This is a genomic window from Burkholderiales bacterium (genome assembly GCA_035518095.1).
GTDB lineage: Bacteria > Pseudomonadota > Gammaproteobacteria > Burkholderiales > JAHFRG01 > JAHFRG01.
The window spans coordinates 1-43,417 of record DATIXX010000026.1; the positions used below are offsets into that span (position 1 = coordinate 1).

Sequence of the window (43,417 nt, forward strand, 5' to 3'; positions counted from 1 at the left end):
GAGATGCCCATGTCCGCGCTAAGAAAATGCGGGCGCAGAATCTCACGCGCTTCTCGGCACAGCTCCGGGATGCTGGTCTTGCGCGGTCTCTTGTGCTTGTGCTCGAACAAATCCGAAATTTCGTCCTTGCTCTTGTGCACAACCGGGGCAACGATGTGCGAGGGCGGCTCGTGCGCAAGCTGCAGAATGTATTCACCGAGATCGGTTTCCACCACTTCAATGCCTGCTTTTTCCAGCACGTCGTCGAGCGCGCACTCTTCGCTTACCATGGATTTGGATTTGACCGCTTTGCGCACAGCGTGCCTTTCCGCTATATCGCAGAGTATGCGATTTACGTCCTGCGCAGTTTCTGCCCAGTGCACCACCGCGCCACGCGCGGTCGCCGCCTGTTCGAACTGCTCAAGGTAAAGGTCCAGGTCACGGATAACACGGTCCCTTATGGCGGCAGCGGCATCGCGGTACCCCTCGAAATTTTCCAACTGGCGAATGGCATCGGCACGGGCGTGGACAAACTTCCCCTGCGCCTTGGACAGTGACTGCTGCAGTTGCGCATCGTCCAGTTTTTCGCGCGCCCGCGCCTTGAAATACATAGACGTGATTTGCACTAATCCCCCCCGTCCCCCGCCAATACCTCGGCGACATGCAGCACCTGAGTTTTATAATCCCCAGTACGGCGCAATCGGCCCTCGATATTCAGCATGCAACCGAGATCCCCCAGCACCACGGCGTCCGCGCGGCTGCCTTGAATAGCCTTGCATTTGTTGTCCGCCATGCGTGTGGAAATATCGCCAAACTTGACCGAAAATGTTCCCCCGAAGCCGCAACAGGTTTCGCAGTCCGGCATTTCCGTCAGATGCACACCGGGCATTTTGGCGAGTAACAGGCGCGGCTGTTTCTTCACTCCCAACTCGCGCAAGCCCGAACAGGAATCGTGGTAGGTGATGGTGCCATGGAAGCTGTTCGGAATCGCTTCCAGCTTCACCACATTGACCAGGAAATCGGTAAGCTCGAACGTGCGGCGCGAGAGCTCGCTGACTTTTTCAAGCTGTTGTGGCTCATCCTTGAACAAGCGGGGATAGTGTTCGCGTATCATTCCGGCGCAGGAACCGGATGGCGCCACCACGTACTCGCAGTCCGCGAATTCACGCACCATTTTGAGGGCCAAAGCTTTGGCCGGACGGGGATCGCCTGAATTATAACCAGGCTGCCCACAGCAGGTTTGCGCATGCGGTACAACCACTTGACAACCTGCCGTCTCCAAGAGGCGTAGCGCCGCGAAACCGACGCGCGGGCGCATCAAATCCACTAGGCAAGTAACGAATAGGCCTGCACGCATCCCACGCACCGTTAATGACAAACCGATCGTCAATAATCATAGCATAAGGCGTGCGGTGGTCTCTCCATCTCCCGCGCAAAATCAACCGCCTGCGCAAAGATAGTGTACGGAGAACAAATGCTCCTCATCGGTCCATGCGCGCAGCGGATCGAATCCCGCCTGACGGGCTAGTTGCTGAAACTCGCGCAATGAGTATTTATAGGAATTCTCGGTATGAATTGTTTCCCCGGCACGGAAATCAAAGCATCTGCCCCCGATCATAACTTGCTGCGCGGTCAGGCTTTCCAGGTGCATTTCAATCCGGCCTTCCTCTGCATTGTAAAAAGCCCGGTGACAAAACTTTTCCAGTCTGAAATTGCCATTAAGCTCGCGATTGATACGCGCCAGCAAGTTTAAATTGAATTCGGCTGTGACCCCCTTGCCATCGTTGTAGGCGGCTACCAGTCGTGCCTGCGGTTTTTTCAAATCGACCCCAACCAGCATCGCGCCTTGCGCACTGACGACCTGTGCCGCATGTTTCAGCAAAATCACGGTTTCCGCCTTGGTGAAATTGCCTATGGTGGAACCTGAAAAATATATCGCCTTGCGCTTGAGTTCGGGCGCACTGCTGTCAGGTAGTTGCACAGCCTCGGAAAAATCAGCGCACACCGCGATAATTTGCATCCCTGGAAATTCCCGCGCCAGCATGCGCGAGGAAGCGCGCAGTTCCTCGCAAGCGACGTCGATCGGCAAATAGGCTGGCGGACGCAGGTGCTCAAGCAATATGCGCGTTTTGCGGCTCGCGCCGCTGCCGTACTCGATCAATTGACAACCGCTGCCCAGAAGCTGCGCCATTTGCGCAGCAAACAGATGCATCATTGCGGTTTCAGTGCGCGTCAGGTAGTACTCGGGAAGCTCGCAAATGGCGGCAAACAGCTCGCAACCGCGGCGATCGTAAAAATACTTGGCAGGTATTTGTTTCTGCGGCTTGCTCAGTCCAGCCAGAACATCAGCGAGGAAATTTTGTCGCGCGGAAGGAAAATCATAAAACCGGACCGGCGGATGTCCGTCTGAACTCATTACCCCTGTTAGCTTGAGTGCGGCTTATAGGCAAGGCTGGTTTCGATCCACCTTTTGATGCGGTTGGCGTCCGCGATGCGTGTGTATTTGCCCCATGAATCAAGTAACACGATGATGACCGCCTGCTCTGCGATTTTTGCCTGCATCACCAGACAGCGTCCGGAATCGCGGATGTAGCCGGTTTTTGACAGCCCGATGTCCCACCTTTTGCTTCTAACCAGCAGGTTGGAATTGTGGAACGGCAGGTTGCGCCGCTTGCGCAGTTCCACTGCATATGAGGGCGTAGTGGTAAATTCGCGTATTAACTCGTAATCGTAACTGGCCTTCACCATCTTAACCAAATCCTGCGCGGTGGCAACGTTGCCGCTATTGAGGCCGGTGGGATCAACGAACCGGCTGTCCATCATGTCTAAAGCTTCCGCCTTGCGGTTCATGGCCGCAATAAAAGCCGGAACTCCCCCGGGATACGTGCGCGCCAATGCAGCCGCAGCACGATTTTCGGAAGCCATCAAGGCGAGTTGCAGTAACTCACGGCGGGTCAAATTCAGGCCGACCTTGAGCTTGGAACGGGTGCCACGCAAGGTATCCACATCTTCTTTTGATATGGTGATTTCCTCATCCAGCGGTAATTGCGCATCGAGCACGACCATGGCCGTCATTAGTTTGGTAATCGATGCTATCGGCATGGGCACGTCGGTATTCTTGGCATAAAGCGGGCGCTCCTGCTGTTGCTCGACTACCAGCGCCGCCGCGGAACGCATGCCGCGCAGTTTCGAGGGGTCGAGAGGCGGCAATTCCGGCTCTGCTTCGGTAGCAGCCTTCGTAGGTTCTTGGGGCTGGGGGGATTCCTGGGGGGCTTCCTGCGCGGCTCCGGCCGGACCCGTCACTGCGTCTGATTCGACGGGCGCTTGAACATCAACCTGCGCCGCTTGCGGCGTAACTTCGTCGTCGGCGGTGACTGCTCCCGCTGTCAAAAAAAATACGCCGAGAATTAGGAATTTTCTTGTCATTCGTGTTTTTACTTAATTTGATGAAACGCAACAGCTTTTCGCAGTGCCTCCCTAAAAGCCAGACGCCATGATCGCAGCTAAACTAAAAAAAATCAAGGTATAAGTTCACATTTTTGACCCATGATTTCAAGGCTAAATCCGACCCCTTTGAATTTAACGGTTAAGGGTACGGAGGGGCCAAGGCGGGGCGTGGGTGACTTCAGGACTCGAGAAGTCGTGCTTCACGCGCGTATTTTTTCTACTTGGGGCACACTTTGTGGTTTCTTGTCACGCTCGGCTTCTTCCTGCTGCTGCAACGCCCACATGCGGGCATATGCGCCCTGCTGGCCTAGGAGCTCGCGATGCGTGCCGCGCTCGATGATGCGACCATGGTCCATCACCAAAATTTGGTCGGCGTCGACTACTGTGGATAGTCGATGGGCAATAGTAAGCGTGGTGCGGTTGGCGGCAATGCGCCTGAGTTCTGCCTGAATCGCTTTTTCCGATTTCGAATCGAGCGCCGAAGTCGCCTCGTCGAAAATCAGTATGCGCGGATTTTTCAGAATTGCTCGTGCAATCGCTACACGCTGCTTCTCGCCGCCTGATAATTTCAAACCGCGCTCGCCCACCATGGTATCGTAGCCGTCCGGCAGGGTCATGATAAAGTCGTGGATGTGGGCCGATTTCGCCGCCTCGATGACATCTTCGCGAGACGCTCGCGGCCGCCCGTAGTTGATATTGTAAAAAATAGTGTCGTTAAACAGTACGGTGTCTTGGGGAACGATGCCGATCATAGCGCGTAAAGATTTTTGCGCCACGTCGCGGATGTCTTGAGCGTCCACGGTAATGCGCCCGCTCCAGACATCGTAGAAGCGGAACAGTAACCGCGCGAGCGTAGACTTGCCAGATCCGCTCTCACCCACAACCGCGACCGTTCTTCCCGAAGCAATCTCAAAACTCACGTCGAACAGGATCTGGCGCTTCGTTTCATAACCGAAATTCACTCTATCGAAGCACACGGCTGCCTTGCTTACCATGAGATCGCGCGCGCCGGGGCAGTCCTGGATTTCCAGATTTTCATCCAGCAGGGTAAACATCCTTTCCATATCGGCCAGCGAATGACGGATCTCCCGGTATACGAAACCCAGGAAGTTGAGCGGCAGATAAAGCTGCAGCATAAACGCGTTAACCAGCACCAAATCGCCCAGCGTCATGCTGCCCTTGACCACACCGCGCGCCGCGAGAACCATTAACAGCGTCATGCCCACCGCGATAATTGCCGATTGACCGGCATTCAACCCGGCGAGCGAAGTTTGGTTGCGCACCGCCGCTTTTTCCCACACCTGCAAGCCCTCGTCGTAGCGCCGTGCTTCCCACTGCTCATTGCCAAAATATTTCACTGTTTCATAATTGAGCAAACTGTCTACGGCGCGCGTGTTGGCCTTGGAGTCGGAGTCGTTCATGGTGCGGCGATACACCATGCGCCACTCGGTCACCAACAAAGTGAAGGCGACGTAAATGGCCAGTGTGACGAAGGTTACCACCGCAAACCACACGTCATACTTAGCCAGCAGAATGGCGGCTACCATCGCGATTTCCACAAATGTAGGCAAAATGTTGAACAGCATGAACTGCAGCAGGAAAGAAATGCCACGGGTTCCGCGCTCAATGTCGCGCGATACTCCGCCGGTTTGCCGATCCAGATGGAAACGCAGGGAAAGCGAATGCAAATGGCTGAAAACTTTGAGCGCCACGCGGCGGATCGCGCGTTGCGTCACCTTCGCGAACACCGCATCACGCAGCTCGCCAAATAGCGTAGCTGAAAAACGCAGCAAGCCGTAAGCCGCGAGCAAGGCCAGCGGCACCGCAACGAGTACCTGCTTCGCGCTTAACGAATCTACAATGCTCTTGAGCGCGAGTGGCACTGCAACGTTGGCGAGCTTGGCAAAGATCAGCAAGCTGAGCGCCAATGCCACCCGGCCCTTGAACTCCCATAAATAAGGAAGCAGAGTTCCGACGGTTTTCCAGTCGTTCTGGCGTTTCGGCGGTTTGCCGAAATGAGTCATTCGCATGGCATCAAAGCGTATCACCCCGCAGCTTGCTTGGCGAGCAGGATAGATTGGTTCCGGATCGCCTCGGGCTGAAAATCAATACACGAAATAACCCAAAGCAATAAAAACTTTCGGCTCACACGACGAACGGGGTGTCAGGGCCTTGAAGCGGCAATAGCAGCGGAATCAATCAGGGTTTTTCTAACGGGGTCGCTTGAATTCATGCTCGCGCCCGTAGCCGAACACACCGGTGAAGAAACGCGCCGCGCCATAGCTGATCCATATCAGAACGCGTTGCGGGAGCGGCAGGTTCTTCCAGCGTTCGCGCATGACTTGGTGCGCACCTTGTGCGATCGCCTGCATAAGGCTCTGCCTGAGCTGATGCGCGAAGCCGTTGTCTTCCACCACTACGTTTGCTTCCAGCCCCAACAACATGCTGAAGGGGTCGATATTGGAGGAACCGACCGTAGCCCAATAGCCATCCATCACCGCCACCTTGGCGTGCATAAAGCTCTTGTGGTATTCGTAAATTTGCACGCCGGCGTCCAAAAAATATCCATACAGCGCGCGCGACGCGTAGTGCAGCAGTAGGTATTCCACCCGGCCTTGCAGCAGGAGTATGACGCGCACGCCGCGCGCTGCAGCGTTGATCAGTGCGCGGCGAAAATTGCGGCCGGGAAGAAAATAGGCGTTGGCGATGATGATCTCCTGTTTCGCTGCGGCAATCGCACCGAGATAGGCCTGCTCGATGTCGCGGCGGTGGCGCACGTTGTCACGGGTGACCAGCGCCGCGCGCTGCTCCCCGTAGGGCGAAAGCGTCGCCGACAAACCCCGAGTGTGACGCCATTCGCGCCGCAGGTGCGTCCAGGTGACTCGCGCCCACAGGTCTCTCGCGGCAACATGTACCACCCGCACCAGCGGCCCCTCGATTTTTACCGCGTAATCGAAGCGCGGCGGAACCTGCTTGGGGGTATGCATGTCGTCGATAATATTGATGCCACCGACGAACGCGATCCTGCTGTCGATTTCCGCAAGTTTGCGGTGCATGCGCCGCAGCCGCTGGCGCCTGATTTTAAAGCTCAAGACCTCGGGCCGGAACAGCAGCACCTGGACACCCGCCTGTGTCATGTCGGCGATCAATTCCGAGGGCAGAGATTTTGAGCCGAAACCGTCCAGCAGCAGATGTACCGAGACGCCGCGCCCTGCCGCGCGTTTCAGAGCTTGTGCGATGCGCCTTCCGGTATCATCGTTTTCAAAGATATACGCTGCCAGAAAAATCTCCAGCGACGCTTTGTCAATTGCGGCCTCCAGCTCAGGGAAATATTCGACTCCGTTGTGCAGCAGCGTGAGCCTGTTGCCGGCAATGAAACGCATCATCGCACCAAAAAGTTGAGCTTGGAGAGTTGTCGCAGAGTGCCTGTGGAAGCGTTCTAGACTCGCATCATGGTTGCAGAGAGCGCGGCGTGATCGGAGATTTTCGACCAGGGCCGGCCGCGATGCACGTGCACGCGCTCGACGCGGAATCCGCGTATGTATATGCGGTCCAGCCGGAACACCGGCATCGCAGCGGGGAAACTGCGCGCGGGCCTGCCGCGGACGAGCTCGAATACCTCGTGCAAGTACAACGAATCGGCCAAAATTCGGCCGGCCCGGCTGCGCCAGTCGTTGAAATCGCCGGCGATAATGAGCGGTGCGCGGGCCGGAACCAGTTTCTCGATGTGGTCCCGCAATTGGAGCAACTGCTTTTCACGCCAGCGCGAAAAAAGGCCCAAATGCACGTTGATGCAATGCAGGTGCTCAGTCCATCCCGGCACGTTCATCTCACAATGCAGCATGCCGCGGCTTTCAAGTGCATGCGCGGAAACATCAAGATTGTCCCAGCGCACAATCGGGAAGCGGCTCAGAATGGCATTGCCGTGGTGGCCTTCGTCGTACACCGAATTCTTGCCGTAGCTAAAATCGCTCCATACCGTGTCGGCGAGAAATTCGTATTGGGGTATTTGCGGCCAGTTTGTGTAGTGCGCGGCATGGTGACCGTGGTAGCCCTGCACTTCTTGCAGAAACACCACGTCTGCGCGCATCGCGTGCAGACGCTCGCGCAGTTCGTGCACCATCATGCGCCGGTTGAAATGCGAAAAACCCTTGTGAATGTTGTAGGTCGCGACGTGCAACGTTTTGCTCATGATTGTGCGTGTATTTAATTTAAGTTGAACGCGGCGCCTCTGCCACAGACCGCTCCGCGGAACGGGTGGCACATTTCATTCAACGAAGATACAACTTGAGGTGCAAGGCGTCTAGGAAACTTGAAGCATGCGATCCAGCGCGAGCCGCGCCAGTTCGGAGTCCCGTTGCGGCACGCGGATTTGATTTACCACCTTCCCGGCAACCAAGTTTTCCAGCGCCCAAGCGAGGTGCTGCGGGTCGATGCGCGCCATGGTCGAACACATGCACACCGTGGGCGCCATGAATTTCACGATTTTGCCCTCGGGCTTCACTTCTTCGGCAAGGCGATTTACCAGGTTGAGCTCTGTGCCCACGAGCCACTGTGTGTTGGATTTGGCTGCTTTTACGGTTTTTAGAATGGTTTCGGTTGAGCCCACGTAATCCGAAAGCTTGCACACCTCGAATTTGCATTCAGGGTGTGAAATCACCAGGCCATCGGGGTATTGATTGCGGAATTTCAGCACCTGCTGCGGCTGGAACATCTGGTGCACCGAGCAATGGCCTTTCCACAGGAGGAGCTTGGCATTTCCAATTTGTTCGGGAGTCAGCCCCCCCATCGGTTCGTCGGGATCCCATACCGGCATGTCCGCAAGCGGTATTCCGAGGTTGTACCCGCTCCAGCGTCCCAGATGTTGATCGGGAAAGAACAACGCCTTGTCGCGCTGTTTGAACGACCATTGCAGAATTTTTCCTGCGTTACTTGAGGTGCAGACAATACCGCCATGCTCGCCGCAGAATGCTTTCAAATCGGCTGCGGAATTGATATAGGTAACCGGCGTGACCGACCGCTCGGGATCGAGCACCTGCGAAAGCTCACGCCAGGCGCGCTCCACCTTCGCAAGGTTCGCCATGTCCGCCATCGAGCAGCCCGCATTCAAGTCAGGCAAAATCACCGCGCGCTTGCCAAAGGTGAGAATGTCAGCGACTTCGGCCATGAAATGCACGCCACAAAACACAATGTATTCGGCGGAAGTTTCCGACGCAAGACGCGAGAGCTTCAGCGAATCACCGGTCAAATCTGCATGCTTATAGACATCGGCGCGTTGATAATGATGGCCGAGAATAATCGCGCGGCGGCCAAGAGCAGCCCGGGCGGCGAGGATACGTTCCTCGCAGTTCTCGTCCTTCATTACGCCGAAGCGGTCAAAAGCTATCGCGCCTGTTTGCATGAAAAATACCCAATAAAATTGTGCGCCCCCGCGCCGCCAATCACCAATACATTATAAGACAAAATATCCAGCCTAATGTCACGGTTCAGTGCAGGATAAATCTCGGAAGAGCCAAAATTGCGTCTCGATTGCTCCAGGAAAAACACTTTTGTGCCGCTTCAGTGTACGGCAACCAGGCAAAACCCAGATGTTCACGCGGCGCAACCTGCACATGGAACGGCTCCGGCACCAGTAAACCAAACACATGTTCGGTATTTTTCGTCACCCCTGGTGCATAGCGATGCCGCCATTCAGGAAAAATTTTAAACTGGTTCTGCATGTTCCAATCGGTAAGCGTAAATTTGCGCGCGTCAAGCTTGGTTTCCTCCCTCACTTCGCGGATCGCGGTCTGTTCCGGCGTTTCGCCTTGGTTCAGGCTTCCGGTCACCGATTGCCAATAATGCGGGTGATCGGCCCGCTCTAATAGCAGTACCTGCAGATCCGGGGTGTGGATGATGACCAGAACCGAGATCGGTATTTTGTAAGGCATAAACCATTCTTTTAAGTTTTGACCGCCATCCAATCACCGGAAATTGGCGAGGCCTATGTTAACAGCGCCCGTCACGTGAAGTACCGAGCGCAAATGGCATCGATTTACCAAGCGGGATTGCATGAAGTTGGCTACAGGATAATCCGAAATTCGCTCAGCGGCTGGATTTTTTCAGCCCGCACCCGGTTTGACATCACGCAGCCGGATATGCAGCTCTCGCAGCTGCTTTTCATCCACTGGGCTGGGCGCTTGCGTTAGCAGACACTGCGCGCGCTGGGTTTTGGGAAAAGCAATTACGTCGCGAATGGATTCCGCACCGGCCAGCAGAGTCACGATCCGGTCGAGGCCAAACGCAATTCCGCCGTGCGGCGGTGCGCCGTATTGCAGCGCGTCGAGCAGAAAACCGAATTTCTGGCGTGCCTCTTTTTCGCCGATGTTGAGCGCGCGAAAAACTTTTGTTTGTACCTCCTCGCTGTGAATACGCACCGAGCCGCCGCCGATTTCCCAGCCGTTCAGCACCATGTCGTAGGCTTTGGCTTGTGCCTTGGACGGATCGCTGTCCAGGAAAGCCGCATGGCCATCCTTCGGGGAGGTAAACGGATGGTGCAGCGCGTCCCAGCGTTTTTCTTCCTCGTTCCACTCGAACATTGGAAAATCGGTGACCCACAGCGCTTTCCAACCGGACTCGGCCAAACCTTTATCGTGCCCGATCTTTTCACGCAGCGCGCTTAAAGAGTCGTTGACGATTTTCGCTTTGTCCGCGCCAAAGAAAATAAGATCTCCGTTTCGGGCTGATGTGCGCTCCAAAATAGCGGTAATCACGTCTTCAGGGAGGAACTTGAGGATGGGCGATTGCAACCCTTGCGCGCCTTTCGCATTATCGTTCACTTTGATGTAGGCAAGCCCTTTTGCCCCGTAGATTGTGACAAAAGCAGTGTAATCGTCGATTTCTTTGCGCGTGAGCGCAACGCCATCGGGCACGCGCAGGGCTGCAACGCGCCCGTCGGAAAGCTCCGCGGCAGAACGGAAAACCTTGAATTCAACGGTTTTCATCAAATCCGTTAGCTCGGTGAGCTCGAGCGTTACGCGCAAGTCCGGTTTGTCCGACCCGTAGCGCCGCATCGCGTCCTGGTATGTGAGGCGCGGAAAAGGCTGGGGCAAATTAACTTGCATAACCTCTTTGAAGAGGTTGCGGACCAGTTCTTCCATGAGCCCGGTGATTTCATCTTCAGTCAAAAACGAGGTCTCGATATCTATTTGCGTGAATTCCGGCTGGCGGTCCGCGCGCAGATCTTCGTCGCGAAAACATTTGGTGATTTGATAATACCGATCAAAGCCGGCGATCATAAGCAGCTGTTTGAACAACTGCGGCGACTGCGGCAGGGCGAAGAACTGTCCGGGGTGGAGGCGCGAGGGCACCAGATAATCGCGCGCGCCTTCCGGCGTGGACTTGGTAAGCGTCGGCGTTTCGATGTCTAAAAAGCCGTGCGCATCGAGAAATTTTCGCGCCGCCATCGCGACCTTGTAGCGCAGCCTGAGATTCGACTGCATTCGCGGGCGCCGCAAGTCGATCACCCGGTAAGTAAGCCGGGTCGTCTCAGAGAGGTTTTCATCGTCCAGCTGGAAAGGTGGCGTGAGCGAGGAATTGAGGATTTCGATTTCGTGGGCGAGTACTTCTATTTCGCCACTGATCAAATCCGGGTTCACCGTGCCTTCCGGACGCTTACGCACCTTACCGGAAACCTTTAACACGAACTCGTTGCGGATCTTTTCAGCAATCTTGAACATGTTCGGGCGGTCGGGATCGCATACGACCTGCACCAAGCCTTCACGGTCGCGCAAATCAATGAAAATCACTCCCCCATGGTCGCGGCGCCGGTGCACCCAGCCGTACAGGGTCACACTCTGCTGCAGATGCTTTTGCGTGACGAGACCGCAATACTCAGTGCGCATCATGATTTGTGCTCGGAACTTCCGACATCGAAATCGGCCAAGAGCTGCGCCTTTTAGCCGGCTTTTCTATGAGCAAGCGGCGCGGCGACTCCCATGGAGATGATGTACTTCAGCGCGTCATCTACGCTCATGTCGAGCTCGATGACCTCGGCTTTCGGCATCATTAGAAAGAAACCTGATGTTGGGTTGGGCGTAGTCGGCACGTAAACACTCACGTACTCGCCTTTGAGATGGTTTACGACATCACCACCCGGATGTCCGGTCTGAAAAGCGATTGTCCACGATCCGGCGCGCGGATATTGCACCAGCAGCGCCTTGCGAAACGCTTGGCCCTGGCCGGAAATCAGCGTGTCGCTCACCTGTTTGACACTGCTGTAAATTGTTTTTACCACCGGAATGCGCGCAAGCAACCATTCCCAAAATTGCAGCAGGCGCTGGCCAAGTATATTCGCGGTGAATAATCCGGTAACAAACACCACAAACAGAGTAACGATCGCACCCAGGCCGGGAATGTGGTAGCCGAACAGCACTTCGGGACGCCACGCGGGCGGAAGCAGGCGCAGGCTTTGATCCATGGCGCTGAACAAAACATCCAGCACCCAGAGCGTAACGACCAGCGGCACCCAAATCAGAAGCCCGGTAATGAAATAGCGTTTCATCAATTATTCGCAGGACGGGCAGGCGCTTTTTGCGCGGCTGGCAGCCGGTTTTTTCTCTTCGCCAGATTTGGATTCTTCCTTCTTCGGCTTGCGTTCTTCCTTTTTAGGCTTGTCGCTTTTCTTGAAATCGGTGGCATACCAGCCGGTGCCTTTGAGTTGGAATCCGGCGGCGGAAACCAGTTTTTGCATACTGGGCTTCCCGCATTCGGGACAAACGGTAAGCGGGGCGTCGCTGATTTTCTGCAGCACTTCCTTCTGAAAGCCGCAGGCTGCACAGCGGTATTCGTAAATGGGCATAAATGTCCCCCGGTTAAAAAGACTGCATATTATAACGTAAGGGATTGTGACTACGCTGTTAAATAAATGGGGACGGAATGCAGCGAACTCAAGGGCTTATTCGCCGATGTGCAGCAACAGCCCGCGCTTTCTCGCGGCGTGAAAAGCGGCGAGGAAAACCAATACTCCCACAACAAGATAAATACAATTCAGCACCAGCGCGTTGATGAGCTGATCAACGCGGAACTGATGCTCAAGCACCACCGCTCGCATGCCTTCGAACACATGGCTGGACGGGAGCGCCAATGCCAGCGGCCGCAGCCAGCCGGGTAGCACGCTAATCGGGTAATACACCCCGCTCACCGGGGCGGCTGCGAAGATCAGCGCCCATGCCAGGTTTTCTGCGCCCAGCCCCCAGCGCAGCACCAGAGCCGAGACCATTAGGCCGATTGCCCAACCCATCATCATCAAATTGGCGAAGAACGCGATCAGCGGCAGCCCCATGCTGAAAATCGAATAATGGTAAAACGGGATTGCCAGGAGCGCTGCGCCGCCCACGCCAATTAAAGTGCGCAACAGACTGATGATCAGTTTCGAGGACACCAGCTCATAAGGCCGCAATGGGCTAACAAACAAATGCCCCAGGTTGCGCGAATACATTTCTTCAAAAAAAGTAAGCGAGACACCCAATTGACTTCTAAACAGGATGTCCCAAAGCAGAACCGAGGCGATTAAGAGCCCGGGGGCCTGCGCCAACCACGACCCGCGGGTGGCGAGGAACTTTGCGATGAATCCCCACAGGATCATTTGCATGGAGGGATAATAGGCGAGCTCCAGAATACGCGGCCAAGACTTTCGCATTAGGTAAACGTGACGCAGCGCCATTGCCGCGATGCGCCTCAGAGACGAAGCCACCGCACTCATGGCACGCTCCTCGCGGCCGGTATGAATGTGCGATGCCGCGCTACATCCAGGAATACTTCTTCCAGGTTTTTGCGACCGTAACGTGCCAGCAGAACTTGTGGCGTGCCATGGTCAATGATTTTCCCATCGCGCATCATGATCACGTCATCACACATGCGTTCGACTTCCAGCATGTTGTGCGAAGCGAGCAACAGCGTGGCGCGGCTACACTTCTGGTAATTCATCAGCAGCGCACGCATGCGGTCGCCCATGTCGGGATCGAGCGAAGCGGTGGGCTCGTCGAGCAGGAGTACTTCCGGCTTATTGAGCAGCGACTTGGCAAGCGCAGCCCGCGTCCTTTGACCCGCGGACAGCGTGCCGTATGGACGGCGCATAAGGGTGCCGATCTGCATTTCTTCCGCAAGCTCCGCAAGACGCAGCCTGACGTTTGTTAACCCGTACAAGCGCGCGTATACGGTAAGATTTTCCGCGACAGTGAGCCGTTTGGGCAGATCCACATAGGGGGAAGTAAAATTCATGCGCGGCAGCACGCGGTAACGGTGCTGCAAAATGTCCTCCCCTAAAACGGTCACGCGGCCTGAACTGGGGAGAAGTAAACCGAGCAATATTGCAAGAGTGGTGGTTTTTCCCGCGCCATTGCCGCCCAGGAGCGCGCATATGGCGCCCCGGCGCACGCTGAAGCTTACTTCATCCACGGCTAGCACCTTGCCGAATCGCTTGCTTAAGGACTCTACAGATATCGCGAATTCGCCCAGTTTTGCTTGGCTAATGCCGTTTTCCCCTAGCATGGCGCCTGCCCGCTGTACCCAATCAACCCGCGCTCCATCAAAAATCGAGAATAAAGCGGACCCGGTCATCCGCTTAAACTTGAACATTTCTTAATGTCAAAGGGGGCCGCCAAATGTAACGGAGCGGCCAAAAAACATTGTAACTTAACCGATATCGAACAATTGCCGTGAGCGTGGCTGGCGGGCTCGCGGCAAGCGTCTCCGCGCCGAACACTTGCAGCCACGCGAGCGCCAAAGCTAATTAACGCTAACACCGCCATTTAAAGTGCTGAGACGCGGTCCCGAGGCAACTAACCCGTAGATGTCTTGTCTCACCGCTTCTGTTATCCTTTTATCATGTCATCTGCCGCTAAAACTCGTAAACCCGATTATTTAGGTTTTGGCCTAGGGTTGAGAATTCCACATTACGAAGAGATACTTGCGACCCGTCCCAACGTGGATTGGTTCGAGGTCTTGTCCGAGAACTATTTGGTCCCGGGCGGTAAGCCTCTGTATTATCTCGACCGCATCCGCGCGCATTATCCGGTGGTGATGCACGGGGTATCACTCTCAATTGGCAGCACAGATCCCCTCAATGCGAAATATCTGAAACAACTTAGAGTCCTGGCTGAACGAATCCAACCCAAATGGATCTCCGATCACTTATGCTGGACTGGAGTCGGCGGATTAAATTTGCATGATTTGATGCCACTTCCGTATACCGAAGAAGCGGTGAAGCATGTGGCCTCGAGAGTAAAGCACGTGCAGGATTTCCTGGAACGCAAAATCCTCCTGGAAAACGTCTCAAGCTATGTCGCTTATAAACAATCGCAGTTGACCGAGTGGGAGTTCCTGGCCCGGATCGCAGAGCAAGCCGACTGCTTAATCCTACTCGACATCAACAATATTTTCGTCAGCAGCTTTAATCATGGATTCGACCCGCTGGACTATCTCAAGGGCATTCCCATCGACAGAGTGCAGCAGTTTCACTTGGCCGGGCATCAGAACTGCGGCAATTACATCATCGACACCCACGATCACCCGATAATCGATCCGGTATGGGCTCTCTACGAGCAAGCATTAATTCGCTTTGGCGCTGTTTCCACAATGATAGAGCGGGACGACAACATCCCTTCTCTTAATGAGCTGGTCGCCGAACTCGACAATGCCCGGAGCATTGCGGGGCCGATTTTGGCACGGGCTAAAGCGGCATGAAGGCGCTGTCGAACCTGCAGAAGGAATTCCAGAACTACGTGTTCAGGCGCGACCGCAGCATGGAGCGCGAAGTCGTGGGCACCCGGCGCGCCAGTGCCAGAACCCGGCTTGGCATTTATTCCAGTGCCTACCGTCTGCGGCTCATGGAAGCACTTGACACCGATTATCCCGCTTTGCGCAAGCTCGCTGGCAATGATGAGTTCGAGAGGCTGGCATATGCCTACATAGAACGTCACCCCTCGCCTTATTTCAACATGCGCTGGTATGGCGATGAGCTGTCGGAATTCTTGAAAACTACTGCGCCTTACAACCAACGCCCGGAGTTGAGCGAAATGGCCGCATTCGAATGGATTATGGCGCTAGCGTTTGACGCTGCCGATGATGCGGCGCTAAGCGTGGAGGATATGGCGAAGATTCCCCCCGATCGCTGGCCCGCGATGGTATTTACGCCCCGCACCTCATTGCAGCGTATGAACCTTGAATGGAACGTCCCGGCGCTCTGGAAGGCGGCGAATAAGAATGAGCAGCCTGAGGCGCCACGGAAAAACGATGTTGCGTTGGGATGGGTTCTTTGGCGCCGCGAACTTAACATCTACTTCCGCTCGATGAGCGTCGAGGAAGCGTGGGCGTTGGATGCGATAAGAAGTGGCAATAGTTTTGCGAAGATCTGCGGCGGCCTTTGCGAATGGTTCGACGAAACGCAGGTTGCGCAGCATGCCGCGGGTATGCTCAAAAACTGGATAGCAGAAGGGATGATTAGCAAAGTTTCCTTCACCGGCTAGGTATGAGTGAAGCGAGTGGCACTGTTTTCACTCGTTCCTGCGGTCGATGCAAAATGTCACGAGAAAAGCGAAATACGTTACGCGAGGAGCAAAAACTCGAGTCAGTACTTAGTAATGCGGCAAGGCTTCGGGCGATGAGCAACAAGACTCCGCGTTCGCGATCTTTTACTGCATTCCGCTAAAACGGAATATCGTCCTCCAAATCCTCGATTCCTCCGCCTTTGCCCTCAGATTTAAAAGCCGCATGCTCTTTTGCCGGCGCTTCCTGGCTCATGGCCTCGGAGCCACCGGCCCGGCTGCCGAGCATCTGCATGCGGTCTGCGACAATTTCAGTCGTGTAGCGCTCTTTCCCCTCCTTATCCTGCCACTTGCGGGTACGCAGCGAACCTTCGACATAGACCTGGCTGCCTTTTTTGAGATACTCTCCGGCGATTTCAGCGAGCTTGCCGAAAAATGCCACGCGGTGCCATTCGGTGCGTTCCTGTTTCTCTCCGCTTTTGTCTTTCCAGCTCTCGGTGGTGGCGACACTGATGTTGGCCACGGCGCCGCCGTCGGGCATGTAGCGCACGTCTGGGTCGCGTCCGAGGTTGCCGATAATAATCACCTTGTTTACGGATGCCATATGGAACCTCTGATTAAGTCCTACCTGAACCGCGTTGCGGGCGAAAAGGCCGCAGATGCAAGGCGCGCGACGATGTCCATAGTAAAGACTATGGACGAGGAACGCAACGCCGTAGCTGCGGTCTTAATCGCCGCAACCTTTTGGGGACGGGGCTTATCCGCGCGCACGGCTTTGTCGCTCGGCTTGCGAATATGTGGTAACTATTCGGCGCGCCTCGCTTCGCGCCCTACAACGCGGAAAGCCGCCGTCGCGACCACGCGGGACCTAATCAGAGGTTCCTAAACCTCCCCTGCAATTAATTTGATTACGTTTTGTTCGTCAAAGATTTTACTGTCCACTTTGAGATAGGCTACACCCTCGGCGGCGATGACCAGTGCTTCCTGCACCCCCGGCACCGAGGCCAGCTGCTGGGACAATCCGCTGGCGCGACGGCTGTCCATTTCGGGAATCGGATAGATCTTGGTTGCCACTGCGACCGGCACTTTCATGGTCAAGGCCGGCAGCAGCCAAACGGCAATCAGCACAACCCCGAAAGTAAATACCGCCCTGGCGCCATAATGCTGCGACAGATATCCGCTCACGGCCGCACCTACAAACGCGCCAAGAAACTGAACGCTGCTGTACACGCCGATCGCCGTGCCCTTGGCACCCGGCGGCGCCAATTTTGATATCAGCGACGGCAGTGACGCTTCGAGTATGTTGAAAGCGGTAAAGAACGCGAGCAACGCGATGAAGATTTCCCACAGGGTGCCCAGCAGCCAGGGCAGCAGTACCTGGGTTGCGAGCATCAGCACTACCGCTGCGCAAAATACCTGCTTGAGCTTGGCCTTCTTTTCCGCAAACACGATTGCCGGCAGCAGCAATATGAAAGAACACACCATTACCGGCAAATACATGAGCCAGTGGTGCTCGACCTTAAGCCCTGCGTTGCGCAAGGCGAAAGGCACCACGATAAACAAGGCCATCAGCACCGCGTGCAGCGAGAATATTCCGAAATTCAAACGCAGCAGCTGGCTGTCGCGTATGACCGCGAGCAGCTTGCCGCTCTGAGCGTCACCCGAGGTAGCATAACTGTGCTGTGGATTGGGTATCACCGCGTACACTACGATGATCGCCGACAAGGCCAATACGCCCGTCATGGCAAAAATGCCCGGCACGCCGATGAGATGAAACAGCAGGGGTCCGGCAACTAATGACAGCGCAAAGCTGAGCCCGATGGTCGAGCCGATCAGCGCCATCGCCTTGGTACGGTGTTCCTCGCGGGTCAAGTCGGCCGTCATGGCAATCACCGCGGCGGAAATCGCGCCCGACCCTTGCAGCACGCGCCCGCCAATAATGACGTAGATGTCGTGCGCGGATGCCGCGACGAAGCTGCCGATGGCAAACAGCACCAGACCCGCGTATATAGTCGGCTTGCGCCCGATACGGTCGGAAAGCCAGCCTAGCGGTATTTGCAGGATCGCCTGGGTAAGTCCGTATGCGCCCAGTGCAATTCCCACCAAGGTGTGATTCGCGCCGCCCGGCAAACTTTCGGCATAAAGCGCAAATACGGGAAGAATCACAAACATTCCCAACATGCGCAGGCCAAAAATGCCGGCGAGCCCCATACTGGCGCGCAATTCCAGCGGGGTCATTCTGTCCGAGGAAGTCATAGGGGGATTGGGAAAAATCCGGGAACTCGGGTATATTAGCAGGTTAGTCATCGCCAGGATAGTTCAGGTTCATGGACTTCATCAAAATCCGCGGCGCGCGCACTCACAATCTGAAAAACATCAGTCTAGATTTGCCGCGCAACCGGTTGATCGTGATTACCGGTTTATCCGGCTCGGGCAAGTCCTCGCTGGCTTTCGACACGTTGTACGCTGAAGGCCAACGCCGTTATGTGGAATCGCTGTCTGCGTACGCGCGCCAGTTTCTGCAGCTTATGGAAAAGCCCGACGTGGACTTGATCGAGGGTCTGTCGCCCGCCATCTCCATAGAGCAAAAAGCGGCCTCGCATAACCCGCGATCCACAGTCGGCACTGTCACTGAAATTCACGATTACCTGCGGCTCCTGTTTGCGCGGGTCGGCGACCCTTATTGCCCGGATCACGAAATCCTGCTGCAGGCGCAAAGCGTATCGCAAATGGTCGATCACGTGATGCAGCTGCCTACAGACACCAAATTAATGATCCTCTCTCCGCTCATTGTCGGGAGAAAAGGCGAGCAGATGGATCTATTCGACGAATTGCGTGCACAGGGCTTTGTGCGGCTCAGGATTAACGGCAAGGTGTACGAAATAGACAAGCTTCCGAAGCTGCAAAAGACCCGGAAACACACCGTTGAAGTCGTCGTGGACCGCCTCAAAGTGCGGCCCGATGTCAAACAGCGGCTGGCCGAATCATTTGAAACCGCGCTCAGGCACGCCGACGGTCGCGCGCTCGCGGTGGAAATAGAAAGTGGACGCGAACATCTATTTTCCGCCCGCTTCGCCTGCCCGGTTTGCAGCTATGCGCTGCCGGAACTCGAGCCGCGGTTGTTTTCCTTCAACAACCCGATGGGCGCGTGCCCGCGCTGCGACGGGTTGGGACAAATCAGCTTTTTTGACGCCCGGCGCGTGGTCGCATTCCCGCATCTGAGCCTTGCTTCCGGCGCGATCAAAGGCTGGGACCGGCGTAATCAATTTTACTTCCAGATGCTCGCAAGCCTGGCCTCCCACTATCATTTCGACCTGGAGGCCCCTTTTGAAAAATTGCCGAAAGCTATCCAGGACATAATATTAAACGGCAGCGGCAAGGAAAAAATAAGGTTCACTTACCTCGGCGATCGCGGCACAAATTACCAGCGCGAGCACGCGTTCGAAGGCATCATTCCCAATCTCGAACGACGTTATCGCGAAACCGACTCGCTGGTGGTGCGGGAGGAGCTGTCGAAATACCTGAACAGCCAACCCTGCCCGCAATGCAATGGCACGCGCTTACGGCGCGAAGCGCGGCATGTGCGTGTAATAAACCGGACCATTTATGAAATAAGCGCGCTGCCTCTGCAGCAAGCAGTGCAATTTTTCCTGAGCATGAAATTAAGCGGCGCCAAGCAGGCCATCGCTGAAAAGATTATCAAGGAAATCATAAGCCGCCTAGAATTCCTCAATAACGTGGGTCTCGACTACCTTTCGCTGGAGCGTTCCGCGGACACGCTTTCGGGCGGCGAGGCCCAGCGTATTCGTCTGGCAAGCCAGATCGGTTCGGGATTGACCGGTGTCATGTACGTGCTGGACGAGCCTTCCATCGGCCTGCACCAGCGCGACAACGGGCGATTGCTGGACACTTTGAAACACCTGCGCGATCTCGGCAACAGCGTCATCGTAGTCGAGCACGATTACGAAGCCATCATGAGCGCGGACCACGTCGTCGACATGGGGCTCGGGGCGGGAGAGCACGGAGGCCGGGTAGTCGCGGAGGGCTCGCCACAGCAAATACGCAATCACTCGGAGTCACTCACCGGCCAGTATCTCGCGGGCAAGCGCAGCATTAAACTGCCAGGGCTGCGCCACAAGCCAGACCGCAAGCGCATGCTGCGCATCACGGGCGCCAGTGGCAACAACCTAAAACAGATCAATTTCAATTTGCCTCTCGGATTGATGGTGTGTGTAACCGGCGTCTCCGGCTCGGGCAAATCCACCCTGATCAATGATACTTTATACAACGCCGTGGCTCGGCATCTCTACGGCAGCCCGATAGAACCCGCGCCGCATGCAGCACTCGAGGGTATGGAATTTTTCGACAAAGCCATCAGCGTGGATCAAAGTCCCATAGGCCGAACTCCACGCTCCAATCCGGCGACCTATACAGGCCTTTTCACTCCGATTCGCGAACTGTTTGCGGGCGTGCCGCAGGCGCGCGAACGCGGATACGGCCCGGGGCGTTTCTCTTTCAATGTCAAAGGCGGGCGCTGCGAAGCCTGCCAGGGTGATGGGGTATTGAAAGTCGAAATGCATTTTTTGCCCGATATTTACGTGCCGTGTGATGTATGCCACGGCAAGCGTTATAACCGGGAGACGCTGGAAATCCAGTACAAGGGGAAAAACGTCCACGAAATACTGCAAATGACGGTCGAGCAGGCCCACGAGTTTTTCTCACCGGTGCCGGTGGTCGAAAAAAAACTTCGTACCTTGCTGGACGTGGGATTGGGTTATATCAAGCTCGGGCAGTCAGCAACTACTCTTTCCGGCGGTGAAGCGCAGCGCGTCAAACTCTCGCTCGAACTCTCCAAGCGCGACACCGGCCGCACCTTATACATTCTGGATGAACCCACCACCGGGTTGCATTTCCACGATATCGACCTACTGCTCAAGGTGCTGCACAGCCTGCGCGACCACGGCAATACCGTAGTGGTAATCGAGCACAATCTGGACGTGATTAAGACCGCAGACTGGATTATCGATCTGGGTCCCGAGGGCGGGGACGGCGGCGGGCGTATCATCGCCGAAGGCACGCCCGAGGAAATCGCAAAAAACCGCCAAAGTTACACCGGCATGTATCTAAAAAGCGTGCTGCAAGCCGCTGCTTAGCGGCTCGATGCAAAACTACTGCGTGGTTAAACTGCGGCGTTTTTCGCTCGCCGGCGCCCAGCAACTTGACCTGCTCGTAACGCTCTACAATAAGCGTTAGGACAACTCTGATTTGGTCCCATCTGCGCAGGATTAATCAGAGGTTCCCTAGTGCCCCATGAGTTTGCCTTTCACCAGCTCGTAGACGCTATTGGTAAAACTGTCGGCATGCGCGAGTACTTCATCGAGCTCAGCACGCTTTTGCAGGTTGAATGTTTCATCCTTAATTGCGGCCGTGTTCACGTAGACGTTGAGCGCTGCGCTCCTGAGCCCGGCGCAAGCCGCAAGCACTGCAACCCCCGCGTCGCTCACGACGTTGACATTGCCCTGGTCCGCGGCTCGTTTGGATAACTGCATGACCTCGAAGCAGGTCTTGGCGCAATGCAAAGGCACCTGGGTCGCGCGCTTTAGCGCATCCTGAATCGCCGCAGTGCGCCGGGTTTTTTCTTCATCAGTGTTTTTCGGCAGGCCGTAAGCGGCCATCACCTGGTCAAATGCGTGCACGTCGTCATTGATCATTCGGATCAACCTGGCGCGCAGATTCTCGGACTGTCCGAGCAGGTCACGCATTTCCGCCTCTACGTGGCCGTAATTTTTTTTGCCGATGGTGAGATTGCACACCATGCTCACCAGCGCCGCACCCATTGCTCCCATGACCGCCGCGGCACTGCCGCCCCCGGGCGTGGAGTTTGAGCTTGCAAGCTCGTCGAGAAATTTCTGTATGGAATCGTCCTTGATCACAGCATGTCCTTTCCCTTATCGTGAGCCTTCGATTGAATAACACACGCTTGCGACAATGGCTTTCCGGCAAAGCGCCGGCGCAGTGGAGCCCCGCCAGCGCATCGCGAGTCCGGGCTTCATCGTCCCGACCATCGGTCGCCTGTTGCGTCCATCCACATTTTACTTGTAACGCGGTGGGCAAAGTTTTACTCAGAGGTCCCCTGTTAAAAAAGAAATGGTAGACTATCCGCTTCAATCTGACGGTCCAACAATGAAAAAACTACTGTTCCAGTTTGATACCGACCCCTACCCCAGCGCGTTTGACACCGTAGTCGCATACGACGGCGGCGCCGATCATGTTACCGGATACGGCAATGTTACACCGCAGAATGTGGGCGTTCTCGTGGACGGCACGATTTTTACGCGTGCCCCCAAGGAGAAGAAATATACCGCAATTTTTATCGGCGGCGGCAACATGGGGGCGGGACAGGAACTGCTTAAGGCGGTCAAGAAAAAGTTCTTCGCCAATTTTCGCGTCTCGGTCATGCTCGACAGCAACGGCTCAAATACCACTGCTGCTGCCGGCGTAGCCATGCTCACCCGTTCCGGCTCGGTTGCCGGAAAGAATGCGGTTGTGCTGGCGGGCACCGGCCCAGTCGGAATGCGCGCCGCGGCGCTGTTGGCTAAGGAGGGTGCGCGGGTATCGCTCACTTCAAGAAAACGCGAACGGGCGGAAAATGCCTGCAAGCAGATCCAGGAGCGCTTCGGCGTCAGCGTCAGCCCGATTGAAGCTATTGATAATGCCGCGCGAGCCGCGGCACTCAAAGACGCTCACGTGGTGTTTGGCGCTGGTGCGGCCGGTGCGCAATTGCTGGAACAAAGCCAATGGCAGAGCATTCCCGCCATTGAATTGATGGCGGACGCCAATGCTACGCCTCCCCTGGGAATCGCGGGTGTGGACATGATGGACAAGGCAGCGAATCGCTATGGCAAAACGGTGTACGGCGCAATCGGTTTCGGCGGATTGAAACTGCAGGTGCACCGCGCTTGTATCGGCAGGCTGTTCGAAAGCGACAACCAAATCTTCGACGCCGAGGAAATCTACGCCATCGCCAAGAGCATGGCGCAGTAAACATGCCTTCAATCGCGCCGCGCAAGCTTTTGCTGGGCAGCTTCCAAGCAGCGCTCGCCGCTGCTGATCCTCTGCAAATCGTCCCGCGCCATCTGCCCAAGCCGCCTAAGGGCCGCACGCTGGTTGTAGGAGCAGGCAAAGCCGCCGCATCCATGGCGTCCGCCGTGGAAAAAGATTGGCCTGAAAACGAGCCGCTTTCCGGCTTGGTCATCACCCGTTATGGTCACGGCCTTCCTACCCGGTATATCAAAATCATCGAAGCAGGCCATCCGATTCCGGATGCCAGCGGCGAAGCGGCCGCAAGAGAAATTTTTGAGGAAGTCAAAAAACTGGGACCTGACGATCTGCTGCTTGCTCTCATCAGCGGCGGCGGCTCGAGTCTCCTCTCCCTGCCGGTTCCGGGCGTCAGCATGGCGGACCTGAAGGCCGTAACCCGGCAATTACTGCTCTGCGGCGCGACGATTCAGGAAATCAATACCGTGCGCAAGCACTTGTCAGCCATTCAGGGTGGAAGACTCGCTGCTGCCAGCAAGGCGCCGGTGGTCGCGCTGATCATTTCCGACGTTACCGGCGATAATCCGACTCACATTGCCTCGGGTCCATGTGCGCCTGATCCCACGACATACAGTGACGCATTGGGAATCATTTCCCGCTATCAAGTCAAAGCGCCGGATGCGGCTGTGGAAATACTGCGTAGAGGCCAGGAAGGTAAACTCGAGGAAACACCAAAGTCAGGCAACGCGGCGTTTCGCAAGGTTGAGAACCGTGTGATTGCGACGGCGCATAATTCATTGCTCGCGGCGGCAAAATATTTCCGCATGCAAGGCATCAAGACATGTGTTCTGGGCGACACCATAACCGGCGAAGCGCGCGAGGTCGCCAAAGTGTTCGGGGGATTGGCGCGTCAAATTGTTAAATACGGCGAACCCTGGAAACCTGCCGTGGCGCTGATTTCGGGCGGGGAAACAACGGTGACCGTGCGCGGCAACGGTCGCGGGGGGCGCAATACCGAGTTTCTTCTCTCGCTGGCTATAGATTTGAACGGCGTGAAAAATGTTCACGCGCTTTCTTGCGGCACCGATGGCTCGGACGGGACCGGTGACAATGCCGGCGCACTGATTACACCCGACACTTTGCAGCGCGCCCGCAAACTCGGCTTAAATGCGGAGAAATTGCTCCTGAATAATGATAGCTACAATTTTTTCAAGCCGTTGCACGATCTAGTCGTCACCGGCGCGACTCGGACCAATGTAAACGATTTCCGCGTGCTCCTCATTCGATAGTCGCAGCAGCGCAGCGTTTGGCAGCGCCGAGGTTAAAATGGAAAACGACGAACTCGAGCGACGTTTTGGTCAGATAGAAGATCGCCTCAACCGACTCGAGGCAAAGCTGCTGCGCGTGGCAGAACAGAAAGGTTTGGTTGGCGGGAAAGCGGCGGCGCCAACCGAAGCGTCCAAGGCAACCGCCGCCACGAGCAAATCTGCTTCCGACAAGAATGCGTCTTCGGTGACCAGCATGCTGGGATGGGTGGGGTCGACCGCTCTGGTGCTGGCAGCAGCGTATCTCATCCGCTTGGCGATCGACACAGGCTGGCTCACCCCGCTTCGGCAAATAACAATTGCGGTGCTTGGTGGAGTGCTGTTGATCGGCGCGGGGTTAATGCTGCGCAACACCGATCGTCGCTACGCGGGGCTGCTGCCGGCGGGAGGGGTGGTAATTCTTTTTCTTTCGATCTACGGTGCGCACTTGCATTACGGATTGATTGAACCCGTTTCGGCTGCCGCGGCCGTAGTAATTGTATCTATCGTATCACTCTGGTTGTGTCGAGTATTTGCCAGCGAGCTTTACGCGATGTTCGCGGTGATTGGCTCGTATTCGGCGCCTTTTCTGCTATCGAGCCTGAGCGCCACTATCACCGAGCTGGTCATCTACTTCTCGGCTTGGAGCATTGTTTTCAGCGTCTACTCCATTTGGGTCGGCCGGAGACTGATCTATTTGCTGGCCGTTTATTTTGCATTGATCGGTTTCGATGTCATTTGGCAGGACAAAGCCGCCGCGGAATGGGTGCCGGCGCTTGCTTTCCAAACGGTACAGTTCATCATTTTTGCTGCCGCCACTGTTTTATTTTCAATTCGCAATCGAATGCCGCTGGACCGCGATGCCGCGCTGGCTCACCTTCCGGCTCTGCTGATTTTCTATTTTTTGCAATACGCGCTGCTAAGCAAACATCTGCCGACCTATGCACCGTGGATTGCCGCGGGCAGCGCGTTGGCGCTGGCAGCGTTCTACGGCTCCGCCCGCGCCGTTCTGCAGCGGCCCCTGCCTGGCGGTGAGCTGCTTGTCTCAGCCTATATTGCGCTGGTGCTGTTTCATGCCGGTTACATCGAATCAGTACCCAAAAGCTGGGCACCGTGGGTGGCTTTCCTGCTTATGCCTGCGACTGCGATCATTGGAATCTCGCGCAGCGGGACGGGCTTTCTGCGCTGGCCGGTGTGGCTGGCGGTGGGCATCATCTTTGCGGTGAATTATCTGCGCATCGTGTTCAATACCGATGTGCAAGCAGTTCCTGCACGGGAGGTATTGGCGATCCTCTACGCGCTGGGCCTGTACGCCGGCTATTATTTTGGCCGCAATAAAGAGGCATTACGCAATGTGCTTTTGCTCCTGCTGTACGGCGGTCATATCAGCCTCATGGCAGCGGCCGTTCACTTGCTTCACGAGCGAATCGTGGTGTCCACTGCCTGGGGTTTCTTGGCATTGGCTTGTTTGAGCCTGTCTCTGATGCAGCGCGATCGCATCATGGCGCAGTCGTCGTTATTGATATTTGCCGCGGCCGGTAGCAAGGTATTGCTTTACGATTTGGCAGGCGCCGCGCCGGTGCTGCGTATAGTCAGCCTGGTTCTGTTGGGCATTACCTTTTATCTCGGGGGATTGTTGTATCAACGGCTGATGGGCGGCGAGCACAAGAATATTAAAACCTAATCTGTACCAGTCCTCGCATTAAAACACGATTTGTTTCCCGGCAGTGTCAAACTTCAAATCGCATTTGTGCAATTTGGTCATAAACCAGCCCGCCGTCTGAAACGTTTGCCACTGGGTTCAATTTGTGGCTTTGGGTTTTTCCGGGCGCGATCAAATGTATCACCGTAACACCTTGCGTCACGAGGTAGTCTGAAATCAACGAGCGGTGACAGCGCCAAGGCAGACGCTCGGCGCACATAATGGCAGTTCTGCTTTTCAGCGCGCGCAAGATAAGGGCACAAATTCCCGATTGGAATGCCGTCGATTCCATGTAATCCGCATAACCCCGGAAACCATCGCTGCGCAGTCCAACATGGCGTGAATCGGATTTGGGCTTGCGAAATCCGCCCAAGGCAACGCCATCCCAGACATATTTCAAATCCTGCGCCGGCAGCGCAGACTCAAGGCTGGCGCGCGCAAAATGCGGATGCTTGCGCGAGCCGGGATAGCTTCTCACATCCACCAGGCACTCTACGCCGGCTTCTTTGAGCATTTGCATCAACTCGCAGGTGGCGCGATTGCCGTGACCGATGGTCCAGATTGTGAGTGACTGTTGAGTCATCGGGACTTTCTGTTTGCCTCCATGGTGCGAGTATACCTTTTGCATCGCGAGCACAGCGCAGGCGAATCAGGAGTTACGATGGATTACAATGCTGCTACCTGGGCCCATTACAAATCGGATATTGCAACATGAAGATGTTTACGCAGATATTTTCCGGGAAGGCGGTGGTGGAGTTTCTGCGCCTGCAATCAGCCGGCGGAATTCTGCTCTTGGCCACGGCCGTGCTCGCTATGATCCTGGTTAATTCGCCGCTGCATGACTATTATTCCGCATTTTTGCAGACGCCTCTAAGCGTACGAGCCGGCCCAATTGAGCTGAGTAAGCCGCTGCTGCTTTGGATCAACGACGGGCTCATGGCGATCTTTTTCTTTCTTGTCGGTTTGGAGCTGAAGCGCGAGGTGCTGGAGGGGGAACTCTCCCGACCATCGCAAATCGTTCTGCCCGCATTGGCCGCCTTGGGCGGAATGGCAGCTCCCGCGGGTATCTACGTTTACTTGAATTGGGGGAACCCGGTCACTCTGGCCGGCTGGGCGATTCCCTCGGCAACCGACATCGCATTTGCAGTCGGGGTGCTCGGTTTGCTCGGCAACCGCGTGTCGCCTGCCCTGAAGATTTTCTTGCTCACCGTAGCTATTTTTGACGACCTGGGCGCAATCATCATCATCGCTATCTACTATTCGGGAGAACTGTCATCGCTGTCGCTGGTGGTCGCGGGAATTGCCGCGCTCATCCTGCTCGTGCTCAACAATAAGGATATTAACCGTCCGGGGCCCTACGTGATTGTGGGAATCGCTCTCTGGGTGGCGGTTCTCAAATCCGGTATTCATGCGACCCTTGCGGGAGTGGTCCTGGCGCTTTTTATTCCACTCAGGACCCGTCGCAGCGAAGATCAATCCCTGTTGCGCCAATTCGAACATCGGTTGCATCCCTGGGTCGCGTACGGAGTGCTTCCCGCGTTCGCGTTTGCCAATGCCGGCATATCATTTCACGGGCTGACGCTGGGCAGTCTGCTTGATCCAGTGCCGCTTGGCATTGCTGCCGGATTATTTCTCGGCAAATTGGGCGGTGTACTTCTTGCCACCGCAATCGCCGTTGCGGCCGGCTTGGCAACGCTTCCCAGCGGCACCCGCTGGTCCGAGATGTCGGGAATTGCACTGATCTGCGGAGTGGGATTTACCATGAGCTTTTTCATCGGCACACTCGCATTTGAAGACGCCCCCGAGTATGCGACCGGGGTTCGCCTCGGGGTATTGGCGGGGTCCCTTTTGTCGGCAATTACCGGCTATCTTGTGCTGCGTTTTTTTGCGCGAAGATCAGACGCCCCGTAGCTGCAATGGGCCGCAGCAAACCGAACACCTCGATTATTTCACCAGTTCAACCGCATCGCCAATTTTCAAATCCAGTTCGCGCGCTGCGTTGCCGGAGCTTACAGCTATTTCCGCCAGGCCCACACAGTTTTCATACCAAAACGGCGTTCCGCTCGGAACATCCGCAAATATCGTGGCGCGTCTCAAGCGCCCGCCATGCACCAGGAATTGGCTGTCAAACTTAAGCGATTTGGCACGCAGGCCGGTCATGGCGTTGCCGTAACGATCGAGGTAAACGATCTCCGCCAAATCCTGCGCCTCGAGCTGCACCTGCAGCGAAGTAATTTCTTCCAATTTGTCGCGCGGGAATTTCCGGGCTGCCACCAGCGCGGCTATCGGAGCAAACAGGTCACGGCCGTGAAAGGTGTGCGAGAGTTTTCGCGGACGCCAGTGGATGCGCCAGAGCTTCGTTTCCTCCGCTCTTGCCGCAATGATTGAGAGCAGGCCGTTATCGGGCCCGACAAACCATCTTCCATCTGCCGCAACGACCACTGCCCCGCGCGCGCCCCCGACCCCGGGGTCCACGACGGCGAAAAATACGCTCTGCGGTGGAAATTCAGGCGCCAGCGCCGCAAGCAGGTGCGCGCTCGATTTTATGTTGAACACCGGCGCGTCATGCAGCAAATCTATATGTTTCACGCGGGGTGCATGTTGGTAGAGCACGTTTTTCACCTGCCCCACATACAGGCTGGCGCTACCAAAGTCGGTAAAGAGGATGATCATAGGACGTGATTCTAAGCCTTTCAGGGCGGAAACCCCGATGGCAAAGCCGACTTAATGAACGATGGAGCCGCCGAGGTTTTTCCCCCGTCCGCGCGGCAGAAACGAATAAAAAAAGCCTGGCGGAAGGACCCGGTAAAAACTTTGCTTTCGATACCGTCAGCTCTTGGCGGCTTTGGCTTTGGCTTCTTCCTTCGGCTCTGGGCGGTCCATGAGCTGCACCAGGGCCATGGGTGCGTTATCCCCGTTGCGGAAGCCGAATTTAAGAATCCGCAAGTAACCGCCATTGCGTTTGGCGTAGCGCGGGCCGAGTTCGTTGAAGAGTTTGGCGACGATTTCGCGGTCACGCAGGCGGTTATACGCCAGACGCCTATTGGCAAGCGAAGGTTTCTTGCCCAGCGTGATCAAAGGCTCGGCGACACGGCGCAGCTCTTTGGCCTTGGGCAGCGTGGTCTTGATGGTCTCAAAACGCAGCAAGGAATTGGTCATGTTGCGCAGCATCGCCAAACGATGGCTGGTTGTTCGATTGAGTTTTCTGGATCCTTGGCGGTGGCGCATGAAAGATTATCCTTTGCTTTCCAGCCCTGCGGGCGGCCAGTTTTCCAGCTTCATACCGAGGGTCAGCCCGCGCGATGCCAGAACGTCCTTGATTTCGTTGAGAGATTTGCGACCGAGATTCGGGGTCTTCAGCAATTCAGTCTCGCTGCGCTGGATAAGATCCCCTATGTAATAAATGTTTTCCGCCTTCAAGCAATTCGCTGAGCGCACGGTAAGTTCCAGATCGTCCACCGGGCGCAATAAGATCGGGTCCACCTGCGGGGCTTTAGGCTGTTCTACTTCCAATGTGGTGCCCTTTAGATCAGCAAACACCGACAGCTGATCAACTAGAATTCGTGCCGCATAGCGAATCGCTTCTTCCGGATCTATCACTCCGTTGGTTTCAATATCCATCACCAGCTTGTCCAAATCGGTGCGTTGCTCGACGCGCGCGCTCTCTACCGCGTAGCTTACGCGCCGCACCGGGCTGAACGAAGCGTCCAGAACAATGTTGCCGATCTTGCGCTTTTCCTCCGGAGATTGGCGCATGGTGCCGGCGACATAGCCGCGTCCCATTTCAACTTTAATCTGCATGTCGAGCTTGCCACCCGCCGTCAAATGCGCAATGACGTGTTCAGGGTTGATGATTTCCACATCGTGCCCGCCCTCGATATCGCCGGCGGTGACCACGCCTTCGCCGCTCTTTTTCAGAGTAAGCAGCGCCTCCTGGCGATTGTGCAGTTTGAGCACGATGCCCTTCAGGTTAAGTAGAATATCGACCACGTCTTCCTGTACCCCGTCCAATGCCGAGTATTCATGCAGCACGCCGCTAATGGTCACTTCAGTGGGCGCAAACCCCGGCATCGAGGAAAGCAGGATGCGCCGCAGTGCATTGCCGAGGGTGTGCCCGTAGCCGCGCTCGAACGGCTCCATGGTCACTTTGGCATGCATGGGTGAAATAGTTTGCACGTCGATGATACGCGGCTTGAGAAAAGCACTGCTTTGCATGGCTAAAACCCCTCTTGATTGCCAGTGGAAAACCTGATTACTTCGAATACAACTCGACTACTAAACTCTCGTTGATCGTAGACGGCAGCTCAGAGCGTTGCGGCTGGGCTTTGAACACGCCTTTCCTGGTTTTGCTGTCAACTTCAAGCCACTCCGGAAAGCCGCGCGCTTCCGCTGCCTCTACTGAAGCCTTGATGCGCAAATGTTCTTTGGCTTTTCCCGCCACTTCGATCACGTCTCCAGGACGCACCTGATAGGACGGGATGTTGACCCGCTTACCGTTTACCAGAATGCCGTTGTGACGCACGATCTGGCGCGCCTCGGAACGCGACGCACCAAAGCCCATGCGGAAGGAAACCGTATCCAGCCGCGACTCTAGCATCTGTAACAGCGTTTCGCCGGTGATGCCTTTGCGGCGGTCGGCGTCCTGGTAGGTATTGCGAAACTGCTTCTCCAGCAAGCCGTAGATACGGCGCAGTTTTTGTTTCTCGCGCAATTGCACTGCATAACCCGAAAGGCGCACGTTTTTCTGGCCGTGCAAGCCCGGAGGATAGCTTCTGCGCTCAATTGAACATTTATCGGTAAAACACTTCTCGCCTTTTAGAAACAGCTTCTCGCCTTCGCGGCGGCACTGTCGGCATTTAGCATCAAGATTTCGCGCCATACGTTTTCCTCAATCAGATGCGGCGCCGTTTTGGCGGGCGGCAGCCATTATGCGGTACCGGCGTGACGTCGGAAATGCTGGTAATTTTGAAACCCACTGCGTTGAGAGCGCGTACCGCTGATTCGCGTCCCGGTCCGGGCCCCTTGATGCGTACTTCGAGATTTTTCACCCCGCACTCCTGGGCTGCGCGACCCGCCTGCTCCGCGGCCACCTGCGCTGCAAAAGGCGTACTCTTGCGCGAGCCTTTAAACCCGGCGGCACCCGAAGTCGCCCAGGCCAAGGTGTTGCCTTGGCGGTCGGTAATGGTGACGATAGTGTTGTTGAACGAGGCGTGAATATGAGCGATTCCTTCCGCCACGTTTTTCTTGGCCTTTTTGCGAACTCTCACGTTGGGCTTGGTGACCATGCACTGTCCTTGTATTAGGTCTTTCCGGTTATGCTGGTGGTTGGCGCCTTGGCGAGCCGAACTGCCTTGCGCGGGCCTTTGCGCGTACGCGCGTTGGTGCGAGTGCGCTGGCCGCGCACCGGCAGCCCGCGGCGATGCCGTTGCCCACGGTAGCAGCCAAGGTCGATCAGACGCTTGATGTTCATGGAAACCTCGCGGCGCAGATCGCCTTCCACGGTGAATTTGCTTACTTGCTCGCGAAGTTTGTCCATTTCCCCATCGGACAAATCTTTAATTTTTGCTGAAATATTGACGCCCGCTGAAGCGCATATTTTGCGCGCCCGTGAGCGCCCAACACCGTAAATCGCGGTAAGCGCGATCTCTGCGTGCTGCTGATTCGGAATATTTACGCCGGCGATGCGGGCCATGCTGTTCCTAAAAATAAAAACTGTTAATTATAAGGATATTGTTCAAACGATTCAATCGACCACACTAACCCTGGCGTTGCCTATGGCGCGGATCCACACAAATTACGCGCACCACGCGCTTGCGCCGGATGACCTTGCATTTGCGGCACATTTTTTTAACCGAAGTCCTAACTTTCATCTCGTTTCCTTTCCCTTACTTGGCCCGAAACACGATGCGGGCCCGAGTCAGATCGTATGGGGTAAGTTCCACCGTTACTTTGTCGCCGGGCAGGATGCGAATGTAGTGCATGCGCATCTTCCCGGAAATATGTCCTAGCACAACATGTCCATTCTCAAGTTTCACGCGGAATGTGGCGTTGGGGAGAGTTTCCAAAATTTCCCCCTGCATCTGTATGGTCTCTTCCTTAGCCATGCTTATCCCGGCTTTATCTTGCCGGCAAACCGCTCCCCTTGAAATTGGCTTTTTTCAGTAGACTCTCATACTGATGCGACATGATGTAGGCCTGCACCTGCGCCATGAAATCCATGGTCACGACGACCACGATCAACAACGATGTCCCGCCGAAATAAAACGGCACGCTCCATTTCACGATCAGAAATTCCGGCAGCAGGCACACCAGAGTTACGTAAAGCGCTCCGGCCAGCGTCAGCCGCATCATGATGTGCTCAATAAAACGCCCGGTCTGCTCGCCGGGCCGGATGCCCGGCACGAAAGCGCCGCTTTTTTTCAAATTGTCCGCCGTTTCGCGGGGATTAAACACCAATGCCGTGTAGAAAAAACAGAAAAAAATGATCGCTGAGGCATATAGAAAAACATAAATGGGCTCGCCCGGATGCAACGTCGCCCCGATATCTTTAAGCCAGGACAGGTGCTCGCTGCTGCCGAACCAGCCCGCGAGAGTCGCGGGAAACAAAATAATGCTTGACGCAAAAATCGGCGGAATAACGCCCGACATATTCAGCTTTAGCGGCAGGTGCGAGCTTTGGCCGCCATAAATCTTTCGTCCGACCTGGCGCTTGGCGTAATTTACCAGTATCTTGCGCTGCCCGCGCTCCACGAACACCACTACGCCGGTAATGGTGATGACCCCAACGAATAACAGCAGCACCAAGGGAATGGGAAACGCCCCGGTGCGCGCCAGTTCCAGTGTCCCGGCTACCGCGTGCGGCAGCCCGGACACAATACCCGCGAAAATGATGAGCGAGATGCCGTTGCCGATGCCGCGTTCCGTGATCTGTTCGCCCAGCCACATTAAAAACAGGGTGCCGGTCATCAGCGTTATCATGGTGGTTACGCGAAACATTATTCCCGGCTCAAGCACCAGCCCCGGCTGCGATTCCAACGCAATTGCGATGCCCATGCCCTGGAACATCGCCAGGAACACCGTGCCATAACGGGTGTACTGGGTAATTTTGCGGCGCCCCGATTCGCCCTCTTTTTTCAAAGCTTCAAGCTGCGGCGAGACCACGGTCATCAACTGCATGATGATCGACGATGAGATGTAAGGAAGTATGCCCAGCGCAAATATGGTAAAGCGCAATAGCGCGCCGCCCGAAAATACGTTGAACATTCCGAGTATTCCACCCTGCTGCGAGCGGAACAGATCTGCCAGATGCGCCGGATCTATGCCGGGTACTGGGATGTGCGCCCCGATGCGGTAGACTACCATGGCGCCTAACAAGAACAGGAGGCGCTTCTTCAAGTCCCCCATCTTGCCGTACATCCCGAGCACTGAATTGTTGGTGGCCATTTATCCTTTCGCGGCTTCAATGCTGCCGCCGGCGGCTTCGATCGCGGCGCGGGCGCCTTTGCTGACGCCCACGCCCTTCATTTTGACAGCGCGCGTGATTTTGCCCGAAAGCATGACTTTAGCTGCCCGTGCCGTCGCCGGGACAATGCCCGCCTGTTTCAGCGCCACGATGTCAATTTCTTTAACTTCCAGCATGTTCAATTCTGACAGTCGCACTTGCGCAGTACGCAGTTTGCTTGGCGAAACAAAACCGCGCTTCGGAAGGCGGCGCTGCAATGGCATTTGCCCCCCCTCAAAACCAGTTTTGTGAAAACCGCCGGAACGCGCTCGTTGCCCTTTGTGACCGCGTCCCGCTGTCTTGCCCAGCCCCGAGCCCGGTCCGCGACCGACACGGCGCCTGGCACGCTTGCTGCCGACAGAAGGTTTAATAGCGTTAAGCTCCATTCATTCCTCGCATTTGACCAGGTAGCCCACTTTGTTGATCATGCCGCGCACCGCCGGGGTGTCTTCCAGCTCAACCGAGTGATGGAGGCGGCGCAACCCCAAACCGCGCACCGTGGCCCGATGCGATTCACTGGTATTGATAATGCTCTTCGTCAAAGTCACTTTTATTTTCGCGGCCTGCTTTCGTTTGACCATGTTTACTCCAAAATTTGTTCCACGGTTTTGCCGCGTTTCGCCGCAACTTCGGAAGGCGTGTACATCGCTTGCAAACCGTTGAGGGTGGCGCGCACCACATTGTAGGGATTGGTTGAGCCGATGCATTTCGCAAGCACATTACTGACTCCCATCACTTCGAAAATCGCGCGCATCGGTCCGCCGGCAATGATTCCGGTGCCTTCACATGCGGGCTGCATGTACACCGTCGCCGAGCCGTGCTTGCCCACCACCGTGTGTTGCAGTGTGCCGTTCTTAAGGGTGACCTTTATCATTTTGCGCCGCGCCTCGTCCATGGCTTTTTGCACCGCCACCGGCACCTCGCGAGCCTTGCCCTTGCCCATGCCGACCCCGCCATCGCCATCGCCCACCACGGTGAGCGCGGCAAAGCCCAGAACGCGACCGCCTTTAACCACTTTGGTGACGCGGTTCACCGCGACCATTTTCTCTCTCAGGCCGTCGCTGCGCTGTGGTCCCTGTTGCCCTTTCGCCATAATATGCTCCGCTAGAATTTCAGGCCGTGCTCGCGCGCTCCGTCCGCCAGGGCTTTGACACGCCCATGAAACTTGAACCCGGAACGATCAAAGGCTACACTCACAATGCCCTGCTTCTTGGCCTTTTCCGCGATGCGCTTGCCCACCGCTGACGCCGCTTTGACGTTACCGCCATATTTAACTTTCTTGCGGACTTCGGGCTCGAGTGTTGAGGCCGCCACCAGGATTTTGGCGCCGCTGGCGTCGGCCACCTGTGCGTAAATATGGTGGTTGGTACGGTGCACCATCAAGCGCAAGGCCTTGAGCTCCGCAATCTTGTTGCGGGTTTTGCGTGAACGGCGCAGGCGCGCCTGTTTCTTTTCATCCATGTTGGTCTACTTCTTCTTGGTTTCTTTCAGGATTACCACTTCATCGACGTAGCGCACGCCTTTGCCCTTGTACGGTTCCGGCTTGCGGTACGCTCGCACTTCTGCAGCCATTTGACCCACCAGCTGTTTGTCTGCGCCCTTAATCACAATATCGGTCTGCGAGGGCGTTTCGACCTTGATGCCCTTCGGCATCTGATGCACCACCGGGTGCGCGTAGCCGACGGCCAAATTAAGTTTATCGCCCTGCGCTTGAGCCCGGAAACCTACGCCGACCAAACTGAGCTTTTTCTCGAATCCCTTGGTCACTCCGTGAATCATGTTGGCAAGCAATGCACGCAGCGTGCCGGACATGACATTGGCCTGCTGCGTTTCGTTGGCGACCTTGAATATCAGTTTATCGCCCTCGCGCTCAACATTAACATCCCCATTGAGGCGCTGCTTGAGAGTTCCCAGCGGGCCTTTCACTACTATTTCGCCGGGTGACAAGGTAACTTCGACTCCTGTTGGCACCACCACCGGGTTTTTGCCTATGCGCGACATATGTACTCCGATATATTCCGTTACGCGACGATACACAGCACTTCGCCGCCCATGCCGGCAGCTCGCGCCTTGCGGTCGGTCATCACTCCTTTGGGAGTGGAAATAATGGCAATTCCCATGCCGTTCATCACTTTCGGAATATCGCGATTGGCTTTGTAAATGCGCAAGCCCGGTCGGCTCACGCGCTCTATTTTTTCAATCACCGGCCGTCCCGCATAGTATTTCAGGCCGATCTCAAGCTGCGTTTTTCCCTGCAGCTCGCGCACCGCAAAATCTTCGACATAACCTTCTTCCTTGAGCACCTGCGCAATCGCCACTTTCAGCCGCGACGACGGAATTGCCACGTTGGTTTTTTCCGCGAGTTGGGCATTGCGGATGCACGTTAGCATATCGGAGATAGGGTCGCTCATACTCATAGGGAACCTCTAATTAAGTCTCGCATGTACCGAGTTGCTGGCGAAATGGGGATGAGGGCGAGGCGCGATGGCGCAGCCCTACCCCGTAGTAACGCAAGCCTGAGCAACGCTGCCATCGCCACATTTCGCCGCAACCCGAAGGGACGGGGCTTGGCCTCGCCCCATACTTTGTTGCTCGTCGCTGGTGTACGGTCAAGCACACGTCGCTCCTCGCTTCGCGTCTGGGTCAAGGCCCAGCCAACCGTCGCGGTCACGTGTGACTTAATTAGAGGTTCCATGGCTACCAACTGGCTTTGATGATGCCCGGAATTTCGCCGCGCATGGCGATTTCCCGAAACTTGTTCCGGCCCAGCCCGAACTTGCGATACACGCCGCGCGGCCGCCCGGTTAGCGAACAACGATTTCTAAGCCGCACCGGACTGGCGTTGCGCGGGAGTTGCTGCAATTTCTGCCGCGCCTCATGCCGGTCGTCATCGCTCACTTTGGTGTTGCGGATGATGGACAGCAATTCCGCGCGCTTCGCGGCAAATTTCTTGACCACGGCGCGGCGCTTGCGGTCACGGTTAATCAACGCTGTTTTTGCCATGCAGAACCTCAACTCTTGAACGGAAAATTGAATGCGGCGAGAAGCGCGCGTGCTTCTTCGTCAGTCTTGGCGGTAGTGGTAATGGTGATGTTCAGGCCGCGCAGCGCGTCAATTTTGTCGTACTCGATCTCCGGAAATATGATCTGCTCCTTGACGCCCATGTTGTAGTTGCCACGACCGTCGAACGATTTGGCCGAGAGTCCGCGAAAGTCGCGAATGCGCGGAATAGCAATCGACACCAGACGGTCGAGAAATTCATACATACGCTTGTCCCGCAGCGTAACCATGCACCCAACTGGATAGCCCCTGCGGATCTTGAACACGGCAATGGATTTGCGGGATTTGGTGACGACCGGCTTTTGTCCGGAAATTTTTTGCAGGTCTGCAACCGCGTTATCCATAACCTTCTTATCCGCGACCGCTTCTCCTACACCCATATTCAGCGTGATTTTGCTGATGCGCGGCACTTGCATCGCCGTTTTATAGCCAAACTGTTTCATCAACTGTTTGACTGCTGTGTTCCGGTAGAGCGCTTGCAAGCGGGGCATGTCTGTCTACTTTTTTCAGGCGTCGACCATTTCGCCGTTGGACTTGAAATAACGCACCCGGCGCCCGTCATCCAGTACTTTAACGCCGACACGGTCGGCCTTCTGCGTGGCGGGATTAAATAGCATGACGTTGGAAATATGAATCGGCAGTTCCTTGTCGACAATACCGCCGGGGTTGTTTTTCGTGGGATTGGGTTTCTGATGCTTTTTTACCTTGTTGATCCCTTCCACCAGCACATGCTCGGCATCGACCATGCGCAACACCGAGCCGCGCCGGCCTTTATCCTTGCCGGTAGTCACGATAACATTGTCGCCTTTCCTGATTCTGCGCATGAATTACTTCCTTACAATACTTCCGGAGCCAAAGACACTATTTTCATGAAGCGCTCGGTGCGCAGCTCGCGCGTCACCGGGCCGAAAATCCGCGTTCCAATCGGCTCCAGTTTGGGGCTCAGCAGCACCGCCGCGTTGCCGTCAAATTTGATGAGAGATCCGTCCACGCGGCGAACTCCTTTCGCGGTGCGCACGACCACCGCATGATAGATTTCACCTTTCTTGACTCGCCCACGCGGTACCGCCTCCTTGACGCTCACTTTGATAACGTCGCCGATGCCGGCATAACGGCGCTTCGATCCGCCGAGCACCTTGATGCACATGACGGAACGTGCGCCCGTGTTGTCCGCGACGTCCAGCACTGTCTGCATTTGAATCATTTTGGTTCATATCTCCAACTTAACCCGCCAATACTTACTCGAGTTGACGGTCAGTCTTGGATCCCGTCAGGCAAGAAACGCTAGGCTCTATAACACGTGCATCGAAAGACCGTGAATTATAAAGGTCATCAACTCCCAAAGCAAATCAAATGACACGTGCTTTCTCGATCAGCTTGCTCACCCGCCAAGCCTTGGTTTTGGAAATCGGCCGGCATTCTTCGATCAGCACGATATCGCCCTCGTGGAACTCGTTCTTGTCGTCGTGCGCATGGTACTTCTTGGAACGGGTGACGATTTTGCCGTACAAGGGGTGCCGTACCTTGCGCTCGACCAGTACCGTTACGGTTTTATCCATTTTGTCGCTGACCACACGTCCGCTCAGTGTGCGTTTGGATGCTTCGCTCATGGCCGTCGCGCCTTTTCAGTAAGCACGGTTTGTACGCGGGCAATATCCCTGCGTACTTTGCGCAATTGGCTGAAATTCGCGAGCTGTTGTGTCGCCTTTTGCATGCGCAGGCCGAATTGCGCCTTAAGCAGATCCGCCAGCTCCTGCTTAAGTTCCGCTTCCTGCAAACTTCTTAATTCGCTGATTTTCACCGTCTACCCCATTTGTCGCATCACAAATGTCGTCAATATCGGCAACTTGGCCGCTGCCAGGCGGAACGCCTCGCGCGCCGATTCTTCGTTCACACCATCCATTTCATACAACACTTTGCCGGGCTGAATTTCAGCGACGAAATACTCCGGGGTGCCCTTGCCGTTACCCATGCGTACTTCAGCCGGTTTTTGCGAAACGGGCTTGTCGGGAAAAATACGGATCCAGATGCGCCCGCCGCGTTTGATAAAATGCGTCATGGCGCGGCGCGCCGACTCGATTTGACGCGACGTCAGGCGGCCGCGCGTAACCGCTTTCAGGCCGTATTCGCCAAAGCTTACCTTATTGCCGCGCGTGGCCACGCCGGTATTGCGGCCTTTCTGCTGTTTGCGGTATTTGGTTCTAGCGGGCTGCAGCATCTATCGCTCCTGGCTTCACTTTTTTGCTTTGCTCGCGCCGCGTGTAGTTTTGGACTTGCTCTCGGTCGTCGCGCTTGCCGCTTTGGCTTTAGGCGCAGCACGTGGTTTGGTCTTGCCTTTGATTTCGACTTGAACTTTGCGCTTGGCCTCGGCTTCACGCCTGGGCTTGGCCTTGGCTCTCACGATCTCTGCCGGCTTGACTTTGGGCTCACTTGGCTTGAGCGTCGGCTTGGGTTCAAGTTCGCGCGGTGCCTCAACCTTGGCTTCGATTTCACTGCGTTGGGGTTGAGACTTGATCTTCCTTTCCATTTCCAGAGGCGGTGCAACCTGCGGCTGCTCGGTTTGCCCCATCAATTCGCCCTTGAATACCCACACCTTGATGCCGATCACGCCGTAGGTGGTTTTGGCTTCGGCAAAGCCGTAATCAATGTCGGCGCGCAAGCTGTGCAGAGGCACCCGACCTTCGCGATACCATTCACTGCGCGCGATTTCAATCCCGTTAAGCCTGCCCGAGCTTGCGATTTTGATGCCCTGCGCGCCCAGGCGCATGGCATTGGTGATCGCACGCTTCATGGCGCGCCGGAACATGATTCGCTTTTGCAGTTGCTGAGCGATGCTCTCGGCGATCAGCTGCGCGTCCAGCTCGGGTTTGCGGATTTCCTCTATATTAACGTGCACCGGGATGTTCATTAGCTTTTGCAACTCAACTTTCAGAGACTCGATGTCCTCGCCTTTTTTCCCGATAACGACCCCGGGCCTCGCACTGTAAACCGTTATCCGGGCGTTCTTCGCGGGCCGCTCTATGACCACTTTTCCGACAGCCGCGTGGCTCAGCTTGTTTCTCAGAAACTCGCGCACTTTAATGTCCTCGTTCAGCATTTCCGGAAAATGCTTGCTGTTCGCGTACCAGCGCGAGCTCCAGTTACGGAGCACGGAGAGGCGAAAACCGGTTGGATGAATCTTCTGTCCCATGATGCTCCCTTATTTATCACCTACCGTCACATAAATGTGGCAGCTAGGCTTGGTAATGCGGTAGCCGCGGCCCTTGGCGCGCGCTGCGAACCGTTTGACGCTCGGCCCGCGTTCGACGTAGATGGTGGTAACTTTGAGCTCGTCGATGTCCGCCCCGTCGTTGTGCTCGGCATTGGCGATCGCCGATTCCAGAACTTTCCTGATAATCCCGGCGCCTTTCTTGGGGCTGAATGCAAGGATGTTAAGCGCCTTGTCCACCGGCAAGCCGCGAATCTGGTCCGCTACCAGCCGCCCTTTTTGCGCTGACAGACGCACACTTCGCAATACGGCGGACGTTTGCATCGAGTTCTCCTATTTTTTCTCCGCTTCTTTCGCCGGTTCTTTCGCTGCTTCTTTCGCCGGCTCTCTTCCCGCTTCTTCAAGTTCAGAGGTTTTCCTCTCGGCTGAATGGCCCTTGAAAATGCGGGTGTGGGAAAACTCGCCGAGCTTGTGTCCCACCATGTTTTCGGTGACGTATACCGGAACGTGTTGCTTGCCGTTATGCACCGCAAACGTGAGGCCCACGAAATCCGGCAGCACGGTGGAGCGCCGCGACCAGGTTTTGATCGGCCGCTTGTCATTGGTCGCACGCGCCGCGTCCACTTTTTTCATGAGGTGGATATCCACAAACGGTCCTTTTTTGACGGAGCGTGACATGGTTTTGCTTTAGCCTTTGGATCCTTTAACTGCATGGCGCCGACTTATAATCATTGCCGCAGTTCGCTTGTTGCGACGCGTCTTGTAGCCCTTGGTTTGCGTGCCCCACGGACTTACCGGAGGTTGTCCGGCAGCGGTTTTGCCTTCGCCGCCGCCGTGCGGGTGATCGATCGGATTCATCGCCACGCCGCGCACTGTCGGTCTTATCCCGCGCCAGCGCTGCGCGCCTGCTTTGCCGATGGAACGCAGCGAATTTTCCTCGTTACCGACTTCGCCGATAGTAGCGCGACATTCGATATGCACTCTGCGAATTTCTCCTGAACGCAGGCGCAGCTGCGCGTAGCTACCCTCGCGCGCCAGCAGTTGCACTGAGGTACCGGCCGCGCGCGCCAGCTGCGCGCCTTTGCCCGGCAGCATCTCCACGCAATGCACGATGGTGCCGACCGGAATATTCCTGAGCGGAAGCGCATTGCCACTCTTGATCGGCGCTTCAGGCCCGTTCACCAGTTGCGCGCCTGCGGTTACTCCCTTGGGCGCAATGATATAACGGCGCTCGCCGTCGGCATAACATAGCAGCGCAAGCCGCGCGCTGCGGTTCGGGTCGTATTCCAGACGCTCCACTTTGGCCACGACACCATCCTTGTCGCGGCGGAAATCGACTTTCCGGTAATGCTGCTTGTGGCCGCCGCCTTGATGGCGCGTCGTGACATGACCCCAGTTATTGCGACCCGCACGTTTCGCCTGGCGTTCAACCAACGGCGCATATGGCGCCCCTTTGTGTAATTCCCGGCTCACCAGCTTGACTACGGCGCGGCGCCCGGGTGACGTGGGTTTTACCTTGACCAGAGCCATTATTTATTCTCCGCTGCCGCGAAATTGATGTCGTGGCCGGGTTTCAGGCACACGTAGGCTTTCTTCCAGTTGTTGCGGCGCCCTGTGTAACTTCCGAAGCGCTTGGCTTTGCCCCTCATGTTCGCCACCTGCACCGACAGCACTTCGACCTTCTTGTCCTTGGAGCTGAACAAAAACTCGATCGCAGCCTTGATCTCCGTTTTGGTTGCGTCCGGCAGCACGCGTATTACGACTTGCCCGTGCTTGTCCCCCAGGCGCGTGCTTTTTTCGGAAACCTGCGGCGCGAGGATAATTCGCATCAACCGTTCCCGGTTGAGAGCGCTCATGTCAGCAGCTCCTCGATTTTTTGTACCGCGCCTTTGGTCATCAGTACGTTGTGGAAGCGAATCAGGCTCACGGGGTCGGTTTGGCCGGGCTTGATCACGCATATATTTGGCAAGTTGCGCGATGACAAGTAGAGATTCTCATCCAAGTTGTCGGTAATGATCATCACGTTTTCAAACCCCATGCTTTTTAATTTCTGCACCAGGAGCTTGGTCTTTGGCGCCTGCACGCTGAAATCCTCGACGACCGAAAGGCGGCCTTCGCGCGCCAGCTGCGACAAAATCGAGCACATTCCGGCGCGGTACATTTTTTTATTTACTTTCTGGCTGAAATTTTCGTCGGGCAGATTGGGAAAAATCTTGCCGCCCCCGCGCCATAGCGGGCTGGATGCCATTCCGGCGCGTGCACGACCCGTGCCCTTCTGGCGCCATGGCTTGCGCGTCGACTTGGCAACGTCGCTGCGCCCTTTCTGCGCGCGCGTCCCGGCTCTGGCATTGGCGAGGTAAGCGGTCACCACCTGATGCACCAGTGCCTCGTTAAATTCGCGCCCGAACAGGACGTCAGAAGCCTCGATGGTGGACGGCTTGCCTTTTTCTTTGATCAGCTTAAGTTCCATTATCTTCCCGCTTTCACTGCCGGCCGCACGATCACGTCGCCGCCGTTGGCTCCAGGCAGCGCGCCCTTGACCAGCAACAGCTGACGTTCGGCATCAATTCGCAGTACTTCCAGATTGAGCGCGGTGCGCTTCACATTGCCCAATTGTCCAGGCATGCGCTTTCCCGGAAAAACGCGTCCCGGGTCCTGCGCCTGGCCTGTCGATCCCGGTTTATTGTGGGAAACCGAGTTGCCGTGGCTTGCGCGGTTTGATTTGAAATGATGCCGCTTAATCACTCCGGCAAAACCCTTACCCTTGCTGGTACCGCTGACGTCGACTTTCTGTCCGACTTTGAAAATATCCACGCCGATGGCCGCGCCCACCTTCAGGTTGGCAAGTTCTTCCTGGGCAACTCTGAATTCCCTGAGGCCGCCGCCTGCTTCCACCGCCGCTTTGGCAAAATGTCCAGCCGCGGGCTTGTTGACGCGAACCGCGCGGCGCTTGCCGTAGGTGACTTGCACCGCGGCATAGCCGTCGGTCTCGGGCGTTTTAATCTGGGTAACGCGGTTGTTTGAAACATCCAGCACTGTAACCGGCAGCGTCTCGCCGTCATCGGTAAAAATGCGGGTCATTCCAATCTTGCGACCAACCAGTCCTAAACTCATTTTCTTCACCTTGTAAGGCGCCGGTTGCGTGACCGGCAGTTCTTTAATCGTGAAACGACGCTAACCTTTCACGTTTCACGTTCTACAACTTAATCTCCACATCGACGCCCGCGGGCAAATCCAGCTTCATCAGCGCGTCCACCGTTTTGTCGGTAGGATCAACGATGTCCATCAAGCGTAAATGAGTGCGAATTTCGAATTGGTCACGGGAGGTCTTGTCGGCATGCGGAGAACGCAGCACGTCAAAGCGTTCGATGCGCGTGGGCAGAGGCACGGGTCCTTTTACCACCGCCCCGGTGCGTTTCGCAGTCTCGACAATTTCCAGCGCCGACTGGTCGATCAGGCGGTAATCAAAAGCCTTCAGGCGAATGCGTATTTTTTGGCTTTGCATGACGTTATTCGATTATCTTCGCGACCACGCCGGCGCCCACGGTGCGGCCGCCTTCGCGGATGGCGAAACGCAAGCCCTCTTCCATGGCAATCGGGGCAATGAGCGCCACCGTCACCGTCACATTGTCCCCCGGCATCACCATCTCGGTG

General features: G+C 56.0%; 55 protein-coding genes and 2 pseudogenes. 8 read left to right on the forward strand and 49 right to left on the reverse strand.

All coding sequences use genetic code 11. The features are described from left to right. The 14 genes from VLV32_04575 to VLV32_04640 all read right to left on the reverse strand — a co-directional run. The coding region (locus VLV32_04575; GenBank protein ID HUL41163.1) for an LUD domain-containing protein at window positions 1-605 on the reverse strand (605 nt) is incomplete at its 3' end. Beyond that, on the reverse strand, window positions 605-1,336 hold the full coding sequence (locus tag VLV32_04580) for a (Fe-S)-binding protein (protein ID HUL41164.1): 732 nt from the start codon (window positions 1,334-1,336) through the stop codon (window positions 605-607). The genes VLV32_04580 and VLV32_04575, both read right to left, overlap by 1 nt. Before the next feature lie 81 nt (window positions 1,337-1,417). Further along, complete coding sequence (gene egtD, locus VLV32_04585) at window positions 1,418-2,395, reverse strand: L-histidine N(alpha)-methyltransferase (GenBank protein ID HUL41165.1); 978 nt, start codon at window positions 2,393-2,395, stop codon at window positions 1,418-1,420. A gap of 8 nt (window positions 2,396-2,403) precedes the next feature. Next, window positions 2,404-3,405 (reverse strand): D-alanyl-D-alanine endopeptidase, encoded by a 1,002-nt coding sequence (gene pbpG, locus VLV32_04590; GenBank protein ID HUL41166.1) that lies wholly within the window; start codon window positions 3,403-3,405, stop codon window positions 2,404-2,406. Between the two features lie 221 nt (window positions 3,406-3,626). After that, window positions 3,627-5,456, reverse strand: coding sequence for an ABC transporter ATP-binding protein/permease (locus VLV32_04595; protein ID HUL41167.1), 1,830 nt, complete (start codon window positions 5,454-5,456; stop codon window positions 3,627-3,629). A 180-nt stretch (window positions 5,457-5,636) separates the two neighbouring features. After that, on the reverse strand, window positions 5,637-6,812 hold the full coding sequence (clsB, locus tag VLV32_04600; GenBank protein ID HUL41168.1) for a cardiolipin synthase ClsB: 1,176 nt from the start codon (window positions 6,810-6,812) through the stop codon (window positions 5,637-5,639). Between the two features lie 53 nt (window positions 6,813-6,865). Next, window positions 6,866-7,618, reverse strand: a complete 753-nt coding sequence (locus VLV32_04605) for an endonuclease/exonuclease/phosphatase family protein (protein HUL41169.1) — start codon at window positions 7,616-7,618, stop codon at window positions 6,866-6,868. A gap of 111 nt (window positions 7,619-7,729) precedes the next feature. Continuing rightward, the gene (gene nadA, locus VLV32_04610) at window positions 7,730-8,827 is read right to left on the reverse strand and encodes a quinolinate synthase NadA (GenBank protein HUL41170.1); all 1,098 of its coding nucleotides are present in this window, start codon (window positions 8,825-8,827) and stop codon (window positions 7,730-7,732) included. A gap of 85 nt (window positions 8,828-8,912) precedes the next feature. Beyond that, window positions 8,913-9,356, reverse strand: a complete 444-nt coding sequence (nudB, locus tag VLV32_04615) for a dihydroneopterin triphosphate diphosphatase (protein HUL41171.1) — start codon at window positions 9,354-9,356, stop codon at window positions 8,913-8,915. Between the two features lie 171 nt (window positions 9,357-9,527). Continuing rightward, window positions 9,528-11,309 carry an aspartate--tRNA ligase gene (gene aspS / locus VLV32_04620; protein ID HUL41172.1) on the reverse strand — a complete coding sequence of 594 codons (1,782 nt, stop codon included), beginning with the start codon at window positions 11,307-11,309 and terminating at the stop codon, window positions 9,528-9,530. A gap of 53 nt (window positions 11,310-11,362) precedes the next feature. Next, window positions 11,363-11,968: a DUF502 domain-containing protein gene (locus VLV32_04625; protein ID HUL41173.1), complete on the reverse strand. Its 606-nt coding sequence runs from the start codon at window positions 11,966-11,968 to the stop codon at window positions 11,363-11,365. A gap of 3 nt (window positions 11,969-11,971) precedes the next feature. Beyond that, entirely contained in the window at window positions 11,972-12,265 is a 294-nt protein-coding gene (locus VLV32_04630) for a zinc ribbon domain-containing protein (protein HUL41174.1), read from the reverse strand. A gap of 96 nt (window positions 12,266-12,361) precedes the next feature. Beyond that, on the reverse strand, window positions 12,362-13,168 hold the full coding sequence (locus VLV32_04635) for an ABC transporter permease (GenBank protein ID HUL41175.1): 807 nt from the start codon (window positions 13,166-13,168) through the stop codon (window positions 12,362-12,364). Then, window positions 13,165-14,025, reverse strand: a complete 861-nt coding sequence (locus VLV32_04640) for an ABC transporter ATP-binding protein (protein ID HUL41176.1) — start codon at window positions 14,023-14,025, stop codon at window positions 13,165-13,167. Before VLV32_04640 ends, VLV32_04635 begins: the two co-directional genes overlap by 4 nt. Window positions 14,026-14,292: 267 nt before the next feature. Between VLV32_04640 and VLV32_04645 the strand changes: the two genes are divergently transcribed. Both VLV32_04645 and VLV32_04650 read left to right on the forward strand, forming a co-directional pair. Further along, window positions 14,293-15,150 carry a DUF692 domain-containing protein gene (locus tag VLV32_04645; GenBank protein ID HUL41177.1) on the forward strand — a complete coding sequence of 286 codons (858 nt, stop codon included), beginning with the start codon at window positions 14,293-14,295 and terminating at the stop codon, window positions 15,148-15,150. Continuing rightward, complete coding sequence (locus VLV32_04650; protein HUL41178.1) at window positions 15,147-15,932, forward strand: DNA-binding domain-containing protein; 786 nt, start codon at window positions 15,147-15,149, stop codon at window positions 15,930-15,932. Before VLV32_04645 ends, VLV32_04650 begins: the two co-directional genes overlap by 4 nt. Window positions 15,933-16,194: 262 nt before the next feature. On the opposite strand, the pseudogene ssb reads toward VLV32_04650, so the two are convergent. Continuing rightward, window positions 16,195-16,554: pseudogene (gene ssb, locus VLV32_04655) on the reverse strand (single-stranded DNA-binding protein). Here ssb and VLV32_04660 point away from each other — a divergent pair. Next, window positions 16,555-16,836, forward strand: coding sequence for a hypothetical protein (locus VLV32_04660; protein ID HUL41179.1), 282 nt, complete (start codon window positions 16,555-16,557; stop codon window positions 16,834-16,836). Here the strand turns inward: VLV32_04660 and VLV32_04665 are convergent. Next, window positions 16,833-18,206 carry an MFS transporter gene (locus tag VLV32_04665; GenBank protein HUL41180.1) on the reverse strand — a complete coding sequence of 458 codons (1,374 nt, stop codon included), beginning with the start codon at window positions 18,204-18,206 and terminating at the stop codon, window positions 16,833-16,835. The two genes, VLV32_04660 and VLV32_04665, sit on opposite strands and share 4 nt — an antisense overlap. 71 nt (window positions 18,207-18,277) lie before the next feature. Between VLV32_04665 and uvrA the strand changes: the two genes are divergently transcribed. Next, the gene (uvrA, locus tag VLV32_04670) at window positions 18,278-21,103 is read left to right on the forward strand and encodes an excinuclease ABC subunit UvrA (GenBank protein HUL41181.1); all 2,826 of its coding nucleotides are present in this window, start codon (window positions 18,278-18,280) and stop codon (window positions 21,101-21,103) included. A gap of 147 nt (window positions 21,104-21,250) precedes the next feature. On the opposite strand, the gene VLV32_04675 is transcribed toward uvrA, so the two are convergent. Then, window positions 21,251-21,883 (reverse strand): cyclodeaminase/cyclohydrolase family protein, encoded by a 633-nt coding sequence (locus VLV32_04675; protein HUL41182.1) that lies wholly within the window; start codon window positions 21,881-21,883, stop codon window positions 21,251-21,253. A gap of 250 nt (window positions 21,884-22,133) precedes the next feature. Between VLV32_04675 and VLV32_04680 the strand changes: the two genes are divergently transcribed. The 3 genes from VLV32_04680 to VLV32_04690 are packed head-to-tail and all read left to right on the forward strand — an operon-like array spanning window position 22,134 to window position 25,976. Continuing rightward, entirely contained in the window at window positions 22,134-22,994 is an 861-nt protein-coding gene (locus VLV32_04680) for an NADP-dependent methylenetetrahydromethanopterin/methylenetetrahydrofolate dehydrogenase (GenBank protein HUL41183.1), read from the forward strand. Window positions 22,995-22,996: 2 nt separating this feature from the next. Then, window positions 22,997-24,277: a glycerate kinase gene (locus tag VLV32_04685; protein HUL41184.1), complete on the forward strand. Its 1,281-nt coding sequence runs from the start codon at window positions 22,997-22,999 to the stop codon at window positions 24,275-24,277. A gap of 37 nt (window positions 24,278-24,314) precedes the next feature. Further along, complete coding sequence (locus VLV32_04690; GenBank protein HUL41185.1) at window positions 24,315-25,976, forward strand: DUF2339 domain-containing protein; 1,662 nt, start codon at window positions 24,315-24,317, stop codon at window positions 25,974-25,976. Between the two features lie 46 nt (window positions 25,977-26,022). On the opposite strand, the gene VLV32_04695 is transcribed toward VLV32_04690, so the two are convergent. Continuing rightward, window positions 26,023-26,577, reverse strand: coding sequence for a DUF488 domain-containing protein (locus tag VLV32_04695; protein HUL41186.1), 555 nt, complete (start codon window positions 26,575-26,577; stop codon window positions 26,023-26,025). Between the two features lie 128 nt (window positions 26,578-26,705). Between VLV32_04695 and nhaA the strand changes: the two genes are divergently transcribed. Next, on the forward strand, window positions 26,706-27,905 hold the full coding sequence (nhaA, locus tag VLV32_04700) for a Na+/H+ antiporter NhaA (GenBank protein ID HUL41187.1): 1,200 nt from the start codon (window positions 26,706-26,708) through the stop codon (window positions 27,903-27,905). A gap of 33 nt (window positions 27,906-27,938) precedes the next feature. Here nhaA and VLV32_04705 read toward each other — a convergent pair whose 3' ends face one another. The 31 genes and pseudogenes from VLV32_04705 to VLV32_04855 form a co-directional block, all read right to left on the reverse strand. Beyond that, window positions 27,939-28,667 carry an SAM-dependent chlorinase/fluorinase gene (locus VLV32_04705; protein HUL41188.1) on the reverse strand — a complete coding sequence of 243 codons (729 nt, stop codon included), beginning with the start codon at window positions 28,665-28,667 and terminating at the stop codon, window positions 27,939-27,941. Between the two features lie 156 nt (window positions 28,668-28,823). Next, a complete protein-coding gene (rplQ, locus tag VLV32_04710) occupies window positions 28,824-29,222 on the reverse strand; it encodes a 50S ribosomal protein L17 (protein ID HUL41189.1) in 399 nt (132 codons plus the stop codon). 6 nt (window positions 29,223-29,228) lie between these two features. Beyond that, entirely contained in the window at window positions 29,229-30,209 is a 981-nt protein-coding gene (gene rpoA / locus VLV32_04715; GenBank protein HUL41190.1) for a DNA-directed RNA polymerase subunit alpha, read from the reverse strand. A 37-nt stretch (window positions 30,210-30,246) separates the two neighbouring features. Then, on the reverse strand, window positions 30,247-30,873 hold the full coding sequence (rpsD, locus tag VLV32_04720) for a 30S ribosomal protein S4 (GenBank protein ID HUL41191.1): 627 nt from the start codon (window positions 30,871-30,873) through the stop codon (window positions 30,247-30,249). Window positions 30,874-30,886: 13 nt separating this feature from the next. Then, on the reverse strand, window positions 30,887-31,279 hold the full coding sequence (gene rpsK / locus VLV32_04725) for a 30S ribosomal protein S11 (protein HUL41192.1): 393 nt from the start codon (window positions 31,277-31,279) through the stop codon (window positions 30,887-30,889). A 14-nt stretch (window positions 31,280-31,293) separates the two neighbouring features. Then, window positions 31,294-31,686, reverse strand: coding sequence for a 30S ribosomal protein S13 (gene rpsM / locus VLV32_04730; protein HUL41193.1), 393 nt, complete (start codon window positions 31,684-31,686; stop codon window positions 31,294-31,296). Window positions 31,687-31,750: 64 nt separating this feature from the next. Continuing rightward, complete coding sequence (gene rpmJ / locus VLV32_04735; protein ID HUL41194.1) at window positions 31,751-31,864, reverse strand: 50S ribosomal protein L36; 114 nt, start codon at window positions 31,862-31,864, stop codon at window positions 31,751-31,753. A gap of 15 nt (window positions 31,865-31,879) precedes the next feature. Continuing rightward, on the reverse strand, window positions 31,880-32,098 hold the full coding sequence (gene infA, locus VLV32_04740; protein ID HUL41195.1) for a translation initiation factor IF-1: 219 nt from the start codon (window positions 32,096-32,098) through the stop codon (window positions 31,880-31,882). A 13-nt stretch (window positions 32,099-32,111) separates the two neighbouring features. After that, window positions 32,112-33,437, reverse strand: coding sequence for a preprotein translocase subunit SecY (gene secY / locus VLV32_04745; GenBank protein ID HUL41196.1), 1,326 nt, complete (start codon window positions 33,435-33,437; stop codon window positions 32,112-32,114). Then, window positions 33,438-33,881, reverse strand: coding sequence for a 50S ribosomal protein L15 (rplO, locus tag VLV32_04750; GenBank protein ID HUL41197.1), 444 nt, complete (start codon window positions 33,879-33,881; stop codon window positions 33,438-33,440). Next, entirely contained in the window at window positions 33,882-34,076 is a 195-nt protein-coding gene (gene rpmD / locus VLV32_04755; GenBank protein HUL41198.1) for a 50S ribosomal protein L30, read from the reverse strand. Window positions 34,077-34,078: 2 nt separating this feature from the next. Then, a complete protein-coding gene (gene rpsE / locus VLV32_04760; GenBank protein HUL41199.1) occupies window positions 34,079-34,588 on the reverse strand; it encodes a 30S ribosomal protein S5 in 510 nt (169 codons plus the stop codon). Between the two features lie 11 nt (window positions 34,589-34,599). Then, window positions 34,600-34,956, reverse strand: coding sequence for a 50S ribosomal protein L18 (rplR, locus tag VLV32_04765; GenBank protein ID HUL41200.1), 357 nt, complete (start codon window positions 34,954-34,956; stop codon window positions 34,600-34,602). Between the two features lie 6 nt (window positions 34,957-34,962). After that, on the reverse strand, window positions 34,963-35,496 hold the full coding sequence (rplF, locus tag VLV32_04770; GenBank protein HUL41201.1) for a 50S ribosomal protein L6: 534 nt from the start codon (window positions 35,494-35,496) through the stop codon (window positions 34,963-34,965). A gap of 20 nt (window positions 35,497-35,516) precedes the next feature. Further along, window positions 35,517-35,912, reverse strand: a complete 396-nt coding sequence (rpsH, locus tag VLV32_04775; protein HUL41202.1) for a 30S ribosomal protein S8 — start codon at window positions 35,910-35,912, stop codon at window positions 35,517-35,519. 280 nt (window positions 35,913-36,192) lie between these two features. Beyond that, a complete protein-coding gene (gene rpsN, locus VLV32_04780) occupies window positions 36,193-36,498 on the reverse strand; it encodes a 30S ribosomal protein S14 (GenBank protein ID HUL41203.1) in 306 nt (101 codons plus the stop codon). Between the two features lie 8 nt (window positions 36,499-36,506). After that, a complete protein-coding gene (gene rplE / locus VLV32_04785) occupies window positions 36,507-37,046 on the reverse strand; it encodes a 50S ribosomal protein L5 (protein HUL41204.1) in 540 nt (179 codons plus the stop codon). A 15-nt stretch (window positions 37,047-37,061) separates the two neighbouring features. After that, window positions 37,062-37,379 (reverse strand): 50S ribosomal protein L24, encoded by a 318-nt coding sequence (rplX, locus tag VLV32_04790; GenBank protein ID HUL41205.1) that lies wholly within the window; start codon window positions 37,377-37,379, stop codon window positions 37,062-37,064. Between the two features lie 11 nt (window positions 37,380-37,390). Then, the gene (gene rplN, locus VLV32_04795; protein ID HUL41206.1) at window positions 37,391-37,759 is read right to left on the reverse strand and encodes a 50S ribosomal protein L14; all 369 of its coding nucleotides are present in this window, start codon (window positions 37,757-37,759) and stop codon (window positions 37,391-37,393) included. Window positions 37,760-37,904: 145 nt separating this feature from the next. Then, on the reverse strand, window positions 37,905-38,165 hold the full coding sequence (rpsQ, locus tag VLV32_04800) for a 30S ribosomal protein S17 (GenBank protein ID HUL41207.1): 261 nt from the start codon (window positions 38,163-38,165) through the stop codon (window positions 37,905-37,907). Continuing rightward, window positions 38,162-38,356: a 50S ribosomal protein L29 gene (gene rpmC, locus VLV32_04805; protein HUL41208.1), complete on the reverse strand. Its 195-nt coding sequence runs from the start codon at window positions 38,354-38,356 to the stop codon at window positions 38,162-38,164. Before rpmC ends, rpsQ begins: the two co-directional genes overlap by 4 nt. Before the next feature lie 3 nt (window positions 38,357-38,359). Next, on the reverse strand, window positions 38,360-38,773 hold the full coding sequence (rplP, locus tag VLV32_04810) for a 50S ribosomal protein L16 (GenBank protein HUL41209.1): 414 nt from the start codon (window positions 38,771-38,773) through the stop codon (window positions 38,360-38,362). 15 nt (window positions 38,774-38,788) lie between these two features. Then, entirely contained in the window at window positions 38,789-39,745 is a 957-nt protein-coding gene (rpsC, locus tag VLV32_04815) for a 30S ribosomal protein S3 (GenBank protein ID HUL41210.1), read from the reverse strand. Between the two features lie 9 nt (window positions 39,746-39,754). Then, window positions 39,755-40,087, reverse strand: coding sequence for a 50S ribosomal protein L22 (gene rplV / locus VLV32_04820; protein ID HUL41211.1), 333 nt, complete (start codon window positions 40,085-40,087; stop codon window positions 39,755-39,757). Between the two features lie 90 nt (window positions 40,088-40,177). Beyond that, window positions 40,178-40,441, reverse strand: a pseudogene (gene rpsS / locus VLV32_04825) (30S ribosomal protein S19). Between the two features lie 9 nt (window positions 40,442-40,450). After that, window positions 40,451-41,293, reverse strand: a complete 843-nt coding sequence (rplB, locus tag VLV32_04830; GenBank protein HUL41212.1) for a 50S ribosomal protein L2 — start codon at window positions 41,291-41,293, stop codon at window positions 40,451-40,453. Beyond that, a complete protein-coding gene (gene rplW / locus VLV32_04835; protein HUL41213.1) occupies window positions 41,293-41,619 on the reverse strand; it encodes a 50S ribosomal protein L23 in 327 nt (108 codons plus the stop codon). Before rplW ends, rplB begins: the two co-directional genes overlap by 1 nt. Next, window positions 41,616-42,233, reverse strand: a complete 618-nt coding sequence (gene rplD, locus VLV32_04840; GenBank protein ID HUL41214.1) for a 50S ribosomal protein L4 — start codon at window positions 42,231-42,233, stop codon at window positions 41,616-41,618. Before rplD ends, rplW begins: the two co-directional genes overlap by 4 nt. After that, entirely contained in the window at window positions 42,233-42,877 is a 645-nt protein-coding gene (rplC, locus tag VLV32_04845; GenBank protein ID HUL41215.1) for a 50S ribosomal protein L3, read from the reverse strand. Before rplC ends, rplD begins: the two co-directional genes overlap by 1 nt. A gap of 82 nt (window positions 42,878-42,959) precedes the next feature. Then, entirely contained in the window at window positions 42,960-43,268 is a 309-nt protein-coding gene (gene rpsJ / locus VLV32_04850; protein HUL41216.1) for a 30S ribosomal protein S10, read from the reverse strand. A gap of 4 nt (window positions 43,269-43,272) precedes the next feature. Further along, the coding region (locus VLV32_04855) for an elongation factor Tu (protein ID HUL41217.1) at window positions 43,273-43,417 on the reverse strand (145 nt) is incomplete at its 5' end.

Bases quoted from the DNA above. Each gene is read 5' to 3' on its own strand.
- VLV32_04660 (HUL41179.1), top strand. From the start codon at position 16,555: ATGGAACCTCTGATTAAGTCCTACCTGAACCGCGTTGCGGGCGAAAAG.
- VLV32_04605 (HUL41169.1), bottom strand. From the start codon at position 7,618: ATGAGCAAAACGTTGCACGTCGCGACCTACAACATTCACAAGGGTTTT.
- VLV32_04695 (HUL41186.1), bottom strand. From the start codon at position 26,577: ATGACTCAACAGTCACTCACAATCTGGACCATCGGTCACGGCAATCGC.
- rplV (HUL41211.1), bottom strand. From the start codon at position 40,087: ATGCAAACGTCCGCCGTATTGCGAAGTGTGCGTCTGTCAGCGCAAAAA.
- rplE (HUL41204.1), bottom strand. From the start codon at position 37,046: ATGCCCCGCTTGCAAGCGCTCTACCGGAACACAGCAGTCAAACAGTTG.
- rplC (HUL41215.1), bottom strand. From the start codon at position 42,877: ATGAGTTTAGGACTGGTTGGTCGCAAGATTGGAATGACCCGCATTTTT.
- rpsM (HUL41193.1), bottom strand. From the start codon at position 31,686: ATGGCCCGCATCGCCGGCGTAAATATTCCGAATCAGCAGCACGCAGAG.
- rplN (HUL41206.1), bottom strand. From the start codon at position 37,759: ATGATTCAAATGCAGACAGTGCTGGACGTCGCGGACAACACGGGCGCA.
- VLV32_04645 (HUL41177.1), top strand. From the start codon at position 14,293: ATGTCATCTGCCGCTAAAACTCGTAAACCCGATTATTTAGGTTTTGGC.
- nudB (HUL41171.1), bottom strand. From the start codon at position 9,356: ATGCCTTACAAAATACCGATCTCGGTTCTGGTCATCATCCACACCCCG.
- rplQ (HUL41189.1), bottom strand. From the start codon at position 29,222: ATGCGCCACCGCCAAGGATCCAGAAAACTCAATCGAACAACCAGCCAT.
- VLV32_04625 (HUL41173.1), bottom strand. From the start codon at position 11,968: ATGAAACGCTATTTCATTACCGGGCTTCTGATTTGGGTGCCGCTGGTC.
- rpsN (HUL41203.1), bottom strand. From the start codon at position 36,498: ATGGCAAAAACAGCGTTGATTAACCGTGACCGCAAGCGCCGCGCCGTG.
- VLV32_04630 (HUL41174.1), bottom strand. From the start codon at position 12,265: ATGCCCATTTACGAATACCGCTGTGCAGCCTGCGGCTTTCAGAAGGAA.
- VLV32_04690 (HUL41185.1), top strand. From the start codon at position 24,315: ATGGAAAACGACGAACTCGAGCGACGTTTTGGTCAGATAGAAGATCGC.
- rplB (HUL41212.1), bottom strand. From the start codon at position 41,293: ATGGCTCTGGTCAAGGTAAAACCCACGTCACCCGGGCGCCGCGCCGTA.
- VLV32_04650 (HUL41178.1), top strand. From the start codon at position 15,147: ATGAAGGCGCTGTCGAACCTGCAGAAGGAATTCCAGAACTACGTGTTC.
- rpsC (HUL41210.1), bottom strand. From the start codon at position 39,745: ATGGGACAGAAGATTCATCCAACCGGTTTTCGCCTCTCCGTGCTCCGT.
- uvrA (HUL41181.1), top strand. From the start codon at position 18,278: ATGGACTTCATCAAAATCCGCGGCGCGCGCACTCACAATCTGAAAAAC.
- rpoA (HUL41190.1), bottom strand. From the start codon at position 30,209: ATGCAAAGCAGTGCTTTTCTCAAGCCGCGTATCATCGACGTGCAAACT.
- VLV32_04685 (HUL41184.1), top strand. From the start codon at position 22,997: ATGCCTTCAATCGCGCCGCGCAAGCTTTTGCTGGGCAGCTTCCAAGCA.
- rplR (HUL41200.1), bottom strand. From the start codon at position 34,956: ATGGATGAAAAGAAACAGGCGCGCCTGCGCCGTTCACGCAAAACCCGC.
- nhaA (HUL41187.1), top strand. From the start codon at position 26,706: ATGAAGATGTTTACGCAGATATTTTCCGGGAAGGCGGTGGTGGAGTTT.
- VLV32_04595 (HUL41167.1), bottom strand. From the start codon at position 5,456: ATGCGAATGACTCATTTCGGCAAACCGCCGAAACGCCAGAACGACTGG.
- rpmJ (HUL41194.1), bottom strand. From the start codon at position 31,864: ATGAAAGTTAGGACTTCGGTTAAAAAAATGTGCCGCAAATGCAAGGTC.
- rpsJ (HUL41216.1), bottom strand. From the start codon at position 43,268: ATGCAAAGCCAAAAAATACGCATTCGCCTGAAGGCTTTTGATTACCGC.
- VLV32_04680 (HUL41183.1), top strand. From the start codon at position 22,134: ATGAAAAAACTACTGTTCCAGTTTGATACCGACCCCTACCCCAGCGCG.
- rplP (HUL41209.1), bottom strand. From the start codon at position 38,773: ATGCTGCAGCCCGCTAGAACCAAATACCGCAAACAGCAGAAAGGCCGC.
- rpsD (HUL41191.1), bottom strand. From the start codon at position 30,873: ATGGCGCGAAATCTTGATGCTAAATGCCGACAGTGCCGCCGCGAAGGC.
- rplF (HUL41201.1), bottom strand. From the start codon at position 35,496: ATGTCGCGCATAGGCAAAAACCCGGTGGTGGTGCCAACAGGAGTCGAA.
- nadA (HUL41170.1), bottom strand. From the start codon at position 8,827: ATGCAAACAGGCGCGATAGCTTTTGACCGCTTCGGCGTAATGAAGGAC.
- rplX (HUL41205.1), bottom strand. From the start codon at position 37,379: ATGCGCAGAATCAGGAAAGGCGACAATGTTATCGTGACTACCGGCAAG.
- rpsK (HUL41192.1), bottom strand. From the start codon at position 31,279: ATGGTCACCAAGCCCAACGTGAGAGTTCGCAAAAAGGCCAAGAAAAAC.
- clsB (HUL41168.1), bottom strand. From the start codon at position 6,812: ATGATGCGTTTCATTGCCGGCAACAGGCTCACGCTGCTGCACAACGGA.
- aspS (HUL41172.1), bottom strand. From the start codon at position 11,309: ATGCGCACTGAGTATTGCGGTCTCGTCACGCAAAAGCATCTGCAGCAG.
- egtD (HUL41165.1), bottom strand. From the start codon at position 2,395: ATGAGTTCAGACGGACATCCGCCGGTCCGGTTTTATGATTTTCCTTCC.
- VLV32_04640 (HUL41176.1), bottom strand. From the start codon at position 14,025: ATGACCGGGTCCGCTTTATTCTCGATTTTTGATGGAGCGCGGGTTGAT.
- rpsH (HUL41202.1), bottom strand. From the start codon at position 35,912: ATGAGTATGAGCGACCCTATCTCCGATATGCTAACGTGCATCCGCAAT.
- rplO (HUL41197.1), bottom strand. From the start codon at position 33,881: ATGGAGCTTAACGCTATTAAACCTTCTGTCGGCAGCAAGCGTGCCAGG.
- secY (HUL41196.1), bottom strand. From the start codon at position 33,437: ATGGCCACCAACAATTCAGTGCTCGGGATGTACGGCAAGATGGGGGAC.
- rplW (HUL41213.1), bottom strand. From the start codon at position 41,619: ATGAGCGCTCTCAACCGGGAACGGTTGATGCGAATTATCCTCGCGCCG.
- rplD (HUL41214.1), bottom strand. From the start codon at position 42,233: ATGGAACTTAAGCTGATCAAAGAAAAAGGCAAGCCGTCCACCATCGAG.
- rpmD (HUL41198.1), bottom strand. From the start codon at position 34,076: ATGGTCAAACGAAAGCAGGCCGCGAAAATAAAAGTGACTTTGACGAAG.
- infA (HUL41195.1), bottom strand. From the start codon at position 32,098: ATGGCTAAGGAAGAGACCATACAGATGCAGGGGGAAATTTTGGAAACT.
- VLV32_04635 (HUL41175.1), bottom strand. From the start codon at position 13,168: ATGAGTGCGGTGGCTTCGTCTCTGAGGCGCATCGCGGCAATGGCGCTG.
- rpsE (HUL41199.1), bottom strand. From the start codon at position 34,588: ATGGCGAAAGGGCAACAGGGACCACAGCGCAGCGACGGCCTGAGAGAG.
- pbpG (HUL41166.1), bottom strand. From the start codon at position 3,405: ATGACAAGAAAATTCCTAATTCTCGGCGTATTTTTTTTGACAGCGGGA.
- VLV32_04580 (HUL41164.1), bottom strand. From the start codon at position 1,336: ATGCGTGCAGGCCTATTCGTTACTTGCCTAGTGGATTTGATGCGCCCG.
- rpsQ (HUL41207.1), bottom strand. From the start codon at position 38,165: ATGAGCGAAGCATCCAAACGCACACTGAGCGGACGTGTGGTCAGCGAC.
- VLV32_04665 (HUL41180.1), bottom strand. From the start codon at position 18,206: ATGACTTCCTCGGACAGAATGACCCCGCTGGAATTGCGCGCCAGTATG.
- VLV32_04705 (HUL41188.1), bottom strand. From the start codon at position 28,667: ATGATCATCCTCTTTACCGACTTTGGTAGCGCCAGCCTGTATGTGGGG.